Genomic DNA, 55,636 nt, shown 5'->3' on the forward strand with positions numbered 1-55,636 from the left:
AATTGCCCAATATTTCCTGACATTTTTTCATGTAAAAAACGATCAAAAATCAAACGATCAATCATCATGTCCTTTTTCAACAGTTTCGCTTCTTTTAAAAACAAGACTCTTAAAATCGTCTCTCGCTCTTGTAATGGCCGTAGATGATAATCTGCTAACTCCAATACAGCTGAGATACGACGTAAAAAGGTTGGTAACAACACCTCTTTAGGGTCTTCTGTTGTCGCAAAAATCAAGCGAACGTTAGCTGTTTCTACTTTATCTTCCTCCCCAATTAAGCGAAACTGACCTGAATCCATAAACTGAAATAGTTTTTCTTGATTTTCATATGACAAACGATGGACTTCATCTAAAAATAAAATACCGTTGTCTGCTTTACTAAGTAACCCTTTTTTATCTTTGTCAGCACCTGTATAAGCCCCTTTTTTATGACCAAATAATGTTGAAGACAACAATTCAGGATTATTCGCGTAATCCGCACAGTTAAATACCACGATATTATCTGAGCAATTCGCCTGTTGTTGATTAAGGTAATCAAAAATCAAGTGTGCTAAATAAGTTTTCCCTACCCCACTATTTCCATGAATTAAAACAGGTAGTCCTTTTGGTGGATAGGACATCGCAGCTTTACAGGTTTTTATCATAGATTTGGCACTGCCTTTACTACCGATAAACTGTTCAAACACATCTTGTGACGTATGGTACTCGTGACTAGTTAGTCGCCAAACAATGGGATATGTTTCACTTTTAATAACCTCTTTATCTTTGGCTAACTCATTTAAATATAAACTCGTGACTGAGCGACTTAACCCAATTTTTTTAGCTAATTCAGTTGTCGTAATCCCAACTTGTTCTTCCCCTATACCTTGAAGCAAATGTCTTCTAGTCGACTCCTTCATTCTACCAATCCCCCTACATACTAAAAAACGCATGGCACGTATTGCCCATGCGTTTCACTCTTACATACCAATAATATAACGACACATAGTTACTTTTCTTGTTAAATTTTAGCATAGTTTACCTGATTAATGTGTCATGATTTATTACCAAAACCCTATGTATTGTGTAATAAATTGATTAACAAATACCCAGTAAGCCTAAAATAATCCCAAGAATCATGATACCAAACATCACAACATTGATATTTACTTTTTTACGTAATAACCAGAACGTAATCAATGTCACAGTTAGTGGTACAATCCCTACAAATAATTGATCTAAGTAATCTTGAATTTTAATTGGATCAGAGCCACTGACTGTTACTTCTAAAATCGTTTTGAATTTTACAGTTGAAGCAGTCATACTTCCCATCATCAGTAATCCAACCATACTAGATGCTTTAGTCAGTATTTTCATACCGCCACTTTCATATAGTTTTTGAATGAAATTGGCCCCAACAGAATAACCTGTATAAAGAGCATAATAATGAATAATAAAAGCTGGAATATTGTAAAGTGCTAAGAAAACGATGGCTCCCATAACTGATCCGGTACTGGCGATTGAAATACCGATACTAGCTGCAATAACACGTAAAATCCCCCAGAAGAATGAATCCCCAATACCTGATAAAGGTCCCATCAATGATGCTTTAACTGCGGTGATGGAGCTTGCATCAAAATTCTCATCTTCACTATTTTGTTTTTCCATTGAGGTAACAAGCCCCATAATAAAGTTATTAATATGCATAGTAGCATTAAACCACGTTGTATGACGGACAATCGCATCTGCTCGTTCTTCCTCTGTTTTGTAATAACGATTGATGACTGGAAGTAACGTATAGATAACGCCTAACGCATGGTATTGTGTCGCTCCTGTACGACTGGCATTCATTGTCCATGAACGCCAAAAGACTGAGCGCATCATTTTTTTATCTTCAACTGACATATCTTGTTTTAGTTTCATGCGAAAAAGTCCTCCTCTTCTTCTTCTTTACTCATTTCACCACTTGCAACTTTCCCTTGTGTAGTTGGTAAATTCATCATTTGAACATCACGTTGAACCATCATCACACAAATCACAATCCCAACAGCCGCCACTGCAACAGCCGGTAATTTCAAGTAAGCTGTTAAAATAAAGCCTAATAAGTAAAATACCGCTAATTTATTATCCCAAAGTAATTTCATCAACATTGCAAACCCAACAGCTGGTAATAAGCCACCTGCTGCACTCAATCCATTCATCACATTTTGTGGAATGTTATTTACCATAACGGCAACAGGTTCACTTCCAAGTAACACCCCAACAAATGAAATCGCGGCAATAATAAAGTAATAAAAAATCCATGTCCCATAATGTAGTGCCACAATTTTTCGTTGGTTATTTTCACGTGCAACACGATCTAACATGGGTGCAAAAATATTCATCAAGACATTTTTCAAAAACATCACGACAAACGCTGCTAACATCCCGATTGGAATCGCTAATGTAATCGCCGCTTTTTGCTCAACATTTGCAATAATCGCAAATGTTGTCGCAAGAGTTGTTGCTGTAACTGGTTCGGCAGAGATCACGCCACCAATATTCACATTTCCCATAAACACGGCCTCAAGTGCTGCTCCCATCAAGACACCTGTTTTTAAATCTCCCAGTAATAACCCTGTCACAAGCCCCACAACTAATGGGCGTTCCAACATACTTTGACCTGTTAAATAGTTACCAGCAAAACAGATAAACACACTAAGTCCTGCCATAAGTGCATGCATTAACATTTTTTATCCCCCTTAAACATTTTTCAATGCTTTTTTCAATTCTAATTTTGGATTAGTTGGTAAAACTTGATTGTAGCTATCCACACGTTCTAACTCTGACAATTCTTTGGCAGCCGTTAATTCATCTGGATTAAGTAACACACTTGGGAAAATCGTTGTTTTGTCTTTTGGATCAGACTTGTCAAAACGACCAGCATTGGCTACATTCACTGTTTCAACAGCATCAACGTGTTGTGCGATTTTATTCGCGTCAGACACACAATTTACAATGACAAACATGCGTTTATCTTTTCCACGAGGGTCATTAAATAACTCAATCGCATCATCCACTGAACGTACTAATAATTTCATGCCATTTGGTACGGCCATTTTTAATGTCATTTGCATCACTTGATTTTTTGCCGCCTCATCATTTGCTACAACTAAAAGTGGGGCATTTAGTTCTTTTGTCCATACAACAGCCACCTGTCCATGGATTAATCGGTCATCTACTCTAATTTGTGTAATCATTTTTTCTCCTCCTAAAAAATATCGTCCTCTTCTTCTATTGTGGTTGAAACCAGTTGAACCTGTGATTCTTGAATCGCTGCTAATATATCTTCTTTTGACAACATGCCAGTATTTTCATGAAACATAACGGATAAAATAATAGCTAAATTTGAATTTGATACCAACATGATGTTGTCTTTCCCTGATGTCATAATTTCTGCTGCAATTTTTTGATTCACACTTCCACCATATAAATCTGTGAATACAATCCCCTGACTATCTTCACTAACCCCTTGAATAAATTGTTGAACATTTGGTGTGTAATCATCATCCGTAACATAAGCATCTATTACTTGGACAGTGTCTCCACTACCTGTTAAGATGTTCAACGAGTTTTGCAAGCCACTAGCAAATTTGCCATGTGTTGCAATTAAATAACTTCTCTCCATTCTTTTCACCTCTTCACTTTTATATATGCAAGTATGATGCCAACTTTTCCAAAACCACAGAATGCGGTTACAAAAGGTTTTTAGGTAAATTATACTGTTTAAACACTTTTCTTTTTTTCTAAACAACTTAAACACTTAAAAAAGACACTGTTTCTTAAAGTTAAGAAACAATGTCTTTTAATGATTATTTAGTTATCTTTTTGAAAAAAGGCATCTAATAAGGCACGTACTTCATCTGTTGATTTGGTATTCATTAAACTAACACGTAAATCACTGGCTCCTGGAAAGCCTTTGACATAAATTTTAAAGAATCGATGCAAACCAACAATGGAACGTGGCACTTGTTTAGCATACTCATCTTGTAAGTCTAATTGAAGTCTCAATAGCCCTAATAAGTCTTCTGTTGAATGATTTTTAGGTTCTTTCTCAAAAGCATATGGATTTTTAAATATTCCTCTTCCTATCATGACACCATCCACACCATATTTTTCGACTAACTCAAGTCCCATCTGCCGATCAAGCACATCTCCATTAATAGTAATGAGTGTATTAGGTGCTATCTCATCTCTTAATGCCAATATTTCTGGAATTAATTCCCACTTAGCGGGTACTTTACTCATTTCATCTCGAGTTCTTAAATGAATCGACAAGTTCGCTATATCTTGTTTTAAAATATGTGTCAGCCAATCTATCATCTCATCTTGTGAGTGATACCCAATACGTGTTTTCACACTGACTGGTAGCCCACCTTCTTTTGCTGCGGCGATTAATTCGGCCGCCACGTCAGGACGTAATATTAAGCCACTACCTTTCCCACGTGTTGCAACATTAGGGACAGGACATCCCATATTAATATCTATGCCTTTGAATCCCATCTCTTTTAATTCTGTACTCATCTGTCTAAAGTACTCAGGATTATCTCCCCAGATATGTGCCACGATAGGTTGCTCGTCTTCTTCAAAGACCAATCTTCCTTGAACGCTTTCTTTACCATCGGGATGACAAAAACTATCCGAGTTAGTAAATTCGGTAAAAAACACATCAGGTGCACCCGCTTCTTTAACCACATGACGAAATACCACATCCGTCACGTCTTCCATTGGTGCTAAAATAAAAAATGGCTTCGGTAATTCTTGCCAAAAGTTGGTTGTCATATAAGTTTCTCCGTTCTAAATCCTTTTACTAAGTCACTTGGTATTATACTAATAATGACAAAAAGACGCAAAGGCTATAGTCTCAAACTATAACAAAAAACAGACAACTCAAAAATGAGTTATCTGCCTTTATCTTATAAACCGTATTTTTCAAATTCTTTTTCGATTTTTTCTAAATCTTTTTCATCATACTTCTCATATTTTTTAATATCATGCAAGATATGTTTAATATTATGTAGTGCTTTTGACTCATAGTACCATTTTTTTACACTATGTTTTTTAGGGTCAGTTTCGACTTGATCTAATTTATCTAAATTAGCATCTAATTCATTTAAAACTTTCACAACATCATCAATTACTTTGTCTTCTTTTTTTTCATAATTTGTCATTTTGAAAACACCCCTTTAATAAGTATAAGTTAAGTATAGTCCTATTATATTAGAAAACAAACTGATAACACTTATGCATATATCATTTTAGTAGATTGCTTTGTCTAATAAACACTTACTTCAATATAAGCGATGATTAAATAAAGGTAATATAACAAAATAGGTTTATTTTTTCATATCGAATAATCGAGCGTGTTTTACGTCTTCGATTGTTTGTGTTCCTGCTAATTGCATAACACGTTTTAAATCTGTTTCAAAGTATTCTAAGACAGATTTAACACCTTTCCATCCACCTAAAGCAAGTCCGAATAATACTGGACGACCTAAAGCAATAATATCTGCTCCACTTGCTAGTGCTTTAAAGATGTGCTCTCCACGACGAACACCACTATCAAATACGATTGGCACACGACCTGCTACAGCTTCAGAGATTTCAGCTAACACTTCAAACGATCCTGGTGCATTATCTAACTGACGTCCACCGTGATTTGATACCCAGATACCAGCTGCTCCAGCACCAATTGCTAATACAGCATCTTCAGGCGTTTGTACTCCTTTAACAAATACTGGTAAACCAGAATATTCAGCAATAAATTTTACGTCAGCTGGTTCAATTTTTTGTTTAGATTGAGCATAAATGTTATTTAATGACATGTTTTCTCCAGAACCTGTTAAGTAACGAGAAACAATTGGCATACCAAATGGGTAAACAAATTTATTTTCTAAATCACGTTCACGATTTCCACTTAGTGTTGCATCAGCTGTTAAAATAATCGCTGTCGCACCATCTGCTTTTGCTTCATCTAAGATGTTTTTATTCATTTCTTCATCTTTACTCATGTAGATTTGGAACCAACGTGGGTTACCATTTAAACCAGCATCGATTTCTTCAAATGTTGCACCAGAATAAGCACTGATAGACATAATTGTTCCACCAAATTCAGAGATTCCTTTAGCAGTTCCAGCTTCTTTTGTTGCGTGAGCTAATCCGTGAGCTGCAATTGGAGCCATAATAAACGGTACTTTTAAATCGTGTTCAAAGATTTTTGTTGATGTATCTGGGTGTTCAACGTTAGCTAATACACGAGGGAGTATACCTTTACTTAACCAAGCTTCGTCATTACGTTGTAGCGTAAATTCTTTTCCTGATCCACCTGATATATAGTCAAATCCACCTTTAGGAACGACTTTACTTGCTTCTTCTTCTAATCTATAAGTACTAATTACGTCAATTTCTTGTTCAATTGTTGGTGCATTGTATGTTTGTTGTTCTGTCATGTTATTTCATCCTTTTTGATTTTTTTGTTTTTAAAATTTATTCCCTAACTTAATTAAAATAAAAGATTGGTAATCGGTCCTGTAAATGGTACCAAGATGACAACTGTAATACCTGTTACCACGATTGATAAGCCGGACATAGCTCCTTGAACTTCGCCCAGTTCAATCGCTTTTGCTGTTCCCATAGCATGAGATGAACTTCCTAATGCGACACCTTGAGCCACTGGATCTGTGATGTTAAACAACTTAAAGACAGTTGGTCCAATCATCGCTCCAATAACGCCCGTAAAAACAACCACTGCAACAGTCAGTGATACAATCCCGCCAAGAGAGTCAGATACTCCTACTGCAATAGCCGTCGTAATTGATTTAGGAATTAATGTTGCTCCCATCTCTTGTTCAAACTTAAATAGCATACTGAAAGCATAAATCATAACGGTATGGAAAATCACACCACTAAATATTCCCGTTAATATAGCTGGGTAATATTTTTTCAAATACACAAAATTTTGTTCCAGCTTAATTGCTAACGCCACTGTTGCTGGGGTAACAAATAAACTTAAAAACTGCCCACCATTTTTATAGGTTTCAAGTGGTATATCTAAAAACACTAAAATTACTATTAGTACAACAATTGCAAATACTAACGGTGTAAATAATGGATTTTTCGGCCATTTTGCTTTTAGACGTGCTGCTAATAAATATAATCCAACAGTCATACTAATCCATAAAAATGGACTCTCTAATATATTAGACAACATCTACTTCTACCTCTATTTCTTCGATTATCACGGTATTTTGTGTTTCCGCTTCCACTTCTTTAGATTTAACTGCCTGAACAATTCGTCCAACAAACGCAATCATCAATGTTGTTGTCACCGCCATAATAACCAGTAATTGCCACCATGTATTAGCTAATACACCGAAGTTTGCCATAAGTCCAACGCCTGCTGGGACAAAGAATATTCCCATGTTATTAGTTAACCATGTTCCCACTTCATCAACTTGGTCCATCCTGACCCACTTAAAGTGAAGAGCACAGAAGAATAGCACCATACCAATCACACTTCCTGGAATTGCAATAAATGTAGATAATAGTGCAGAGACTATTTCACCTAATAAAGAAAATAAAAAAATCCAGAAAAGTTGTTTGATTTGTTTCATAAAAATCAACTCTCTTTCGTTTTGTAAACGTTTTAGTGACATAAATATATCATGAGACAGATTCTTTGAATAATACTATTTCCTTATGATATTATAAATGCTGCTTATGTAAATAGCTTTTATATACATTTTGCTTATGAGTGTTTTTTCACAATATTTTAGAGGAGCTCACCATGAATTTAAAAGATCTAGCATACTTTCACCATCTTGCACAAACGCTTAGTTTTACTGCTACTGCCGATTATTTTTACATATCCCAACCTTCCATTTCTATGGCTATAAAACGGCTAGAAAACGAACTAGATACCGTTCTAATTGATAGAAAAAGAATTCACAAGAAGCTTAGTTTGACTGAAACCGGTGACATTTTATATCGTTATTCTCATCAAATTTTAAAGTCCGTTGAACAAGCGGAAGAGGAAATTCATGACTTTAAACATCAAATCGTCTACTTTGGTTTCTTACCAACTATTGGTGGCTATTTTATGTCCCATTTATTACCTCATTTGAATACATTTTCATCCTCAATGAAATTTATTGAAGAAGAAAGTTCGGATATTATGTTAAATCTAGTAAAAAGTGGTAAGGTTCCCATTGCAATCATTGGAAGTGACGAACCTGTATTTAACGACGCCTCTTTAATTCAAGTGCCATTAAAACAAGAAGATATGGCTTTATGGGTGTCAAAGAGTCACCCACTTGCTACTCAAAAAAAAATCTCCCCTACAGCTTGTAAGGAAGATGTCTTTATTTCATTAGAAAAAGGATACATGCATCACCGAATATTTGATGACTGGGTATTAGATCATCACTTAAAAAATATTCAAACAATTTACACTAAAGAAATACAGACTGCCCTATCCATTGCGAGTTCTACCAACATGATAGCCTTTTTAAGTGATATTTTAGTACGAGATCATCCAGGATTAGTTAAAGTTGAGATTGAACAACCACCGCAAATCTACATAAGTCTGATAGTAAACAAACACATTCATCAATCTAATACATTTCAGACAACATTTAATCAAAAAATTATTGATTTAGCACAAGAATTTAGCCAACCTTTTAACGTGGAATAAACTATTTATTTTATTAACAATAATTTCTAAATAATATATGAAACTAATTATTTTTTGGTATGATAATACGAGGAGCTGATATAATGAAAAAACAAGGAATTTTAAACATCGTCCTATTAATAGCATTGATTGCATTTGCTGGAGTAAGTGTCTATAAAGTAGAACAAAACAATAAAGATATTGCTCAAGCGCAAATTCAAATAAATGAATTAAAAGCGACAATAGATAAACAATCAAAAGAATTAAGTGATAAAGATACCACAATAAAAGATCTAAAAAGTGACGTCCAAACTGCTCAAGAAAAAATAAAAAAGCTAAATGAAACGAGCTCGTTTTCACAAACAGGTACTCAGGTTGGCGACACACAAAGCAATACGAGCACTTACAACCCATTCTAATAAAAATAATCGCATGGTGTTTTCTTAATATAGGCACATCATGCGATTATTTTTATTAAGTCCACCATCTTATTTCTTACTGATTCGTCCAGCCTAATATATCTAAACTATATAGAGTGTCATCCATAGTCGCAATATGAGGCAAATGAGCCCATCTCTTAAATCCATTGGTTAGAAATAATCTCTGACTTGCTTTATTGTGAGAAAACACATAAGCCATTATAGTTGTGATGCCACAACGAGTCACTTGTGAAAATACCCAGTCTAAAGCTTGTTGACCCAATCGTTGACCTTGATGATCTTTATCAATATATAGGCTAATTTCAGCTGTTGCCTGAAATGCTGGTCTGCCGTAAAAATCTTCCAAGGCTACCCATCCCACGATACTTCCTTCTTTTTTTATCACCCAAATCGGACGGGTTGTTTGATTATATGACTCAAACCACTTAATTTTTGATTCAACCGTTACAACTTCAGTATCTGCTGTTGAAATTCGTGTTGGTATCGCTTGGTTATAAATCGCAATAATTTCAGGTAATTCATCGCGTGTAGCATATGAAAACGTGACAGTCATCTTAATTTTCCTCTTTTCCTTCCAATAATGAGTATTAGTCTAACATACCACTGTTTTATTCGCACGTTTTTTATAATAATTCATACACATCGAACCCAAAATGCCTTATGTGTTGTTTTAACAACTCAATATAGGTTTGCGCCACTTGACTTATTTCAATTTTTTTATGGCGTAAATATCCTAACGTCATCGTTTCATCCACATCAAGTGGAATTGCCACAATCTTCTCATCATTTAGCTCACTACTAATAATCCCTGAGCTAATCGTATAACCATTTAATCCAATCATTAAATTAAAAATCGTTGCCCGGTCACTAATTTGAATATGCTTTTTATGTGGTAATGTACTTAAAATCTCTTCTGAAAAATAAAATGAATTGGTATCTCCCTGTTCATAAGATAAATAAGGATAACCTGCCAAATCATCAAGTGTTAGGCGTGTTTTTTTCGTCAAAGGATTATCTCGTCCGACAAACACATGTGGTTGAGCATCAAAAAGTGGCACAAACATCAAATCTTTTTCTGAAATCAATCGCTTTAACACGGTTTTATTAAAGTCATTCAAATAAATCACACCTAACTCACTACGAAATGTCTGCACATCATTTAGCGTATTTTCCGTAATGGTCTCTCGCAAAGTAAAGTGATATTCATCTTTACCGACTTCTTTTACCAATTCGACAAAGGCGTGTACGACAAAGGCATAATGTTGTGCAGACACACTAAATGTTCTCTTACGGGCTGTATCTTGTTTAAACCGTCCATTCAACAAATTCACTTGGTCAAGCACCATACGAGAATAATTCATAAACTCTCGCCCTTCACTTGTGAGCGTGATCCCTACTTTACTTCGATAAAATAATTGGATATTATACTCTTTTTCTAACTCTTTCATGGCTTGTGATAAACTAGGTTGACTGATAAACAACTGTTTGGCAGCTTCATTAATAGAACCTGTTTCCGCTATTTTTTCTAAATATTCTAACTGTTGGATGCGCATAGTGACCTCCTTACGTTATAGTTTTTACCTATTATATCACTAAATTATTCTGTATTATCTATTTTTCTTTAATCTTGCTACAATACCTTCAACACTTAAAAAACGGAGGGATTATTTATGACACGATCAAAATTTCAATTAGTTGGATCATTACTTAGACCGAAAAATTTATTAGAGTATAAAGAACAAATCGAAGCACGTGACGATATCACCTATCCTTTTTATGATGACTTTGCTGGTTATCAAGAAGTGGAAACAAACGCCATTAAAGAAGTCGTAAAAGAGCAGATTGAACATGGGATTGATATTGTGACTGATGGGGAGTTTTCAAAAGCATTATGGCATCTTGATTTCTTATGGGGATTAGATGGTGTCGAACGGTTTATCACAGATCACGGTTATGCGTTTAAAGATCATGATGGCACTCATTTTGAAACACGTAAAGATATCGGGATTCGTATCACTGCTCCTTTAAGCGGTAAAAACCATCACTTCCTTAAAATTTTTAAAGAAGTAAAAGAAGACGCTGGTAACACTCAAGCAAAATTAACCGTATGGGGAGCAGCCCATGCTTTTACTGAATTAACAGTATTTAATGGCCTTTACGGTAACGGACAAGTGTATAAAACACAAGATGATTTGAAAAAAGGCTTAATTAAAGCCTACAAAGAATTTCTAACTGAATTTAAAGAAATTGGTGGCGAAATCGTCCAATTTGATGATTGTTTATGGACACTATTTTCTTCAGATAACCAAGATAGTTTCTTCGCTGAAGGAAATGAGAGTTTAGAAGATTTAGCTGATACATTTATCGCCATTAACAATGAAGTGGCTGACTTTGGGCATTCATTAGGACTGAAAGTTTGGACACATAACTGTCGCGGTAATTATCAAAGTCGTCATGCTGCTGGTGGAAGTTATCAAACCATTGCGAAAAAATTCTTAGGAGAACAACATTATGATCGCTTCTTCTTAGAGTGGGATGACGAACGTGCAGGTGATATCTCAGCCTTAGAAGTTTTAAAAAATAAGCCACATGTAGAAGTGGTATTAGGTTTACTATCAAGTAAAACAGCTACTTTAGATGATGAAACAAGAATCTATCAATTACTCGAAAAAGCGAGTCAAATTTTACCTAAAGAAAGATTACTACTATCTCATCAATGTGGATTTGCGTCATGTGATTGTGGAAATGAATTAACCCAAGCACAACAATGGGCAAAAATTGACCAAGGACAAAAAATCGCTAAAAACTTCTGGACTGATGATTATGTGAATCAATATAATTAGAATAAAACAATCCACTATATTAATCCTTCACCACCATAAAAACGAGCAATGATTATTCATGCTCGTTTTGTTTTATTATTCGATGCAACCATTTTTTGGCTTTTTCAACTTCTAAATAGGTCAATTGGTGCGTTAGTGTCCACTCTGATAGGATATTCGCATGAAATCTTTGAAATAAAGTCAGAACTCGTTGACTTTCCTCAATAGGAACAATACTATCTTGTGTTCCTAATGTGACAAATAATTCTGTTTGACTTAAATCATGATCCTCTAAAACATTTATTGGGTACATAGGATGAAATAATACTGCTCTTTGATACTTATCAGGGTAGTTCAGCAATAACTTAATAGCGATATTTGCACCATTAGAATAACCAACTAAGACAATCTCTTGATGACTTAACTGACTCTTTTGCAAAAGCTCACTAATAAACCTATGTAAGTCGTTTGCACGCATTTCTAAATCTACTTCATCATAAACACCGTCACTTACTCGACTAAAAAAGCGAGACTGATCTTGTTCCAATACTTCTCCTCTAATACCTATTAATGTCGCATCTGACATTAAGTCTTTACCAACATCCAATAAAGATGATTCATTTCCACCTGTTCCGTGTAATAGTATTAAAACCGGCTGTTCCTTACCGCCATATTTAATCGTATAATTCATCGTATTTATCCCCCTTAAACCGGTCGTTCAATTGTGATGACCTCTCCTATTTTGGCATAATCACTTCCTGCAAGACGACTCATTGGATGTAACTTTTTAAAATCAATTCTACCATGATCGTATAATGTATCATCAATATGATAATAATTAATTGATAATAACAATAAATCAGCTGTCACTTGATGGTCATCTTTTATTTCAATATGTTGATACAACGTCACTTCCATCTTGATTTGAAGCTCTGACAACATTGGTACTGATATACTTTTAGCTTGATTTAATGTAAAATTCGTCAAACTCAACTCGCTCTCATCTGAGCTACAACGAGTAGCAGTTTGATTAATATCTTTGATATAAGACTCTTCAGCTATATGTACCACAGCTTCCTTACTTGTCACAATATGATGTGCTGTATCTTTCATCTGACCATTTTGTCGTTGAATTGATAACGAAATAATCGGTGGATTAGAGGTTACAATACTAAAATAACTAAATGGTGCAATGTTTAGTGTCCCATCCTTCGCTAGACTCGTAACAACTGCGACTGGTCTAGGAATGATTGAGCCAATTAGCATTTTATAATTTTCTCGTTCACTCATGGTGTCTGGATTTAGTGATAACATCTCTTTTCCTCCTATCGAAGTGGTAATAGACTTTTCTCTAATTGTGATCGCATATGCTCATATTGTGGCGGTAACATTAGCTTTTCACCTAGATGGTCTAAAGACTCATTAATGGTAAACCCTGGTTTATCCGTTGCTAATTCAAACACGATATTTCCTTTTTCAATAAAATAAATGGCTTTAAAATACTGTCTATCTTTTATCTCTGTTACCTGATATTTTTCTTCATATAAATAATCTTGCCATATGCGATGTGTCTCATCATCCGGAACTGACCAGGCAATATGGTGGACAGTACCTACTCCAAAACGTCCGCGTGGCAATCTTTCTTTTGGAATAACAATATGATGTTTTTCTTTACCTATTGTTTCAGCATGATAGGCATCACTATCTTCGGATACTACACTCAACCCTAAATCATCTCTTAATGTTTGCATCGTATCTTTAGGTTGACTAGATAACAATACTGCGCCATGAAATCCCATAATTTGGTATCCGTTCATTTCTTCACCTTCTACCAAAGCTATATCTAAACCATGAGAGTCATTAAATAATAGTGTCGTTTTTCCAAATAATTGACTTATCTCAAAGGAGACATTAAAAGAAGTAAGACGTTCATTCCAATAAGCGAGACTACCTTTAGGAACTCGAAACGCAATGCGACCAACTTGTCCACTACCAACACGCCCTCGACTGGTTGTATTCCATGGGAAAAAAGTTATGATAGTCCCCAGTTCAGCTTGTTCATTACCAAAATATAAATGGTACGTTTGTGGGTCATCAAAATTAACTGTTTGTTTAACCAGTCTAAGTCCCAATATCGTTTCGTAAAATCTCACATTTTCTTTAGTATTTCCAACAATAGCTGAAATATGATGTATTCTATTTATAGATTCCATATCTAAACACCTCTATCTTTTTGTATTAAATGGTTTGATAACACTTTCTATATATTCACGTTTTTTTTCTAAAAATGGTGGTAGTGATAACGCTTCTCCTAATGTTTCATAAGGCTCATCTTCCATAAATCCAGGTTCGTCTGTTGCAAGCTCTATTAAAATATGCCCTACTCTGACATAAAGTGATTCAAAATAAAAACGATTCACATAACCCGAATTAGGTAATCCTAGCTGATCAAATAACTCTTTCCATACTTGTAAAGACGCACGATGTTTCAAACGAAAGGCCAAATGATGCACTTCTCCGTATCCTTGTCTAGCATCAGGTAATTGAGTGTCTTCGACTAAAATAATCCGTGTCCCATTGCCCCCTTCACCAACTTCCATCAAATATCGATTTCCCTCATGAGTAATTTCTTTAAACGAAAAAATTGTTTCCATCAATGATTTAAACTCTTTAAAGTAACTAACTGTTATCTCTGTTGTCCCTAAACCATATATGGCATATTCTTCAGGTACTGGACCATTTTTCCAAGCAGTTCCAGCCGCTACGCCATAATTATTTTCATCTGATATTAATTGATAACGCTGACCATCCTCATCTCTAAATGACAATACTTTTACACCAAATTCTTCTAAAATATCATCATGATCTACATTAAATTCATAAAATCGTTCTTTATAGTATTCTAGTGCGGCATCAGTAGGAACTCTAAACCCTATACGCGTGATAGCATTAGTACCTCTTATACCTTTTGGATTATTAGGAAAGTCAAAAAACGTCATCGTGGTACCTGGTGTCCCATAATCATCTGCAAAATAAGTATGGTAAGTATAGATATCATCTTGATTAACCGTCTTTTTAACTAGTCTCATACCTAATATATTAGTGAAAAAGTCATAATTTTTTTTAGCATCACTTGTCATTGCTGTTATGTGGTGAATGCCTAATAATTTATCTTGTTCATTCATTTCCAATTCCTCCTGATGTCACTATTTTCCTAGTGACCTATTTAATTTGGCTAATAACTTTAATAGTTGTTCTAATTCATTTGGCTCTAAACATGACATTGAATCAGTAATGGTTTTAGCATGTTTAGGAAAAATTTCGTTCATGAGTAGTGTCCCACGCTCTGTTAATACAACAAACGTCACTCGCTTATCGTTAATATTGGTTTGCCTTGTGACAAATCCTTTGTTCTCTAATTGGTCAATAACATATGTCGTACTACTACTAGCTATCAAAATTTTCTCTTTAATCCCTTGGATTGTCTGTTTTCCTTTGTGAAAGAGCAACTCCATCACCGCAAATTCGGTTATATTTAATTGATACTGCGTGACATCTTGTCTGACGATTTTTTCCAATTTATTACTTGCCCGTATCAATTGAATAAATGTGTTTAACGATTGTTCTGTTTGATTCACAGTCATCACCTCTATCATTTATTTCGAATTCGAGATAAAAATAATTAAAAAAAGATATCTCTCTTACTTGACATCATCATATAATATTACTTACAAAAAGTAAACTAATCAGACTTACTTTTAATTAGTAAAATAAAAACATTTAGGTTTGTGGATCACTACAATCTGATAAAAACAGGGTGCTTTTAATGGTATGCCTACTGAAGTTACAGTTTTAATTTACTTATTCTTTTGCTAAACTCATTTTGAGGTGATAAACATGTATAAAAATAATCTTAAAAACTTAATGATAGAAAGAAATATTAGTAACAACAAATTAGCTACGGAAACTTCGATATCTCGTCAAGCAATTAGTAAAATTAAAAACAATGAATTTCATGATATTTCAATTAATGTCTTAACAGAGTTATTAGAATACTTTGACGTAACTTTTGATGAGTTTGGAACAATCTATACTCGGAATGAGTGTCTACAAGCATTGTTACCAGACAAAGGTTTTACTAACAAAAATTTACAGTTATTAGAATCTTTAATTTCTAAAAACTTGAATATTTCTTGCACTTATCACTCTTACTCAAACAATCAGAGCCTCAATATTTACTCAAAAAAACACGACAAAAAATTTGATTTTAGTGGCAATTTTAGAGTTAATACCACCCTACATGGACTGACTTTTGAGATTATAGATTTTGATTTATATATTCGAAATAAAAAAATAAATTTTGATAATTTTTATAGATTCTACCAAAATTTCATTAATCAGTTAGAATGTTATGCGTCACATTTGGGATTCACACAAATAGCTATAAATATAAATCCCTATATTGATGACAATTTATCAGAACTGGTAGATCCTCGAGATATCAACATACCTGATTTGAAGTTTTTAATAGCTCACTCAAACTACTCCAATAGAGAAAATGAGTTGATAAAAATGTCAATTATTAAAAATCGACATTACAGAGAATTTTCACATGATTACGCTTTTCAAACTGCAAATAAAAAAATCAATACAATCAACCATTATATCGATTCGTTACCTAGACTCAATTTTTTTGAAAAAGAAAAAAGACGACTTTCAATGTTATCAGAAAAAAATATTCATTCTAATCATTATACAAAAATATTTTTTAAACAATTGAATCCTGAAATAATCCCCAAAGAAAAACTAGAAAAGGATATGTTAAAACGATAGGAGGTAATTTAAAATTGGATAAATTTGTATCACTGATAGTTGACCCTATACTTGTCGGTATTGTGACGAACCTTTTTTCTCATTGGTTAAATGAAAAAAAGAAGCGGTAGGGGCTATATGGGCTTCTGATTTACTTAAAATAGAATTCTTAAAATTAGTGGTGTATAAAAACTAATATTTATACATGACGACAAAAAAACACCCTCCAAAAACGGCGAGTGCTTTGAGAATTGTGATACTTTACGAGCTTTTTTAAGACCTGTTTTTTTACGTTCAACCATACGAGCGTCACGATTTAACAATCCTGCACGTTTAAGTTCTGGACGAAAATCCCTACTTGACAGTCTTTCGAACACTTTTGAAACTTTCTCAACATTTTAGAGACTTCATTAAAAAAATGAAAAATCACCTATTTAATTGGTTAATGGTGGCAATTTGGTGGCAACTTTTATGTTATTTAATGCGAGCTAGTTCAATATTTATAACATATTAATATCACTCAGATAATGCCATCTTATTTTTCTTCAAAAACGGTTAGATTGTTACCTTATCTACACTACTCTCCATCTACTTTATTCTTTAATTAAATTCAAATCTGTTGTTATCATCTTCACCAATTATTTTTCTTGAAAGTTGCTCATATTTCCAATTATTTTCTTCAAAACAAAATGATGCAATATACGGTTTAAAAAAATTATCTCCACTCAATTTATTTTTCTTTATCCCACTATCATCAGAAAAATCATCTAAAATTTGATTTACTTCATAATCTTGTTCTAAATCTTTACTTTGACTTACAATTAATTTTACTTGTGTATCTTCAAGATATTTTTGTTTCAAATAACAAGTTAGTTTATATACAAATTTAGAGCTCCCATTAGTTTCATTAGAAGGGGCTTCATCTGAATCAAACATAGCAACTACATCTAATCCAAAAAATTTAAACAATTCAATATAGAATGGAAAATGGATTTTTCCATTTGAAAAATAAAAATTTTGATAATCTAAATCATTTAGTGGGACTTTTTGAAGAATTAACTTTTCAGTTAAACCTTCAACAATAATTACTTTCCTATATAACAAGGTTTGATAAAATTCAAAAGATTCTATAATTGTATTTAAGTATAACTCTAATACCTTACCTTCTGATATAAAATCACCTTCATAATGTTCATTCGGCTCACCACAATTTAACAAACTTATTTTTTTCTAAATTGCAATATTAAGTTAGCCACCTAGGTAAAAACATCTAATTTTTTGTGTTATTCTATTAAAATCCATCCTTACCAACATGTTTTGATTTTAAGCTTTTGAATTTCTTCTAAAAATAATGTAGCTGGTTGTCTATAATTTAAGATTTTACGTGGTAAAAGATTAATTTTTTCAGTAGCCAGTTGAATGAATTGTTTTGAGTAGTTGCAGATTGGAGTTCCTTTCGGAATAAATTGTCTTAATAAACCATTATGTCTTTCATTTGTGCCTCGTTCCCAAGAAGAATAAGGATGAGCAAAATAGACATCAGTTATTTGTTGGAGAGCATCATGTAGCGAGCTAAATTCACTACCATTATCAGCAGTAATTGATTGAAACATCTTGCTAAAGCTAGCTTGTCCGAGCTCAGATTTTAATCGATTAACAGCATAACAAACAGACTCTTCTGTGTGATCATCTAACACAACAGTAATCATGTAACGCGTTTTTCTTTCAACAAGAGTAAGTAGAGCATTATCATCTTTAGATTTTGAACCAATAACGCTATCTATTTCCCAATGACCAAAGCTTTCTCTATTGTTAACTGTACTTGGTCGTTCATCAATTGATTTTCCTAGTTCTTTTTTATGCTTACGACTTCTTTTCTTTTTAGATGAGAGCCTAAGCTTCATCTTGAGGTGATGGTTTCTAATAGGTAAAAATCCTTTATCAATATAGTTATAAAGTGTTTTAGTAGAAACAAGAGGTTTATCCCACGTCCTTAAGGACTTGACAAAACCAACAATGGCATCAGGTGACCAATTAAAGTCAATAATCTGTTTACAGGCATAATTAATAAAGTCAACAGCACTGAGTAGCTTAGACTTAGCACCACAACGTTTTCTGTTTTCTATATATTTAGCTTGTCCTGTTTCAGCAAAATAGAGTTGTCTAGGTTTGTTATTTTCTTTGATTTGTGTTGTTGTACCACGTTTCAGCTCATTATTTATTGTTTGATGGTGTCGACCTAATCGTTTACCGATTTCTCTATTAGAATCACCTCTATTATGCCAAACTTCAATAAGTTGTCTTTCTTCAAAGGAAAGATGTTTATAAGTCAATTTTTGTGTGGTATTCTGAATTTGCGCCATGATAAAAATTCCTTTCGTTGTTGGGTAGATACTTCAATGATACATGAATTTTTACCATGGTGTTTTTTTATTATTTTAGGGTGGCTAACTTGATTCTACAATTAACCAAACTTATTTTTTTAAATATATTGGAAAAATCTGTGGTATGACCGTTATCAATTATTTCAGTTTTTATATTATCCCGTATACTAGTATATAAATCCTTTATATCTTCCATTGTTCGATTCGTAACCTTGTAATCTATATTTCCTTCATTTAAAGAAATTGAACAAACAAATAATTCGTCAATCCTCACTGAGGATAATTCCAGAAATCTAGCACTATGTGTTGCAACAAAAATCTGAATATCAGCTTTTTTAAACGAGTCCAGTAAATCTACAATATACTTTAAATTGGTTTCATCTAAAAAATTTTCAGGTTCATCAAATATAACAATTTCAATTGAATTTAAATTCATAGTCAACAGTACATCTAAAATTCTTTTTAATTTTGTTATACCAGAAGAATTGCTTTTTAAAATAATCTTTGATTGAATATCTCTAATTTTTTTTATAATAGAAAGACTGTTTTCATTTATTTCCTCAGTATTCGGTAATTTAGCTGTTTCTTGCCCTCGTGATTGTTCATTAGAATATACATAGATATTATTATCAATCTGCACTTTATTTCTACTTTTAAAAAAAGAATATTCACCAATCTCATCAAAAAATAAAGTTGTATCCTCATTCTGTTTAAAAACCTCTTTTAAGGTATGAGTTTTCCCTGAAGAATTGGGACCAATTAAATAATTTCTTCTTTGATTTAAAATCTCTAATTTGTCAACAATAGTTTCCATAAACTAACCTCTTACCTTATTTAATATCGCATAACAATATTTCTGCATTAACATATTAATTTCATTACTTGGTAATTGAACACTCTTATTTCCATAAATATCCTTTAAATTCTTTATATCTTCAGATGGACCATTAAAAATTCTAGGTGAAATTTTATAAATTAACTCCAATTTATCCATAAATAACTTTAACTCTTGTGAAGTATCACATTGCCAAAAATTAATTTTATATTCAAAGGCTATATCTTGATAATTTTCATAAGTATAATCACCTAATTTTTGACTAGGTAATGCCTTGTCTAAGTAATTAAAGTCTACTGCTAATTGCCAAGCAAACATCATATCAGAAATAATATGAGAAGTTCTATCTTTTATATTATATGGCTCTATTTCCTCCATAATTTCTTTAGGTAGTTTATTAAATTCACCTTCCCAAAAAACAATGATATCTTCCAATTCATCAATTAGTAACCCTCTTTGACTTTCTCTTTTTGGAATTAGAGTTGTTCCTGTATATAAATATTCTTCCCTCAATATAGGTATTATTCTTTTATCAAACACAATTAAACCTGCATTAATATCATCATTATAATTAGACGGGTTTAAATCTCTAATTTTCATATCATCAAGATTTACTACCTTAATATCAATTTCTTTTTCGTTATTTTGAATTTCAATATTTTCAAAATCTAATACTATTGTTCCCCTACAGCTAGTTGATGTGTAATCCCTAAACGCATTTATTCCATCCCCATCTATATTAACTATATCTAAATATCCACCTAAAATTGCTTTTGAAGAAGGTATAACACCTTCATAGTCTTCAATATTTAGTAGCTTGTCCTTGAATCGTAGCTCAAATTCTAATGCTATTTTACTTTCTTTTATTACATGTGGAGTCGTTTCAAACGGGATTTCATCCGCTAAAGCTTCTTTATTAATCAGTAAATATTTACTAGATATAGTTTCATTTGTTTTTTCTTGTTTAGAGTATTTAAATAATGGTAGTTCTTCAAATCCATTATGATTTTCAATGTATTGATTCACGTGAACATCATTAGTTATATTTTTTTCCCAAATCATGTTGTTATTAACAAGTATTGGATTCAATTCATATAAATCTTTGTGATTATAGTTTCTTTGAGTAATCACATTAAATGATTTTTCCTTTTCTTCCTTTAAAGTATATAACGAAACACCAGTCAAATTATCAACAAGCCATGTAGAGTCAACCTCGACTTTCTCATCAACCACTACTATTTTAGAATAAAAATCGATTTTTTCATCTTTAGAAATACAATTTCCTATTTCAATTATCGCTGGAATATAATTCCCTTCAATCTGTTCAATATAATATGAAACTATTAGATTAACTAAATCTTCTTTATTTTTGATTCCCTTTAACCTACTAAACAAGAAGCATACCTCCCATTTCTATATTAAACTTATTATATCACTGTAAAGATAAATGATATATGATACTTAGTCCATGAACAGCCACATGATTTTATATTTTATAATATAAAATATAACCTTGTGTATATATAAAACCTGATTAAAATAGTCAAACTCTACTTAATTATTAAAGGTATAAAAAATGAAATTGCTGTATGATAAAAATTTATTAATGGAATATTATTCCCTTCAACTCTCTTCGCCTTTCTATATCATCATTTCATATACTTAAATTATTAATCCAATTTGACAGAAATCCTCTCTATCAAAAAAACACCCTCCAAAAACGGAGAGTGCTTTGATATTCTGTATAAAAACGAATTAACGTTTTGAGAATTGAGATGCTTTACGAGCTTTTTTAAGACCTGGTTTTTTACGTTCTACCATACGAGCATCACGTGTTAATAATCCTTCACGTTTAAGAGCTCCACGGAAGTCAGGATCTACTTGTAATAATGCACGAGCAATACCATGACGAGTTGCGCCAGATTGTCCTGCATATCCACCACCATTAACGTTTACGAAAACGTCATATGCGCCTTTTGTTTCAGTTAAAACAAGAGGTTGCATAATTACTTCACGTAAATCAGCATGTGGAATATATTCTTCGATGTCTTTGTTGTTCATAACTACTTTACCTGTTCCAGGTACTAAGCGTACGCGAGCAACAGATTTTTTACGACGGCCTGTGCCGATATATTGTACTTTAGCCAATCTATTTTCCTCCTTAAATTAGGTTTGTAATGTCTAATACTTCTGGTTTTTGAGCTTGTTGTTGATGTTCGCTTCCACCATAAACGAATAATTTAGACCATTGTTTACGTCCTAAAGTATTCTTTGGTAACATACCTTTGATAGAATTTTCAACTAAACGACGAGAGTTTTTATCACGTAGTTCACCAGCAGTGATAGATTTCAAACCACCTGGATGTTGGCTGTGACGGTAATATACTTTGTCAGTTGCTTTTTTACCAGTTAATTTTACTTTATCAGCATTAATTACAATTACATAATCACCAGTATCCACATGTGGTGTGAATGTTGGTTTATTTTTTCCACGTAAGATAGATGCTACAACTGTTGATAGACGTCCTAAAGGAACATCTGTTGCATCCACTACATACCATTTACGATCTACTTCGCCATTTTTGGCCATATATGTTGTACGCATGGGTGTTTTTCCTCCAATTTTCTTCTGTTGTTTGACATAACACAATAAGTTTCCGGGGCTCATCGTGGGGCAAACAATACCACTAACCATATTATCCTTATTTTGTTGATATGTCAACAAAATTCACATTATTTATGACACTTTTTCTCGCCGTTATAATCGACTTTCATTAAAAATAACCCCTCTGGTTGAGCAGTTGGTCCTGTCATTTTCTTGTCTTGGTTCGCTAGGGCACGTTGTATAGCGTCTTCTGGCAGTTGTCCATTTCCTATTTTTAATAACGTCCCAACAAGCATGCGCACCATTTTATATAAAAATCCATTTCCCTTAAAAATAAATAATAATTCGTCTTCGCCAACTTCTTCTATTGTCACACTGTAAACAGTTCGTGTCTTATCTTCCACAGAACTTCCTGTCGCACAAAATACACTAAAGTCATGTTCTCCTTCAATAAAACGTGCGGCACGCCTCATAGACTCTAAATCAAGCTCATAGCGGAAATGGGCTGCGTACAATCGTTTAAATGGATTGGGAGATTTACCTGTATCGACATGATAGTGATATTCTTTACCTGTCGCCAAGTATCTCGCATGAAAATCTTCCGTTACTTCTTCAATCGATAAAATACTAATATCCTCAGGTGTTTGAGTATCTAAAGCGAAACGTAATTTTTCAACGTCTCGTTTTTGTGGCAAATCAAAATGGATCACCTGACCGACTGCATGAACCCCTGAGTCCGTTCTACCAGACGGATGGATTGTCACAGGCTTTCCACTGTTTAATCGCTTTAGAGTGGCTTCTATGACCTCCTGGATGGTAACAGCATTAGGTTGAATCTGAAATCCCGCATAGTTTGTTCCATCATAACTAATAATGGCTTTGTATCTTGTCATTCACTTTATCTCCTTTATTTTTCCAATGAAAAAACGAGGCACAAGTCCTCGCTTTTAATGTCTTAGTTTCTAACTAGTACCAGTACAATCGTCAATACGACAAATGACAACATAGCTAGTGTATCAGTTTTATCCCAGTTTAGAACACGATATTTCGTACGGCCTTCGCCACCACGATAACCACGTGCTTCCATCGCAATCGCTAATTCTTCAGCCCGGTTAAAACTACTGACAAATAACGGAATCAGAAGTGGCACAATAGCTTTCATCTTATCCATTAAGTTTCCTTCGTCAAAATCGACCCCACGCGCACGTTGAGCATTCATGATTTTTTCTGTTTCGTCCATCAATGTTGGCACAAAGCGCAATGCAATAGACAACATCAACGAAATTTCATGTGCTGGAAATTTTATTTTTTCTAACGGTCTAAGTAAATACTCAATCGCATCTGAGAGTGACAATGGTGGTGTTGTTAGCGTTAAAAGTGTCGACATAAAAATAATCAACACAAAACGTGTAAAGATAAAGAACCCATTAACCAAACCAAATTGACTAATGCTTATCCAACCCCACTCAAAGTACACATTCCCTCCACGCGTAAAGAGTACCTGAAGTCCCACTGTAAATAAAATCAACCAAATTAATGGTTTCACTCCTTTAAGGAAGAAACTTAGTTTAATCTTTGATAACCAAATACAAAATAGCGTGAAAGCAAACATCACACCAAATGATAAGAAGTTATTACAAATAAAAATAATCCCAATAAAGTAAAAACTAGCGATTAATTTAGCACGAGGATCCATACGATGTACGACAGAATCTCCCGGTATATAACGACCTAAAATCAATTTATTCATCATCTGAGAGTACCTGCCTTTTTTCAAGAATCGGTAAGAGTTCTTCAGATAATTCTTCTGCAGTTAGTGGCAATCGACTAAATTCCATGCCTTTTTCCATTAAATCAAAAGCAAACTCTGTCGCAGTGGGAACACCTAATTGTTTTTCACGTAACCACTCTACATCATTGAAAATCTCACGCGGATGTCCTTGTTTTTGGACTTTTCCTTTTTCAAGCACCACCATAAAATCAGCATACTCAGCCACATCATCCATTAAATGCGTCACTAAGATAATGCCAATCCCTCTTTCCTTATGTAGACGATAAAACATATCCATCATGTCTTTTCTACCCTTAGGATCCAGGCCAGCTGTTGGTTCGTCTAAAATCAACACTTCAGGTTCCATAGCCAATACACCAGCTATCGCCACACGACGCATTTGTCCTCCTGAAAGATCAAATGGTGAGCGTTCAAGGTAGCTATCATCAAGACCAACCAGTTCTAACATCTCACTAGCTAAACGAGCACTTTCTTCTTCAGATACACCAAAATTCTTTGGCCCAAAAGCTATATCTAATGCGACTGTTTCATCAAATAATTGCGACTCAGGAAATTGGAACACAATCCCAACTTTTTTACGGATTGGTTTCAAGTTTTTATTACTTGTTTCAGGTGTAATTTCTCTATCGCCGATAAACACTTTCCCACTTGTTGGTTTCAGTAACGCATTCAGATGTTGTAGTAACGTTGATTTACCACTTCCTGTATGACCAACAATCGCGCTATAACTATTGCTTGGAATGTCTAAATTAATATCAAACAAAACGCGTTGTTCAAATGGGCTATTAGGTTGATACGTAAAATCTACTTTCTCAAACCGTATGTCCATAGCCATTCCACCATTCCTTCCCTCGTCAAATACTCTTTGGGTACCTCAATGCCTTTTTTACGTAATGAAGCTTTTAATTTTTCCGGAAATGGAACGTCTAGTCCCATACCTATCAATGCCTCTCCATGAGAAAAAATTTCTTTAGGTGTCCCCTCGTGAATAATTTGTCCTTCTTGCATGACTAGTACACGATTAGCATACGCTGCTTCATCTATATCATGTGTAATCGAAATAACCGTCAGATTCGTTTCTTCTTTCAACGCATGAATCGTTTCTATTACATCATTTCGTCCTTGTGGATCAAGCATAGATGTTGCCTCATCCAAAATAATCACATCTGGTGCTAGTGCAATGACTCCAGCAATGGCCACACGTTGTTTTTGACCACCAGATAACCTAGCAGGCTCTTTTATCTTAAAGTCAGACATACGAACTCTCTCAAGTGCATTGTTGACCCTTACAATCATTTCATCACGAGGTACTCCTTGATTTTCTAAACCAAAGGCAACATCATCTTCAACAGTTGAACCAACAAATTGATTGTCAGGATTTTGAAATACCATTCCAACCATTTTTCGGATGTTCCAAATATTTTCTTCCGTTAGTATTTCTCCGTTCACTTTTATCTCACCAGACTCAGGCGTAATCAATCCATTAATCGTTTTAGCTAATGTTGATTTCCCCGATCCGTTGTGACCAATTAAAGCCACCCACTCACCTTGATAAATCTTTAGCGATACATCATTTAATGCTTTATGTTCCTGTCCATAGTATTGGAAAGATATATTATTTAATTCAATTAAGGGATTTTTCATTTTACTGCCTTCCTTAAATAACGTCATTTTTATTTTTAAAAAATGCTTCTTTCTAAACTCAACAACTTGAGGATACAAAGAAACATTTTTATGTATAATAACCATTTATCATAAATGATGATATAAAAAAAGCACTTTATATGATGAGCGCAAGTCCTCTATCACAAAAGACAGAGGACTGCACCGAGCTAGACTCGGAGATAACTCTCCAACATCATAACACTCTAAAAAGATCATCTATAAAGTGATGCAATTATCAAAATTAAACAAGTTCAATGATAACCATTGGTGCTGCGTCTCCACGGCGTTGTCCTTTTTTAAGGATACGTGTGTAACCACCTTGACGGTCAGCATAACGAGGTCCTAAGTCATTGAATAATTTTTGTAAAGCACTTTCTTCAATGATAGTTTCTTCTTTTTCGTCTAATCGAGCTTCTAAGTATTCATTTCTTACGAATGCTGCGGCTTGACGACGAGCATGAAGATCCCCACGTTTACCTAAAGTAATCATTTTTTCAGTTGTTGAACGGATTTCTTTTGCACGAGCTTCAGTTGTCTCAATGCGTTCATTGATAATTAAATCAGTTGTTAAATCACGTAACATTGCTTTTCGTTGGCTGCTTGTGCGACCTAATTTACGATAACTCACGTCGTGTTCCCTCCTTTAATCGGTTTAGATTAGTCCTCTTGGCGTAATCCTAAAGAAAGATCTGCTAATTTAGCTTTAACTTCTTCAAGTGATTTACGTCCTAAGTTACGAACTTTAATCATTTCGGCTTCTGATTTATTTGTTAATTCTTGTAATGTGTTGATGCCTGCGCGTTTCAAACAGTTATAAGAACGAACCGATAAATCAAGCTCTTCGATTGTTGTTTCTAACATTTTTTCTTTTTGTGTTTCTTCTTTTTCAATCATGATTTCGGCATTTTTCGCTTCATCAGTCAAGTTAACAAAAATATCTAAATGCTCAGTCAAGATTTTAGCAGATAAACTGATAGCTTCTTGTGGAGCGATAGATCCATCTGTCCAGACATCTAAAGTTAATTTGTCATAATCATCACGACGCCCAACACGTGTGTTTTCTACTTGGTAGTTAACACGGTTAACTGGCGTGTAGATAGAATCCACTGGTAATACACCAATTGGCATATCTTCACTCTTATTTTCTTCAGCTTGGACATAACCACGTCCTGGCTTAACAGTTAAACTTGCACGGAAAGTTGCACCTTCAGCAACGCTACAAATGAATAAATCTTTATTCATAATTTCAACATCACTGTCAGTAAGAATATCTCCAGCAGTCACGTCAGCTGGGCCAGTTATATCAATCTCAAGTGTCTTTTCTTCATCAGCATAAAGCTTTAAAGCTAGTCCCTTGATATTTAGAATAATTTGAGTGACATCCTCACGTACACCTTTGACAGTTGAAAATTCATGCAACACACCATCGATTTGTAAATTAGTGATGGCAGCCCCTGGTAGAGACGATAATAAAATACGGCGTAGGGAGTTCCCTAAAGTCGTTCCATATCCTCTTTCAAGTGGTTCGATGACGAACTTGCCATAATCTCTATCTTCATCGATCTTTGTGATTCTTGGTTTCTCAAATTCAATCATTCTTGTCTATACCCCTTTCAAAACGAAAGTGTCTTGTTCAATGTCGCTATAATTCCTATCCAATGAATAAACTCTCACTAAACACGACGGCGTTTTGGAGGGCGACATCCATTATGTGGAACTGGAGTAACGTCACGAATTGCTGTCACTTCTAATCCTGTTGCTTGTAATGAACGAATAGCTGCTTCACGACCAGAACCAGGTCCTTTTACAGTTACGTCAACAGTTTTCAAGCCATGTTCCATAGCTGCTTTTGCTGCAGTTTCAGCTGCCATTTGAGCTGCGAATGGAGTTGCTTTTTTACTACCTTTAAATCCTAATGAACCTGCAGATGACCATGCAATGGCATTTCCATGTACGTCAGTTAACATTACGATTGTATTATTGAAAGTAGAGTGGATATGTGCCACACCTGCTTCAATATTTTTTTTCACTCGGCGTTTTCTTGAAACTTTTTTTGCTACCATGAAGCTTTAAACCTCCTTCACTCTAATCTTATTTTTTCTTGCCAGCGATTGAACGAGCTGGTCCTTTTCTAGTACGAGCATTGTTTTTTGTGTTTTGACCACGAGTTGGTAAACCACGACGATGACGCATACCTCTGTATGAACCAATTTCCATCAAACGTTTGATGTTTAAGTTCACTTCACGACGTAAGTCACCTTCAACTTTTAATTTATCTACTGCAGCACGGATGCTATCAGTTTGTTCGTTAGTTAAATCGCGCACACGAATATCTTCAGAAACTCCTGCTTCTTTTAAGATTTCTTGAGAAGTTTTCTTTCCAATACCGTAAATATAAGTAAGCGAAATAACAACACGTTTATCACGAGGAATATCTACACCTGCAATACGAGCCATTATTCGTTACACCTCCTTTATCCTTGACGTTGTTTATGTTTTGGGTTTTCACAGATAACCATAACTCGACCTTTACGACGAATTATTTTGCATTTTTCACAAATTGGTTTTACTGATGGTCTTACTTTCATGATTATACCTCCTTGAATTTTACGGAGTACAATTATTTAAAGCGGTAAGTAATACGACCACGAGTTAAATCATATGGAGATAACTCAACAGTTACTTTGTCACCAGGTAAAATACGAATGTAATGCATTCTGATTTTTCCTGATACGTGAGCCAAAATAACATGGCCATTTTCTAATTCAACTTTAAACATTGCATTCGGCAAAGTTTCGACGACTGTACCTTCGATTTCAATCATATCTTCTTTCGCCACAACTAGTACCTCCTTATACAGTGTTTGCATCTGACAATTGACAAAATAGTACTCACACCTATTTCTTTTCAACTTTTGTATTATAGCATAAAAGCTATACAAAGAAAAGATACCAACGTCAATTCAATAAAAAAACGCGGGTAAGAAATAGTGAGTGACATAGAATAAATTGATAACTAGATGAGCGTTCTAATTGGCTTTATCTATGATTGATTTCACATCTTCAAAAACAGCATCAATGTCACGATCTCCATCGATAGTGTGTAACACACCTTTATCTTGGTAATACGCTAAAATTGGTTCGCTATTTTTAATATTAACTTCTAGACGATTTTTGACAGTCTCAGGCTTGTCATCTTCTCTTTGATAAAAATCATGACTACCACAACGATCACAAGTACCTTCCACTTTTGGTGGATTGTTTGTTTTGTGATATGTCGCGCCACAACTTCTACAAATAATACGACCAGCTAGACGATCAACTAACACATCTTCAGCTACATGGATGTTTAGGACATCATCTACTTTTTTACCTAACTCTTCTAAAATTGTATCTAATTCTTCTGCTTGAGCTAGTGTACGAGGAAATCCATCTAATAAAAATCCTTTTTCAGTATCAGCTTGTGATAAACGTTCTTTTACAATCCCGTTTGTCACTGAATCTGGAACTAATTCACCTTTATCGATATAAGATTTTGCTTCTTTACCAAGAGGTGTTTCATTCTTCATTGCTTCACGGAACATATCTCCAGTAGAAATATGTGGGATTTCATAAACATCGACGATTCTTTCCGCTTGAGTTCCTTTACCTGCTCCTGGCAACCCCATTAGGATGAGATTCATTTGTTTTCCTCCTTAAGTTCGAGAAAAGTGCTGAGGAAAAACCTCAACACACACTCTTACTCTCTGATAAAACCAGTGTACTGACGCTTCAACAATAACCCTTCAAGCTGTTTATTTGTTTCAAGAGCCACACTAATGACAATCAGTAAACTTGTTCCTCCCAATCCAATTGATTGAGGTAAGCCCCAAATATTTTGTGCAATAATTGGTAAAATTGCCACTAATCCTAAGAATACAGATCCAACAACACTTAATCTCATTAATAGAGAAGAAATGAATTTCTCTGTTTCCTGACCAGGTCGTACACTTGGAATATAACTTCCTTGCTTCTGCAAATTCTCAGCTACTTTCTCAGGATTAACCTGAACAAAGGCATAGAAGAATGTAAAAGCAACAATCATAATTGTATAAAGTATTCCACCTGGGATAGTTGTATAGTCAAACAATGTTGATAGTACATCAAACCATGATTTACCGCCTTGTGTTGTTTTAAAGGCAGTTAAAATAGCTTGTGGTGTTGCAATAATCGAGCTGGCAAAGATTACAGGGATAACTCCTGCCGCATTTACTTTTAATGGTAAATAACTACTTTGTGGTGCTCCAGCAACGCGTTTTGTATATTGAATTGGTATCTTTCTTTCTGCTTGTTGCACATAAGTTACCATAACTACCACTAAAATAATAGCAATAATCAAAGCAACCATGAAAAGTACAGATTTCCATATATCAGATTTATCAATATTGACAAAATAGTCTACATAGATTTCTTTAATGCTAGACGGAAATCTTGCGATAATCCCAGCAAAGATAATCATTGAGACACCATTTCCAATTCCTTTTTCAGATATTTGCTCCCCCATCCAAGTAACTAACATGGTACCAGCTGTTAAGATGATTCCGATACTTACATAAGTAAATACACTTGGACTTTTCACTAATCCGGCATTTGAATACATGTTAAAACCTGCTGTGATAGCAATCGATTGAACAAAACCTAAAACCAACGTAATATAACGCGTGGCTTGATTCAATTTACGACGGCCTACCTCACCTTGTTTTGACCACTCAACAAATTTCGGCACAATATCCATCTGAAGTAATTGAACAATAATAGATGCAGTAATGTATGGCGATACCCCCATTGCGAACAATGAGAATCTCTCCATGGCATTACCACTGACCGTGTTGAACATCGCCATCAATGCTAAGTCATTAAGACTTGACAGTGCTTTTGCGTCAACGCCAGGTACTGTAATATGTGCTCCAACTCTAAACGCGAAGAGAATGAAAAGTGTAAAAAATATTTTGTTACGAATATTTTCTATCTTAAACGAATCCTTCAACAGCTTAAACATTAGATCACCTCAGCTGACCCACCAGCCGCTTCAATTGCAGATTTTGCAGATTCAGAGAATTTAGCTGCTTTTACAGTTAATTTTTTAGTTAATTCACCATTACCTAAAACTTTGATTCCTGATTTTTCGTTTTTAACGATTCCTGCTTCAATTAAAGTAGTTGGTGTTACTTCAGTACCATCTTCAAAACGATTTAACACGTCTAAGTTGATAACTGCATAATCTTTACGATTGATGTTAGTAAATCCACGTTTTGGTAAACGACGGAATAAAGGAGTTTGTCCCCCTTCAAATCCTAAGCGTACACCACCACCTGAACGTGATTTTTGACCTTTTTGTCCACGACCTGATGTTTTACCATTACCAGATGATGAACCACGACCAACACGATTACGTACATGTCTTGATCCTTCTGCCGGATGTAACTCATGAAGTTTCATATATTCGGCACCTCCTTAAAATAGTCTACCTTACAAATCATAATTAAATTTCTTCAACGTCCACTAAATGTGATATAGTGTTAACCATTCCTTTAATCGCTTCATTGTTAGGTTTCACGACTGTAGAATTAGTTTTTTTCAAGCCTAAAGCTTTCACTGTATCACGTTGGTTTTGAGGACGTCCAATGACACTACGCTTTAACGTAATTTTTAATTCGCTCATTTTTAGTCCCCCTTATCCGATTAGTTCGTCAACAGAAATGCCTCTAAGTTCAGCCACTTCTTCTGCACGTTTTAGTCTACTTAATCCTTCAACAGTTGCGCGAACAACGTTGACAGGTGTGTTTGATCCTAATGATTTACTTGTAATATCAGAAATACCCGCTAACTCAAGGACGGCACGTACTGGTCCACCAGCTGCAACCCCAGAACCGGCAACAGCAGGTTTCATAAGGATACGTCCACCACAGAATGATCCGATCACTTCGTGAGGAATTGTTGAGCCTACCATTGGTACTTCGATTAAGTTTTTCTTAGCATCTTCTACTGCTTTACGAATTGCTTCAGGTACTTCTTGAGCTTTACCAGTACCAAATCCAACGTGACCATTTCTATCTCCAACTACTACTAAAGCAGCAAAGCGTAGACGACGTCCACCTTTAACAACTTTAGATACGCGGTTAATAGCTACTACGCGGTCTTCTAAGTCGAATTGTCTAGCATCTAAATTAGCCATGAATGGTGTTCCTCCTTTTCCTAAAATTCTAGTCCATTTTCACGTGCTGCTTCAGCTAATGCAGCTACACGTCCATGGTAAAGGTATCCACCACGGTCAAAGACTACTTCTTTAATACCTTTTTCTGTTGCTTTTTTAGCAATTGAAGCTCCTACAGCTGTAGCTGCTTCAGTTTTGTTTTCTCCTGCGATATCTTTATCAACAGTAGAGGCACTTGCAAGTGTCACACCCGCTACGTCATCAATTAATTGAGCGTAGATGTTTTTGTTAGAACGGAATACGTTCAAGCGTGGGCACTCGGCAGTACCAGAGATTTTACTACGTACGCGGTGATGTCTCTTTTGGCGTACTTTATTTTTATCTGGTTTTGAAATCACACTTGTCACCTCATTAATTTATTTGTTATTTACCAGTTTTACCTTCTTTACGTCTTACGTGTTCGCCAACATAGCGAATACCTTTACCTTTGTAAGGCTCAGGAGGACGTACTCCACGAATGTTCGCTGAAAGTTCTCCAACAACTTCTTTGTTAGATCCTTTTACAACGATTTGTGTGTTTGAAGGAACTTCAATTGTGATACCTTCTGGCGTTTCAAACTCAACTGGATGAGAATATCCAACGTTTAATACAAGTTTTTTCCCTTGTAATTGAGCACGGTAACCAACCCCGATTAGTTCAAGAGCTTTTTCAAACCCTTCACTAACACCAACAACCATGTTGTTTAAGTTAGCACGCATTGTACCATGTAAGGTTTTGTTTTCTTTAGTATCATCAGGACGAGTTAAGACAACTTCACCTTCTGAAATGTTTAACGTAATATTTGGTGAAAACTCACGAGTTAATTCACCTTTTGGACCTTTAACCGTAACAGTGTTTCCTGATTGTGTTACTGTAACACCTGCAGGAACTACGACTGGTTTATTTCCGATACGACTCACTCTAGGCCACCTCCTTGATTAATAATTTTTTACCAAACGTATGCTAGTACTTCTCCACCAGTGTTACGCTCTCTTGCTTCTTTATCAGTTAAGATACCTTCTGAAGTTGAGATAATAGCTATACCTAAACCATTTAATACTTTAGGCACTTCATCAGCTTTTACATAAACACGTAAACCTGGTTTAGAGATACGTTTTAAGTTAGTAATAACGCGTTCGTCGTTTTTACCATATTTTAAGAAAACACGGATGATTCCTTGTTTGTCATCTTCGATGAATTCTACTTCACGCACAAAACCTTCACGTTGTAAGATTTTTGCGATTTCAAGTTTGATTGTTGATGCAGGCACTTCTAATGATTCGTGTTTTACGATATTCGCATTACGAATACGCGTTAAGAAGTCTGCAATTGGATCTGTCATCACCATTGAGTCCTTTACCTCCTTTTGCGGTTTACTTTTTTTACCAGCTTGCTTTCTTCACGCCGGGAATTTGTCCTTTATAGGCAAGTTCACGGAAGCAAATACGGCAAAGTTTAAATTTGCGATAAACTGAATGTGGACGTCCACAACGTTCACAACGAGTATATTCTTGAGTTGAGAATTTTGCTGGGCGTTTATTTTTAGCAATCATTGATTTTTTAGCCACGTAGTTCGCCTCCTTAAATTATTTTTGGAATGGCATTCCAAGTTGACCTAATAACTCACGAGCTTCCTCATCAGTATTAGCAGTTGTAACAATAACAATGTCCATTCCTCGAACTTTATCTACTAAATCATAATCAACTTCAGGGAAAATTAATTGTTCTTTTACACCTAAAGTGTAATTTCCACGTCCGTCAAATGATTTTTTGCTGATACCATGGAAGTCACGTACACGAGGTAAAGAGACAGATACTAATTTATCTAAAAATTCGTACATTCTTTCTCCACGTAAAGTTACTTTACATCCGATTGGCATTCCTTCACGTAAACGGAAACCAGCGATAGATTTTTTAGCTTTTGTGATAATTGGTTTTTGTCCAGAGATTAAAGCAAGTTCTTCAACAGCTTTATCTAAGTTTTTACTATTTGATACTGCATCACCAACACCCATGTTAATAACGATTTTATCAACTTTAGGTGTTTGCATAACAGAAGAGTAATTAAATTTTTCCACCAATGATGGTGTTACTTCATTAAGATACTTTTCTTTTAGGCGGTTCATTCAACATTGCCTCCTTCCTGATATTCTTATTTATCTAAAACTTCTCCAGTTTTCTTAGAAACACGTACTTTTTTGCCATCTACTTCTTTGTATCCTACACGTGTTGGTTCACCATTAGATGGATCAACCACCATTACATTAGAAACGTGAATAGATGCCTCCATTTCGATAATTCCACCTTGTGGAGCTGTCGCGCTAGGTTTTTGGTGTTTTTTCATAATGTTAACACCTTCAACGATGACGCGATCTTTCTTTGGAAATGCTTGGAGTACGATTCCCTCTTTGTTTTTATCTTTACCTGAGATAACTTTTACTTTATCGCCTTTTTTAACGAACATCTTGTTTCGCACCTCCTTTAAACATGAGTATGTATTATAACACTTCTGGTGCTAGTGAGACTATTTTCATAAAGTTGTTGTCACGTAATTCACGAGCAACTGGCCCAAAGATACGAGTACCACGTGGGCTCTTGTCATCACGAATAATCACACATGCATTTTCATCAAATTTGATATAAGAACCGTCACTACGACGAGCTCCTGATTTTGTACGAACGATAACAGCTTTAACTACTTCGCCTTTTTTAACAACTCCACCTGGTGTTGCTTGTTTAACCGTACAAACCACAACGTCACCGATATTTGCTGTTTTACGACCAGAACCACCAAGTACTTTAATTGTAAGTACTTCACGAGCTCCTGAGTTGTCAGCAACTTTCATACGACTTTCTTGTTGGATCACTTGAGTATCCTCCTTTCAAACTTTCAGGTTTCTCTATGGGAAAATTCGAATTAAATAATTACTGCTTCTTCTACAACTTCTAATAAACGGAAGCGTTTTGTCGCAGACAATGGACGAGTTTCCATAATTTTAACGATGTCTCCCGTTTTTGCTACATTGTTTTCATCATGAGCTTTATATTTCTTAGAGTATTTAACTCTCTTACCATAAATCTTATGAGTTTTCTTTGTTTCTACTACAACAACGATAGTTTTATCCATTTTATCGGAAACTACGCGTCCAGTATAAACTTTACGTTCATTTCTTTCTTGAGTCATCTATCAATGGCCTCCTTCCACTATTACTTAGCAGCTTCTTCACGCAAAACTGTTTTGATGCGTGCAATCGATTTACGAACTTCTGAAATTCGCGCTGTATTTTCTAATTGACCTGTTGCTAATTGGAAACGTAAGTTGAAAAGTTCTTCTTTATACTCTTTCTCTTTAGCGATCATTTCGGTAGTGGTTAATTCTCTGATATCTTTAACCTTCATTCGATTCACCACCCATTTCTTCACGTTTTACAATTTTTGTTTTAATAGGTAACTTGTTAGAAGCAAGTCTTAATGCTTCACGAGCTACATCTTCAGGAACGCCGGCAACTTCAAACATGATTTTTCCACGTTTTACTGGTGCAACCCATCCTTCAGGAGCCCCTTTACCAGAACCCATACGAACACCAATTGCTTTTGATGTATATGATTTGTGAGGGAAAATTTTAATCCATACTTTCCCACCACGTTTCATGTGACGAGTCATTGCGATACGGGCAGCTTCTATTTGACGGTTAGTAATCCAATGAGAATCAACAGCTTGTAAGCCGTATTCACCAAATGCGATTTCTTTACCACCTTTAGCTTCACCACGCATTTTACCTCTAAATTCACGACGGTGTTTTACACGTTTAGGTACTAACATGATTATTTCCCTCCTTTCTCAGTGTTTTTCTTTTCAGGAAGAATTTCTCCACGATAAATCCACACTTTAACTCCTAGTTTTCCGTATGTTGTATCTGCTTCTTCCCAAGCATAATCAATATCTGCTCTTAATGTATGCAATGGAACAGTTCCTTCAGAATAACCTTCAGAACGTGCCATATCAGCACCATTTAAACGTCCAGATACAAGAGTTTTGATACCTTGAGCACCTGATCTCATTGTACGTTGGATAGCTTGTTTTTGAGCACGACGGAATGCTACACGGTTTTCTAATTGACGTGCAATTCCTTCTGCTACTAATTTAGCATCTAAATCTGGTTTTTTGATTTCAACGATGTTAATGTGAACTCGTTTACCAGTTAATTTGTTTAATTCTTTACGTAAAGCTTCAACTTCAGATCCGCCTTTACCAATAACCATACCAGGTTTAGCAGTATGAATTGAAACGTTCACGCGATTTGCAGCACGTTCGATTTCAATGGTTGAAACAGAAGCATCAGCCAATCTAGTCGAAATGAATTTACGAATGTTCAAATCTTCATGCAGGTATTCAGCGTATTCTTTTTCTGCATACCATTTCGCATCCCAGTCACGAATGACGCCGACACGCATTCCAATTGGATTAATTTTTTGACCCACTGGTTGTCCCTCCTTATTTTTCTGATACTACTACTGTAATATGACTTGTTCTTTTGTTGATAGGTGAAGCAGATCCTTTTGCACGAGGACGGAAGCGTTTCATTGTTGGTCCTTCATTTACAAATACTTCTGATACTACTAAATCTTCAACATCTAAATCAAAGTTGTTTTCTGCGTTAGCAATAGCTGACATAAGCACTTTTTCAACAATACCTGCTGCTTTGTTAGGTGAGAATTTCAAGATTGAAATTGCTTCTCCTACTTGTTTACCTCTGATTAGGTCAACAACAAGTCTTGTCTTACGAGGTGAAGTGCGAATTGTTTTAGCTGTTGCTTTAGCTGAAGTAATTCTTTCTTCTGACATATTCGTGTCCTCCCCTCAATTAGCGATTTGTTTTTTTATCGTCAGCAGCGTGTCCGCGATAAGTTCTTGTTGGTGCGAATTCACCTAGTTTATGTCCTACCATGTCTTCTTGAATGTAAACAGGAACATGTTTTCTTCCATCATATACTGCGATAGTATATCCTATAAAGTTTGGAAAAATTGTAGAACGACGTGACCAAGTTTTAATTACTTTCTTTTTCGGTTGATCTTTTTGTGCTTCCACTTTTTTCATTAAGTGTTCATCGACAAAAGGTCCTTTTTTTAAGCTACGACCCATGGTGAACCTCCTCTCACATATTTCGTTTTAGCTATCAAATTATTTAGTTTTACGACGACGTACAATAAGTTTATCTGATTTAGCTTTTTTACTACGTGTTTTATATCCAAGTGTTGGTTTGCCCCATGGACTCATTGGAGATGGACGTCCGATAGGTGCTTTACCTTCACCACCACCGTGTGGGTGATCGTTAGGGTTCATTACGCTACCACGTACAGTAGGACGTTTACCTAACCAGCGATTACGACCAGCTTTACCAATGTTAATTAATTCGTGTTGTTCGTTACCTACAGTACCGATTGTTGCACGACAAGTTCCTAAAATCATACGAACTTCTCCTGAATTCAAACGAACTAATACATATTTACCTTCTTTACCTAACACTTGAGCGCTAGTACCAGCAGAACGGATTAATTGTCCACCTTTACCTGGTTTTAACTCAATGTTATGGATAACAGTACCAACTGGGATATTGTTCAATGGTAGAGCATTCCCTACTTTGATATCCGCGTCTGGTCCTGAAGAAATTTGTGCACCTACTTGGATGCCTTTTGGTGCTAAAATATATGCCTTCACACCGTCAGTGTAATGGATTAATGCAATGTTAGCAGATCTATTTGGATCGTACTCAACTGTTTTTACAGTACCAACCACATTATCTTTATTACGTTTAAAATCAATTAAACGGTATTGGCGTTTGTGTCCACCAGCTTGATGACGTACAGTAATTTTACCTTGGTTGTTACGTCCAGCGTTTTTGCTTAATGGTTGTAATAACGTTTTTTCTGGTTTAGAAGTTGTGATTTCAGCAAAATCAGAACCAGTCATGTTACGACGACCATTTGTGGTAGGTTTATACTTTTTAATCGCCACGTGATTTCCCTCCTACTTTAGTCAATGCTGTTATTATTCAGCATCAAAAATTTGAATTTCTTTTGAATCTTCTGTTAGTTGTACAATCGCTTTACGACGTTTCTTAGTGTAACCAGCGTGTCTACCCATTCTTTTAAGTTTAGGTTTAACGTTCATGATGTTCACTTTTTTAACTTTAACGTCGAAAACTGATTCTACAGCTTGCTTAACTAATGTTTTGTTGGCTCTTACGTCAACTTCAAACGTGTATTTTTTCTCGTCCATAGCTGCTACAGACATTTCTGTAATAACTGGGCGTTTAATTACGTCGATTAATTCCATTATGCAAGCACCTCCTCTATTTGAGTTAGAGCAGTTTTAGTCACTAATAGTTTGTCAGCAGCAACTACGTCAAGTACGCTTACGTTGTTTGATTCTACAATAGAAACATTTGGTAAGTTACGTCCTGATAAAGCAGCAAAGTCATTGCCACCCTCTAGTACTACTAAAACTTTAGTATCAACACTTAAGTTTTCTAAAACTTGTTTAAATTCTTTTGTTTTTGGTGCGTCGAAAGCTAAACCTTCAACAACAACTAGTTTGTTTTCAGCAACTTTTTCTGATAAAACAGATTTGATTGCTAAACGACGAACTTTTTTAGGTAATTTGTAGCCATAAGAACGTGGTGTTGGTCCAAAGACAACTCCACCTCCACGCCATTGTGGTGAGCGGATAGATCCTTGACGCGCACGACCTGTTCCTTTTTGACGCCATGGTTTACGACCACCACCGCGTACAGCGCTACGGTTTTTAACAGCGTGAGTTCCTTGTCTTAAAGAAGCACGTTGCATGATAATTGCATCGTAGACAACACTTTCGTTTGGCTCGATACCAAAAATAGCTTCATTTAATTCAATTTCGCCATTTTGAGTTCCATCTTGTTTAAATAATGCTACAGATGTCATTCTTAGTTCCTCCTCTCCCACAATTATTTAGCAGCCTTAACAGCTGTTTTTATTTCAATTAATGATTTTTTAGCACCAGGTACATTACCTTTTACTAAAATAACATTTTTATCTGCATCTACTCTTACGATTTCAAGGTTTTGAACTGTAACACGATCTCCACCCATACGTCCAGCAAGTTTTTTGCCTTTAAATACACGTGATGGATCAGACGCTCCACCCATTGAACCAGGACGACGATGGTATCTAGAACCATGTGCCATTGGTCCACGAGATTGTCCATGACGCTTGATAGCACCTTGGAAGCCGTGTCCTTTAGTTGTACCTGTGACATCAACAATGTCTCCTGCTTGGAAAACATCAACAGTGATTTCTTTACCTACTTCATATTCTCCCAGCTCAACATCATTGAATTCTCTAATGAAGCGCTTAGGAGTCGTATTTGCTTTTGCAACATGACCCTTAGCAGGTTTGTTTGACAAAATATCACGTTTGTCTTGGAAACCAACTTGGATAGCTTCGTATCCATCAGTTTCAACAGTCTTAACTTGTAAAACAACGTTTGGAGTTGCTTCAATTACTGTTACGGGGATTAATTCGCCGTTTTCTGTAAATATTTGTGTCATACCTACTTTTTTACCTAAGATTCCTTTGGTCATGAGTACACCTCCATCTTTTTGTTATTATAATTTAATTTCAATATTTACACCGCTTGGCAAGTCTAGCTTCATTAAAGCATCAACTGTTTTTGGTGTTGGGCTCACAATATCAATTAAACGTTTGTGAGTACGCATTTCGAATTGTTCACGTGAATCTTTGTATTTATGTGTCGCACGGATTACTGTATAAACTGAACGGTCAGTTGGTAATGGAATTGGTCCAGAAACCTCAGCACCTGTTCTTTTTGCTGTTTCTACAATTTTCTCTGCAGACTGATCTAATACACGATGTTCATACGCTTTTAAACGGATACGAATTTTTTGTTTTGCCATTTTGTTCCCTCCTTCGCCTATTTTAAAAAGTAGACATAGCTCCTCGAAAATATCCAACACGCCACCATGGCAATGCTCCCTGGCGTGTCGCAACCTCTCGATTCAACGCCTTCGTATTTTCATACGAGGTACTAACATACTTTTTTATCAGCACCTCTAGAATTATACTAAAAATGCGGTGTATAAGCAACCTTTTTTTAAGTTTAATTCGAAAATTTATCATTCGAAAGTGATAATGTCCTAAGTAGGTCGAAAGACAAAATGTCCCAAAATGATAAAATAACTTTATGAAAAGGATAAATCTAACAATGAATGAAACCAAAAAGTATCAAGTTATTAAAGCTGTCGCTGAAAATAAAAAACAAAAAAAGAGAGCTAGTGTTGAACTTAATTTATCTATACGACAAATTAACCGTTTAGTGAAATCATACAGGGAAAATGGTAAATCAGCATTTGTCCATAAAAATCGAGGGAGAAAAAATAAGCACTCTGTGCCTGAAAAAGTAAAACAACAAATAATCACTAGTTATCAATCGTTTAGTATTAAACCAAATATTAAGCATTTTACTGAAATACTGAAAAACGACCATCATATCTGTTATACAGATACTACAATTAGAAGCATCCTGTACAAAGAAAAAATACTTTCACCAAAGGCTCAAAAAAAGACAAAAAGAAGACTCAAACAATTAATAAAGCAAGAAGGTCAACAAACCAAACAATCAGAGAACCTATTGGTTCCAAGAGCTGAAGACTACCTAGAACTCCCTGAAAAGACCCATCCTAGTCGACCTAGAAAAAAATACAAAGGAGAATTAATTCAATTAGATGCTAGTTCATATAATTGGTTTGGAAATCAAATAACTCATCTTCATTTAGCTATTGACGACGCATCAGGTAATATTGTTGGCGCTTATTTTGACCAACAGGAAACGCTCAATGGTTATTACCATGTTCTTCATCAAATTCTGACAAAACAAGGGATTCCTGCCACTTTTCTAACAGATAAACGAACCGTCTTTGAGTACAACAGAAAATCAACAAAAGCTGTAGAAGAAGATACGTTCACGCAGTTTGGGTTTGCTTGTCATCAATTAGGTATTGACATAAAAACATCCTCTATTCCTCAAGCAAAAGGTCGTGTAGAACGTTTAAATGGGACAGTGCAATCAAGATTGCCTGTTGATCTTGAGATAGCAAATATACATTCTATAGAGGAGGCTAATCAATTTCTATCTGTATGGATTCGAAAGTTTAATCGACAATTTGGTCACAAAACTGCAGAAAGTGTTTATGAAACTTCTCCTACAACAGCTGAAATTAATTTATTACTAGCTACTGTCTCTCATCGTATAGTCGATAATGGCCATCATATTAAGTATCAAAATAAATTTTATCTTCCAACGGAAGGTGGTAGCGACAAATATTTTACAAGGAAAACGAAAGCATTAATTATAAAAGCTTTTAACGGGGAGATTTATGTTAATATAGCAGAAAAAATTTATCCTACTAGACGATTAAAAAACCACGAGACCTATTCAAAAGAGTTTGATGGGGTTTCTTCAGATATAAAAAAAGAAAGACGCAAGTACATTCCACCACAGTCACATCCGTGGAAACTTGAGTCTTTCAAAAGGTATCTTCAAAGTATTGACCGTACTATCGAAGAATATGAGGCTGAAAAAACAGCCTGAAACAAAAAGTACCTTATTTTACCAATAATGGTCACATTAGTGCAAGTTTTACGCAGTAAAGATTGCGCTAATGTGAGCCCTCATTTTGGGACATTTTTATTTTCGATTGACACCTTTTTTTAAGTTTAATTCGAAAATTTTTCAATCTGTAAAAAATATTTTAGTTTAATCAACATTTAAACCTCAAAAAATTTTAGCAAATAAAAAAGGTTGAAAACAAATGTTCTCAACCTTACGTCCTTACACAACAATGCTTTATTTGAATAGGTTAAAAATTAACCTACGATTTCAGTTACAACGCCTGAACCAACAGTACGTCCACCTTCACGAATAGAGAAACGAGTTCCGTCTTCGATCGCGATTGGGTGAATTAATTCAACGTCCATAGCTACGTTATCACCAGGCATTACCATTTCAGTTCCTTCTGGTAATTGACAAACACCAGTTACGTCAGTTGTACGGAAGTAGAACTGAGGACGGTAGTTTGTAAAGAATGGAGTATGACGTCCACCTTCTTCTTTAGATAAAACGTAAACTTCAGCTTTAAATTTTGTATGTGGAGTGATTGTTCCTGGAGCTGCTAATACTTGTCCACGTTGGATATCTTCACGAGCTACCCCACGTAATAAAGCACCAATGTTGTCTCCAGCTTCAGCGTAATCTAATAATTTACGGAACATTTCAACACCTGTTACAGTTGTTTTAGCAGTTTCTTCAGCGATACCTACTAATTCAACTTCGTCACCAACACGAACTTGTCCACGTTCAACACGTCCTGTAGCAACAGTACCACGACCAGTAATTGAGAATACGTCCTCAACCGGCATCATGAATGGTTTGTCAGTATCACGTTCTGGTGTTGGGATATACTCATCAACAGCAGCCATTAATTCTAAGATTTTTTCTTCGTAAGAAGCGTCGCCTTCTAAAGCTTTTAATGCTGAACCAGCAACGATTGGAGTATCATCTCCTGGGAAGTCGTATTCAGATAATAAGTCACGAACTTCCATTTCTACTAATTCTAATAATTCTTCGTCGTCAACCATATCCATTTTGTTTAAGAAAACAACGATGTATGGAACACCAACGTTACGAGATAAAAGAATGTGCTCACGAGTTTGTGGCATTGGACCATCAGCAGCAGATACTACTAAGATCGCGCCGTCCATTTGAGCAGCACCAGTAATCATGTTTTTAACGTAGTCAGCATGTCCTGGGCAGTCAACGTGTGCGTAGTGACGAGTGTCAGTTTCATATTCGATATGAGAAGTAGAAATTGTGATTCCACGTTCTTTTTCTTCTGGAGCGTTATCAATATCAGCATATGATGAAGCTTCCCCACCATTTTTCTTAGCTAAAACTGTTGCGATTGCTGCAGATAAAGTTGTTTTACCGTGGTCAACGTGTCCGATTGTACCAATGTTTACATGGGCTTTCGAACGGTCAAATTTTTCTTTTGCCATTTTGTATATATCCTCCTAAAATTAAAAAGTTATTTATTTTATATTATAATGATGAAGGAAAAAAATCAATTAATGAATCTCTTCCTTCACACATCATCATTCTACATGAAATTCAGAAAAAAGCCTAGTCAAAAAATTAATCTTGAGAACCGCCATTTTTCTTGATAATTTCTTCTTGAATTGATTTAGGTACGTCTTCATAGTGGTCAAATACCATCATAAATGTACCACGTCCTTGAGTAGAAGAACGTAATGTTGTTGCGTATCCAAACATTTCAGCAAGTGGAACCATTGCGTTAACAATTTGTGAGTTACCATGTGCTTCCATACCTTCAACGCGTCCACGACGACTTGTAACGTGTCCCATGATATCACCTAAGTTATCTTCTGGAACAGTAATTGTTACTTTCATCATTGGTTCAAGGATTACTGGTTGTGCTTTCTTAGCTGCTGCACGTAAAGCCATAGATGCCGCAACACGGAATGCTGTCTCGTTCGAGTCAACATCATGGTAAGAACCATCATATAATTTAGCTTTAATGTCAACTAATGGGTATCCAGCGAGAACACCATTAGCCATAGAATCTTCTAATCCTTTTTCAACAGCTGGGATGTATTCACGAGGAACCACACCACCGACGATAGCATTTTCAAACTCGAAGCCTTTTCCTTCTTCGTTTGGTGTGAACTCAACCCATACGTGACCGTATTGACCTTTACCACCAGACTGACGAACGAATTTACCTTCTGCTTGAGTCATAGGTGCTCTAAATGTTTCACGATAAGAAACTTGAGGAGCTCCTACGTTTGCTTCTACTTTGAATTCACGTTTCATACGGTCTACTAAAACGTCTAAGTGCAACTCACCCATACCTGAGATAACAGTTTCACCCGTTTCAACGTTTGTTTCAACACGGAATGACGGATCTTCTTCAGCAAGTTTTTGTAAAGCAATACCCATTTTATCTTGGTCCGCTTTAGATTTAGGTTCTACCGCTACTTGAATAACTGGTTCTGGGAACTCAATTGATTCAAGAACAACTGGTGCATCTAATGCACACAATGTGTCCCCTGTTGTTGTATCTTTTAATCCAACAGCAGCTGCGATATCTCCAGCGTAAACTGTACTGATTTCTTCACGTGAGTTGGCATGCATTTGTAGAATACGTCCGATACGTTCTTTTTTGTCTTTAGACGCATTTAAAACGTATGAACCACTATCTAATGTTCCAGAGTAAACACGGAAGAATGTTAAACGACCTACGAATGGGTCAGTCATAACTTTAAATGCTAATGAAGCAAATGGTGCATCATCAGTTGATGGACGTTCTGTTTCTTCATCAGTTTTAGTATCAATACCTTTAATTGCTTCAACATCAGTTGGAGCTGGTAAATAGTCTAAAACAGCATCTAACATTAATTGGACACCTTTATTTTTGAAGGCTGAACCAGCTAATACAGGGAAGAATTCAACATTGATTGTCGCACGACGAATCCCTTGTTTTAATTCTTCTTCAGTGATTTCTTCACCTTCTAAATATTTTTCCATTAAGTCTTCATCAGTTTCAGCTACAGCTTCAACTAATTTTTCACGCCATTCATTAGCCATGTCTACATATTCTTCAGGGATATCAGTTTCTTGGATATCTGTTCCTAAGTCATTTGTATAGATTTCAGCTTTCATTTTGATTAAGTCGATAATTCCAGTGAAGTTATCTTCTGAACCAATTGGCAATTGAATTGGGTGAGCATTTGCTTGTAAACGGTCATGGATTGTTTTAACTGAGTATAAGAAATCTGCCCCAGTTTTATCCATTTTGTTACAAAATACAATACGAGGTACTTTGTATTCAGTTGCTTGTCTCCAAACAGTTTCTGTTTGAGGCTCAACACCTGATTGCGAGTCAAGTACGGTAACAGCACCATCTAATACACGTAATGAACGTTGAACTTCAATAGTGAAATCCACGTGTCCAGGAGTATCAATGATGTTTACACGGTAACCTTTCCATTGAGCTGTTGTAGCAGCTGATGTAATTGTGATACCACGTTCTTGCTCTTGTTCCATCCAGTCCATTTGTGAAGCTCCCTCATGGGTTTCACCTAATTTATGGATTTTACCAGTATAATAAAGGATACGCTCTGTTGTTGTTGTTTTACCAGCATCAACGTGGGCCATGATTCCGATATTACGAGTTTTTTCTAGCGAAAACTCTCTTGCCATTCTTTTCTAACTCCTCTCAAACTTGATTGATTTAAATACAACAGTATTTTCTTCGTTTTAAACAGAGGATTTTACCAACGATAATGAGCGAATGCTCTGTTGGCTTCAGCCATTTTATGCACGTCTTCACGTTTTTTAACTGAAGAACCAGTGTTGTTAGCTGCATCCATGATTTCTTTTGCTAAACGTTGTTCCATTGTGTGCTCTCCACGTAAACGTGAATAGTTAACAATCCAACGTAATCCTAAAGTTGAGCGACGCTCTGGACGTACTTCAACTGGAACTTGATAGTTAGAACCACCAACACGGCGAGCTTTAACTTCAAGAACAGGCATAACATTTTCCATAGCTTGTTCGAAAACTTCTAATGGATCATTCCCTGTAGATTCTTTAATAATATCAAAAGCATCATAAATGATACTAGAAGCAACACCACGCTTACCGTCAACCATTACGCGGTTGATTAAACGAGTCACTAATTTTGAGTTATAAATCGGATCTGGTAATACATCACGTTTTGCGACAGGACCTTTTCTTGGCATGTGTAACTCCTCCTTCCAAAAATTTTATTTAAATTAGTTTAATTTATTTTTTAGGTTTTTTAGTACCATATTTAGAACGACTTTGTTTACGATCAGTAACACCAGCAGTATCTAAGGCACCACGTACGATATGATAACGAACCCCTGGTAAGTCTTTTACACGACCTCCACGAATTAAAACCACACTATGTTCTTGCAAGTTATGTCCAATACCTGGAATGTAAGCTGTCACTTCGATTAAGTTTGACAAACGAACACGGGCATATTTACGTAACGCAGAGTTAGGTTTTTTCGGTGTCATCGTACCCACACGTGTACAAACACCACGTTTTTGTGGAGAGTTCACGTTAGTTTGAGATTTTTTGAAACTATTATAGCTTTTACCTAATGCAGGTGAGCCAGATTTAGTTGTTTTTGATTTACGAGATTTACGTACCAATTGATTAATTGTAGGCATGATAAGTTCCTCCTTCCTTATAAAGCTTTTCTAGAGCCACACATCCAGGTGGTTCTTTTTTAAAATTAAAAAAATTAATGCAAGAAATCCTGCACTTAAAACAGGCTTTAATACAGTCCATACATTTAAAAAGACTTGTTCTCAAGCACCTTTGTAATAGTAACACACTCTATTAATAAACGTCAATAGTTTAATTTATAAAAATAATTTTTTTAGTATATCTTTTTTTTAAGATAATGCTTACAATAAGTCTATAGAATATTAGGAGGAATCTTTTTATCATGAACTTAAAAAAATTAGTTGGAATTGAATCTGCAAATTACGTTAAAGACGGAATGATAGTCGGTCTTGGAACTGGATCAACTGCCTACTATATGGTAGAAGAATTAGGACGCCGTGTAAAAGAAGAAGGATTATCAATCACTGGTGTTACTACTTCAAAAGCAACCGAAGTACAAGCTCTAGCTTTGGATATACCATTAAAAAGTATTGACGAAGTAGACTATGTTGACTTAACAATAGATGGTGCAGATGAAATTTCTGAAGATTATCATGGAACTAAAGGTGGTGGTGCTGCCCTCTTATTTGAAAAAATTGTCGGAACTTATTCAAAAGAAATCATTTGGATTGTTGATGAGTCAAAAATGGTAAAACACCTTGGAGCCTTTCCTCTTCCTGTTGAAGTGATTCCTTACGGTAGTGCTCAATTATTTAAACTATTTAACGAAAATAAACTCAATCCAACTTTACGTCTAACTGACGATGGTAATCCTTTGCTAACAGACAGTAAAAATTATATTATAGACTTACACCTAGAAAAAATTGAGAACCCTATTGAATTAGCTGCTTGGCTAGATACTCAAGTTGGTGTGGTTGAGCACGGTCTATTCTTAAACATGGTGAACCGAGTCATTATCGGGACACAACATGAAGGGGTTAAAACAATCGACGTTTCTAGATAATCATTTAAGAAGGGCGATGAAAAAATGAAAACATTAGTTTTTATTAGACACGGACAAAGTCTTTGGAACTCATTAAACCTATTCACTGGATGGGTGGATGTTGATTTAAGTGAACAAGGCGTTGAAGAAGCAAAAAATGCAGGGAAAAAAATCAAAGATGCTGGAATTCTATTTGATGTAGCATATACCTCTTATCTAAAACGTGCCATAAAAACATGTCACTATGTTTTAGAAGAATCTGATCAACTATCAACACCCGAACTAAAATCTTGGCGTTTAAATGAACGACACTATGGAGCATTACAAGGTTTAAACAAAGCAGAAACCGCTGAGAAATATGGTGCAGACCAGGTGCAACTATGGAGACGTTCATATGATACTCTGCCTCCATTACTTGATCCTAACAGTCCCGAATCATCAACACATGATCCAAAATATCGTTATCTTGATAAAAGAGCTATCCCTGAAGGTGAAAATTTAAAAGTGACACTCGAGCGTGCACTTCCTTTTTGGAATGATCACATTGCTCCAAGCTTGTTAAAAGACGAAGTCGTATTAGTGGCTGCACATGGAAATTCATTACGTGCATTGGCAAAACACATTGAAAACATTTCTGATGATGATATTATGTCTCTTGAAATCCCAACAGGACAACCATTAGTTTATGAACTAAATGATGACTTGAGCGTATCAAAAAAATATTATCTATAATACAAAAAGAGGCTGACCCAAAAGTCTCTTTACAGAAAACAAGCATTCCAAAATGAAACCTCTCATTTCAGAATGCTTGTTTTTTCGTGCTCTCTCACTAATATCCTTCCTATTTTTTCTCAGTTTTCTTAAATTGAGTGCCATTAACGCAAATCCCAGCTCCTGTGAAATCTTATCTTTTCCTCTTACAGAGAATCGATTGAATGCCAAATTAGCCTTCAGATTTCCAAAGGCTGGTTCAACATCTATTTTTCTTTGACGGTATATTTCTCCTGTGACATCCTCTTTCAAAAGCTCTCTTACGTGAGCCTTAAAATATTCCCAATTCCCATTTTTTTGAATCACTCGATTTTTACTACTCTTCGCACGAGTACATAATGCTCTAACTGGGCAATTTAAACAAGACTCACATTCATACATTTTAAGTTGTCTTTTGAATCCAGATTTATCCGTTCGAGTAGAGTAATTTCTAAATTTGACTTCTCGATTATTCGGGCAAATATAAGTATCTGCCAATTCATTATAAATCCAGTTATCTGGAATGAATGGATTTTGTTTGTATTTTTTAGTATGTTCTTTCTGATACATTGTATAAGTAATTAATGGAGTTCTTTCAAAATCATCTAAAATTGCTTGATAGTTTTCTTCACTACCATAACCTGAGTCAGCCACAATGTATTTAGGTAAGTCAAAATAAGATTTCTTGATAGTATCTAAGAAAGGAATCATTGTTTTAAAATCCGTTGGATTTGAAAATGTTTCATATGCTAAAACGTACTGATGATTGGTTGCAATTTGAACGTTATATCCAGGTTTTAACTGACCATTCATCATGTGGTCATCTTTCATTCTCATAAAAGTGGCATCATGATCTGTTTTAGAGTAGCTATTTCTACCGTTATAAATATCATGTTGTTCTTTATATTTTTGCTTTCTATAGATAAAGTCAGAAAAAGCTTTCAATGCTTTTTTAGGCTCTTTACGCTCAGAACGAAGTTCTTTTCTCTCTTGAACATCTGAAGTATTTTCAATTTTAGTACTTAAATCACTTACTTTCATTTCCAACTCATCAATGATTTGTTTTAAATTTTCTGTGTTTAACTCATCATCTTTTGAACAAATAGATGGGATAATTTGCTCTTCTACAAGTTGTTGATAATAGGACTTTGACTTTTCTCTCAAAGATTCTTCATAACGTTGTGTACTCTTTTTCCAAACGAAGGTATATTTATTTGCGTTGGCTTCTAACTTTGTTCCATCAATAAAAATAGCTTCTTCATCAATTAATTGTTGAGAAACAAGCTGATTTCTAAATTGAATAAAACATTCTTGAAGTATCGGTTGAACCAGTGGGTTCACTCTGAATCGATTAATTGTTCTGAAGTTAGGTGTCTGTGATTGCGTTAACCACATGGCACGAATGCTATCTTTAGACATAGCTTCTATCTTTCTGCCTGAAAAAATAGATTGAGTGTAGCCACACAGAATAAGCTTCAACATCATTTTTGGATGATAAGACGAAGTTCCCATTCGATGCTCAAAAACTGAGAACACATCCACAGGGATACTTTCTACTAATTCATCAATCGCAAAAGCGATATCATTTTCTTCTAAATAAATATCTAAATTCAGTGATAAAGTAACCTGTTTCGTGTTATAATTCTTATACATAAATAGCACTCCTTTTATTTTAGTTTCGTCACTTTAATTATATAGGATAGTGCTATTTTTTACGTCAAAAAAGGAAGAAAATCGAAAAAAGATTTTCTTCCTTTTAGTTTATTCTAGAGACTTTTGGGTCAGCCTCTTTCTTTTTATATTTACTATCAGAGAAACTACTATTCCTATAAAAGCAAATATAATCCAGCTTAATCCACTTGTAAAAAATGGAATATATTGTTCTGAAGTACTTAATACACTACTAACAAAAGAATTTTGTTTTAGCCCATTAGGTAGTACACGCACTGCATCTAATATTGAAGCAATAACTGTAAAACCCATCGTGATTTTGTAACAACTTGGCATTTTATCTGTCCAATTACTAAAAATAGATAAAAGGATTAGTACCATAGCTAATGGATATATAAACATTAGAACAGGAATCGACGCTGCGATAATCGCATTCAACCCAATATTAGAAATCATTAACGCAACTGCTAAACAGCCTAATACAAATGATAAATAATGCTTCTCTGAAAAAATCTCTGAATAAGCTTTACCAAATGAGGTCGCTAATCCAATCGCTGTTTTTAAACAAGCAATAATAACAATTAAACCTAGTAAAACACTTCCCGGAACTCCCAGGTAATAGTCAGCTAGTTGAGACAGTGTCACCCCACCGTTTGAATTTAAAGAAAGTGTTCCAAGACTCATTGCTCCCATTAATGATAATAATGTATAAATGATTCCCATTAAAACAATTCCAAAAACTCCAGCCTTCATTGTTTCAACAGCAATTCTTGATTTCTTATCAATACCAAAACTTTTAACACTCTCAATGATAATTGCACCAAAGGCAAGACCTGCTAGTGCATCAAGCGTATTGTAACCACCTAAAAACCCTTCAACAAATGGTCTCGATTCATAAATAGGTTGTACTGGAGCTTCTTTAATGCCCCCCATCGGATGAATAAAACTAATCACAACCAAACTACCCAATAAAACTAAAAATAATGGCGTTAAATATTTACCGATATAATCTAGAATATTACTCGGTTTAAACGAAAAAATTAAAACTAATAAAAAAAATACTGCACTAAAAATAAATAAATATAATGTACTCTTATTATCTGGAATAAATGGAGCGATAGACATCTCATAAGAAGTTGTTGCTAATCTTGGCATTGCAAAGATTGGCCCTATTATTAAATACAGTACAATAGTAAAAAAATAAGCAAAAGAAGTTGATACTCGACTAGCAAGTTCAAAAATTTTATTCGTTCCAGTTGCACCAAAAGAAATAATTGCTAGAAATGGAATTCCTATTGCTGAGATTAAAAAACCATTATTGGCTAATAATACATTTTTACCTGCTTCTTGTCCCATTTGAATCGGAAAAATCAAGTTACCTGCTCCAAAAAACAGACCAAATACCATAATTCCAATATATAACTTCTCTTTATGTGATAATCTTTCTTTCATACCTTTTAATAACCTCCAAACATCAAATTTTTTATAAAAAAAAACTTGAAATTGTATATACAATTTCAAGTTTATGACCCGTACGGGACTCGAACCCGTGTTACCGCCGTGAAAGGGCGGTGTCTTAACCGCTTGACCAACGGGCCAATATAATATTATAAAAAATAATAATGGAGAAGGAGGGATTTGAACCCTCGCGCCAGTTACCCGACCTATACCCTTAGCAGGGGCACCTCTTCAGCCACTTGAGTACTTCTCCAAATTATAATAATGGGCCTAAATGGACTCGAACCATCGACCTCACGCTTATCAGGCGTGCGCTCTAACCAGCTGAGCTATAGGCCCTATTTATTTTTAAAGCGGGTGACGAGAATCGAACTCGCGACAACAGCTTGGAAGGCTGTAGTTTTACCACTAAACTACACCCGCTAATAAAATGGCGCAAGACAGAATCGAACTGCCGACACACGGAGCTTCAATCCGTTGCTCTACCAACTGAGCTACTGCACCATTAAAGACGGTCCCGACGGGAATCGAACCCGCGATCTCCTGCGTGACAGGCAGGCATGTTAACCCCTACACCACGGAACCTAATTGCGGAGACAGGATTTGAACCTGTGACCTTCGGGTTATGAGCCTGACGAGCTACCTAGCTGCTCCACTCCGCGATATTAATAAGGAGGATAAGGGATTCGAACCCTTGCGTGCTTTTACACACCTGACGGTTTTCAAGACCGTTCCCTTCAGCCGGACTTGGGTAATCCTCCATAATACTCATGACCCGTACGGGACTCGAACCCGTGTTACCGCCGTGAAAGGGCGGTGTCTTAACCGCTTGACCAACGGGCCATAATTTTAAATAATCGTATAAAAATTTATACTATGGGCCTAAATGGACTCGAACCATCGACCTCACGCTTATCAGGCGTGCGCTCTAACCAGCTGAGCTATAGGCCCTATTTATTTTTAAAGCGGGTGACGAGAATCGAACTCGCGACAACAGCTTGGAAGGCTGTAGTTTTACCACTAAACTACACCCGCTAATAAAACAACGGTCCCGACGGGAATCGAACCCGCGATCTCCTGCGTGACAGGCAGGCATGTTAACCCCTACACCACGGAACCTAATTGCGGAGACAGGATTTGAACCTGTGACCTTCGGGTTATGAGCCCGACGAGCTACCTAGCTGCTCCACTCCGCGATATTAATAAGGAGGATAAGGGATTCGAACCCTTGCGTGCTTTTACACACCTGACGGTTTTCAAGACCGTTCCCTTCAGCCGGACTTGGGTAATCCTCCATATGAACTTACAATGGACCTTGTAGGACTCGAACCTACGACCGCCCGGTTATGAGCCGGGAGCTCTAACCAACTGAGCTAAAGGTCCAAAGGTCGTAATTATCGCGGCGGAGGGGATCGAACCCCCGACCTCCCGGGTATGAACCGGACGCTCTAGCCAGCTGAGCTACACCGCGAAAATAAAATGGCGTTACTATTAATAATACAATCTAACGCGCCCAAGAGGAGTCGAACCCCTAACCTTCTGATCCGTAGTCAGACACTCTATCCAGTTGAGCTATGGGCGCTATTTTGATGCCGAGGACCGGAATCGAACCGGTACGGTGATCACTCACCGCAGGATTTTAAGTCCTGTGCGTCTGCCAGTTCCGCCACCCCGGCTAGAACTTATTAAAGCGGAAGACGGGGTTCGAACCCGCGACCCCCACCTTGGCAAGGTGATGTTCTACCACTGAACTACTTCCGCTTATAGATGCCGGCTAAAGGACTTGAACCCTCGACCCTCTGATTACAAATCAGATGCTCTACCAACTGAGCTAAGCCGGCATATATAATAATGCGGGTGAAGGGACTTGAACCCCCACGCCGTTAGGCGCTAGATCCTAAATCTAGTGCGTCTGCCAATTCCGCCACACCCGCATATATGACCCGTACTGGGCTCGAACCAGTGACCCTCTGATTAAAAGTCAGATGCTCTACCAACTGAGCTAACGAGTCTAAATCTTATGGAGGTTAACGGGATCGAACCGCTGACCCCCTGCTTGTAAGGCAGGTGCTCTCCCAGCTGAGCTAAACCTCCATCACTAAAAAATATAAGCACGGCAACGTCCTACTCTCACAAAGGGAAACCCTTCACTACCCTCGGCGCTAAGAAGCTTAACTTCTGTGTTCGGCATGGTTACAGGTGTATCCTTCTTGCCATCGTCACCGCACTTATATATTATTGAGTAATTGCTCACTCAAAACTGAATGTTAAAGTTATCTATCATCATAATTGTCCACCGCTTATTTTGGTTAAGTCCTCGACCGATTAGTACTAGTCCGCTCCATACATCACTGTACTTCCACTCCTAGCCTATCTACCTGATCATCTTTCAGGGGTCTTACTTCCTTAAAGGAATGGGAAATCTCATCTTGAGGGGGGCTTCACGCTTAGATGCTTTCAGCGTTTATCCCGTCCATACATAGCTACCCAGCAATGCCCTTGGCAGAACAACTGGTACACCAGAGGTATGTCCATCCCGGTCCTCTCGTACTAAGGACAGCTCCTCTCAAATTTCCAACGCCCGCGACGGATAGGGACCGAACTGTCTCACGACGTTCTGAACCCAGCTCGCGTGCCGCTTTAATGGGCGAACAGCCCAACCCTTGGGACCGACTACAGCCCCAGGATGCGACGAGCCGACATCGAGGTGCCAAACCTCCCCGTCGATGTGAACTCTTGGGGGAGATAAGCCTGTTATCCCCAGGGTAGCTTTTATCCGTTGAGCGATGGCCCTTCCATGCGGAACCACCGGATCACTAAGCCCGACTTTCGTCCCTGCTCGAGTTGTAGCTCTCGCAGTCAAGCTCCCTTCTGCCTTTGCACTCTACGAATGATTTCCAACCATTCTGAGGGAACCTTTGGGCGCCTCCGTTACCTTTTGGGAGGCGACCGCCCCAGTCAAACTGTCCATCTGACACTGTCTCCCACCACGATTAGTGGTGCGGGTTAGAATGGTCATAACACAAGGGTAGTATCCCACCAGCGCCTCCATCGAAACTAGCGTTCCGACTTCTACGGCTCCTACCTATCCTGTACATGTGTCACAAACATTCAATATCAAACTACAGTAAAGCTCCATGGGGTCTTTCCGTCCTGTCGCGGGTAACCTGCATCTTCACAGGTACTAAAATTTCACCGAGTCTCTCGTTGAGACAGTGCCCAAATCGTTACGCCTTTCGTGCGGGTCGGAACTTACCCGACAAGGAATTTCGCTACCTTAGGACCGTTATAGTTACGGCCGCCGTTTACTGGGGCTTCAATTTTGAGCTTCGCTATTGCTAACCCATCCTCTTAACCTTCCAGCACCGGGCAGGCGTCAGCCCCTATACGTCATCTTTCGATTTTGCAGAGACCTGTGTTTTTGATAAACAGTCGCTTGGGCCTATTCACTGCGGCTGAACTTGCGTTCAGCACCCCTTCTCCCGAAGTTACGGGGTCATTTTGCCGAGTTCCTTAACGAGAGTTCTCTCGCTCACCTTAGGATTCTCTCCTCGACTACCTGTGTCGGTTTGCGGTACGGGTCATTTGTTTCTAACTAGAAGCTTTTCTTGACAGTGTGACATTGAGACTTCGGTACTTTATTTCCCTACTCATCACAACTTGTCCTTAAAGATAAAAGCATTTGACTCTTATCAAGACTTGTTGCTTGAACGTGCACTTCCAGTCGCACGATCTCATAGCCTCCTGTGTCCCTCCATTGTTCAAACAAAACAAACGAGTACAGGAATCTCAACCTGTTATCCATCGCCTACGCCTATCGGCCTCAGCTTAGGTCCCGACTAACCCTGGGAGGACGAGCCTTCCCCAGGAAACCTTAGTCATTCGGTGGACAGGATTCTCACCTGTCTTTCGCTACTCATACCGGCATTCTCACTTCTAAGCGCTCCACCAGTCCTTACGATCCAGCTTCAACGCCCTTAGAACGCTCTCCTACCATAGAACCAAAGGTTCTATCCACAGCTTCGGTAACATGTTTAGCCCCGGTACATTTTCGGCGCAAGGGCACTCGACTAGTGAGCTATTACGCACTCTTTAAATGGTGGCTGCTTCTAAGCCAACATCCTAGTTGTTTGTGCACCCTCACATCCTTTTCCACTTAACATGTATTTTGGGACCTTAGCTGGTGGTCTGGGCTGTTTCCCTTTCG

The 55,636-nt window shown here is 36.2% G+C and carries 70 protein-coding genes, 23 tRNA genes, 2 rRNA genes and 1 pseudogene (2 of these 96 cut by a window edge); 8 read left to right on the forward strand and 88 right to left on the reverse strand.

The window, feature by feature from the left end; genetic code table 11:
- The 10 genes from BW731_RS05165 to BW731_RS05210 form a co-directional block, all read right to left on the reverse strand.
- Positions 1–899 carry the start of a sigma 54-interacting transcriptional regulator gene (locus BW731_RS05165; protein ID WP_079346342.1) on the reverse strand. It extends 1,609 nt beyond the left edge of the window, so 899 of the gene's 2,508 nt are visible here — the first part of the coding sequence; it begins with the start codon at positions 897–899; its stop codon lies off the left edge, out of view.
- Positions 900–1,077: 178 nt separating this feature from the next.
- A complete protein-coding gene (locus BW731_RS05170; protein WP_079346344.1) occupies positions 1,078–1,902 on the reverse strand; it encodes a PTS system mannose/fructose/sorbose family transporter subunit IID in 825 nt (274 codons plus the stop codon).
- Positions 1,899–2,708 carry a PTS mannose/fructose/sorbose/N-acetylgalactosamine transporter subunit IIC gene (locus BW731_RS05175; protein WP_079346346.1) on the reverse strand — a complete coding sequence of 270 codons (810 nt, stop codon included), beginning with the start codon at positions 2,706–2,708 and terminating at the stop codon, positions 1,899–1,901. The genes BW731_RS05170 and BW731_RS05175 overlap by 4 nt, the downstream gene beginning before the upstream one ends.
- A 12-nt stretch (positions 2,709–2,720) precedes the next feature.
- Positions 2,721–3,218 (reverse strand): PTS system mannose/fructose/N-acetylgalactosamine-transporter subunit IIB, encoded by a 498-nt coding sequence (locus BW731_RS05180; RefSeq protein ID WP_079346348.1) that lies wholly within the window; start codon positions 3,216–3,218, stop codon positions 2,721–2,723.
- Between the two features lie 11 nt (positions 3,219–3,229).
- Positions 3,230–3,646 (reverse strand): PTS sugar transporter subunit IIA, encoded by a 417-nt coding sequence (locus BW731_RS05185; RefSeq protein ID WP_079346350.1) that lies wholly within the window; start codon positions 3,644–3,646, stop codon positions 3,230–3,232.
- A 188-nt stretch (positions 3,647–3,834) separates the two neighbouring features.
- Positions 3,835–4,800 (reverse strand): tRNA dihydrouridine synthase, encoded by a 966-nt coding sequence (locus BW731_RS05190; RefSeq protein ID WP_079346352.1) that lies wholly within the window; start codon positions 4,798–4,800, stop codon positions 3,835–3,837.
- A 134-nt stretch (positions 4,801–4,934) separates the two neighbouring features.
- Positions 4,935–5,189 carry a hypothetical protein gene (locus BW731_RS05195; RefSeq protein ID WP_079346354.1) on the reverse strand — a complete coding sequence of 85 codons (255 nt, stop codon included), beginning with the start codon at positions 5,187–5,189 and terminating at the stop codon, positions 4,935–4,937.
- A gap of 165 nt (positions 5,190–5,354) precedes the next feature.
- On the reverse strand, positions 5,355–6,467 hold the full coding sequence (locus tag BW731_RS05200; RefSeq protein ID WP_079346356.1) for an alpha-hydroxy-acid oxidizing protein: 1,113 nt from the start codon (positions 6,465–6,467) through the stop codon (positions 5,355–5,357).
- A gap of 53 nt (positions 6,468–6,520) precedes the next feature.
- Complete coding sequence (locus BW731_RS05205) at positions 6,521–7,228, reverse strand: LrgB family protein (RefSeq protein WP_079346358.1); 708 nt, start codon at positions 7,226–7,228, stop codon at positions 6,521–6,523.
- On the reverse strand, positions 7,218–7,631 hold the full coding sequence (locus tag BW731_RS05210; RefSeq protein WP_079346359.1) for a CidA/LrgA family protein: 414 nt from the start codon (positions 7,629–7,631) through the stop codon (positions 7,218–7,220). Before BW731_RS05210 ends, BW731_RS05205 begins: the two co-directional genes overlap by 11 nt.
- 173 nt (positions 7,632–7,804) lie before the next feature.
- On the opposite strand from BW731_RS05210, the gene BW731_RS05215 reads away from it, so the two are divergent.
- Complete coding sequence (locus BW731_RS05215) at positions 7,805–8,710, forward strand: LysR family transcriptional regulator (RefSeq protein WP_079346361.1); 906 nt, start codon at positions 7,805–7,807, stop codon at positions 8,708–8,710.
- A gap of 83 nt (positions 8,711–8,793) precedes the next feature.
- Positions 8,794–9,108 (forward strand): hypothetical protein, encoded by a 315-nt coding sequence (locus BW731_RS05220; RefSeq protein ID WP_079346363.1) that lies wholly within the window; start codon positions 8,794–8,796, stop codon positions 9,106–9,108.
- 76 nt (positions 9,109–9,184) lie between these two features.
- Here BW731_RS05220 and BW731_RS05225 read toward each other — a convergent pair whose 3' ends face one another.
- Both BW731_RS05225 and BW731_RS05230 read right to left on the reverse strand, forming a co-directional pair.
- Positions 9,185–9,682, reverse strand: a complete 498-nt coding sequence (locus tag BW731_RS05225; RefSeq protein ID WP_079346365.1) for a GNAT family N-acetyltransferase — start codon at positions 9,680–9,682, stop codon at positions 9,185–9,187.
- 70 nt (positions 9,683–9,752) lie between these two features.
- Positions 9,753–10,682 (reverse strand): LysR family transcriptional regulator, encoded by a 930-nt coding sequence (locus BW731_RS05230; protein ID WP_079346367.1) that lies wholly within the window; start codon positions 10,680–10,682, stop codon positions 9,753–9,755.
- Between the two features lie 117 nt (positions 10,683–10,799).
- Between BW731_RS05230 and BW731_RS05235 the strand changes: the two genes are divergently transcribed.
- Positions 10,800–11,972 carry a cobalamin-independent methionine synthase II family protein gene (locus BW731_RS05235; RefSeq protein ID WP_079346369.1) on the forward strand — a complete coding sequence of 391 codons (1,173 nt, stop codon included), beginning with the start codon at positions 10,800–10,802 and terminating at the stop codon, positions 11,970–11,972.
- Between the two features lie 52 nt (positions 11,973–12,024).
- Here BW731_RS05235 and BW731_RS05240 read toward each other — a convergent pair whose 3' ends face one another.
- Genes BW731_RS05240 through BW731_RS05260 form a run of 5 tightly spaced genes read right to left on the reverse strand, consistent with a single transcriptional unit; the run spans position 12,025 to position 15,589 of the window.
- The gene (locus BW731_RS05240) at positions 12,025–12,642 is read right to left on the reverse strand and encodes an alpha/beta hydrolase (RefSeq protein ID WP_079346371.1); all 618 of its coding nucleotides are present in this window, start codon (positions 12,640–12,642) and stop codon (positions 12,025–12,027) included.
- 14 nt (positions 12,643–12,656) lie between these two features.
- Positions 12,657–13,265 carry a flavin reductase family protein gene (locus BW731_RS05245; RefSeq protein WP_079346373.1) on the reverse strand — a complete coding sequence of 203 codons (609 nt, stop codon included), beginning with the start codon at positions 13,263–13,265 and terminating at the stop codon, positions 12,657–12,659.
- Between the two features lie 11 nt (positions 13,266–13,276).
- The gene (locus BW731_RS05250) at positions 13,277–14,164 is read right to left on the reverse strand and encodes a VOC family protein (protein WP_079346375.1); all 888 of its coding nucleotides are present in this window, start codon (positions 14,162–14,164) and stop codon (positions 13,277–13,279) included.
- Between the two features lie 12 nt (positions 14,165–14,176).
- The gene (locus BW731_RS05255; RefSeq protein ID WP_079346377.1) at positions 14,177–15,136 is read right to left on the reverse strand and encodes a ring-cleaving dioxygenase; all 960 of its coding nucleotides are present in this window, start codon (positions 15,134–15,136) and stop codon (positions 14,177–14,179) included.
- 21 nt (positions 15,137–15,157) lie between these two features.
- A complete protein-coding gene (locus tag BW731_RS05260) occupies positions 15,158–15,589 on the reverse strand; it encodes a MarR family winged helix-turn-helix transcriptional regulator (RefSeq protein ID WP_079346379.1) in 432 nt (143 codons plus the stop codon).
- A 259-nt stretch (positions 15,590–15,848) separates the two neighbouring features.
- Between BW731_RS05260 and BW731_RS05265 the strand changes: the two genes are divergently transcribed.
- On the forward strand, positions 15,849–16,784 hold the full coding sequence (locus BW731_RS05265; protein ID WP_079346381.1) for a helix-turn-helix domain-containing protein: 936 nt from the start codon (positions 15,849–15,851) through the stop codon (positions 16,782–16,784).
- Positions 16,785–16,798: 14 nt separating this feature from the next.
- Entirely contained in the window at positions 16,799–16,894 is a 96-nt protein-coding gene (locus tag BW731_RS12495) for a type I toxin-antitoxin system Fst family toxin (protein ID WP_143592744.1), read from the forward strand.
- 111 nt (positions 16,895–17,005) lie between these two features.
- Here BW731_RS12495 and rpsI (BW731_RS12845) read toward each other — a convergent pair.
- The 40 genes and pseudogenes from rpsI (BW731_RS12845) to rpsJ form a co-directional block, all read right to left on the reverse strand.
- A pseudogene (rpsI, locus tag BW731_RS12845) lies at positions 17,006–17,116 on the reverse strand (30S ribosomal protein S9); the annotation flags it as partial.
- Positions 17,117–17,363: 247 nt separating this feature from the next.
- Positions 17,364–17,981 (reverse strand): TOPRIM nucleotidyl transferase/hydrolase domain-containing protein, encoded by a 618-nt coding sequence (locus BW731_RS05275; RefSeq protein WP_079346383.1) that lies wholly within the window; start codon positions 17,979–17,981, stop codon positions 17,364–17,366.
- Positions 17,982–18,067: 86 nt separating this feature from the next.
- Positions 18,068–19,126, reverse strand: a complete 1,059-nt coding sequence (locus BW731_RS05280) for an IS30 family transposase (RefSeq protein ID WP_079346385.1) — start codon at positions 19,124–19,126, stop codon at positions 18,068–18,070.
- A 70-nt stretch (positions 19,127–19,196) separates the two neighbouring features.
- Positions 19,197–19,961, reverse strand: coding sequence for an AAA family ATPase (locus BW731_RS05285; protein ID WP_079346387.1), 765 nt, complete (start codon positions 19,959–19,961; stop codon positions 19,197–19,199).
- Positions 19,962–19,964: 3 nt separating this feature from the next.
- The gene (locus tag BW731_RS05290) at positions 19,965–21,377 is read right to left on the reverse strand and encodes a hypothetical protein (protein WP_079346389.1); all 1,413 of its coding nucleotides are present in this window, start codon (positions 21,375–21,377) and stop codon (positions 19,965–19,967) included.
- A gap of 360 nt (positions 21,378–21,737) precedes the next feature.
- Positions 21,738–22,130, reverse strand: a complete 393-nt coding sequence (gene rpsI / locus BW731_RS05295) for a 30S ribosomal protein S9 (RefSeq protein ID WP_071457734.1) — start codon at positions 22,128–22,130, stop codon at positions 21,738–21,740.
- A gap of 13 nt (positions 22,131–22,143) precedes the next feature.
- Entirely contained in the window at positions 22,144–22,587 is a 444-nt protein-coding gene (gene rplM, locus BW731_RS05300) for a 50S ribosomal protein L13 (RefSeq protein ID WP_071457735.1), read from the reverse strand.
- A 128-nt stretch (positions 22,588–22,715) separates the two neighbouring features.
- Positions 22,716–23,480, reverse strand: coding sequence for a tRNA pseudouridine(38-40) synthase TruA (gene truA / locus BW731_RS05305; protein ID WP_071457736.1), 765 nt, complete (start codon positions 23,478–23,480; stop codon positions 22,716–22,718).
- Between the two features lie 62 nt (positions 23,481–23,542).
- The gene (locus BW731_RS05310; protein ID WP_079346391.1) at positions 23,543–24,340 is read right to left on the reverse strand and encodes an energy-coupling factor transporter transmembrane component T family protein; all 798 of its coding nucleotides are present in this window, start codon (positions 24,338–24,340) and stop codon (positions 23,543–23,545) included.
- Positions 24,330–25,208 (reverse strand): energy-coupling factor ABC transporter ATP-binding protein, encoded by an 879-nt coding sequence (locus tag BW731_RS05315; protein ID WP_079346393.1) that lies wholly within the window; start codon positions 25,206–25,208, stop codon positions 24,330–24,332. The genes BW731_RS05310 and BW731_RS05315 overlap by 11 nt, the downstream gene beginning before the upstream one ends.
- Positions 25,184–26,023, reverse strand: coding sequence for an energy-coupling factor ABC transporter ATP-binding protein (locus BW731_RS05320; protein ID WP_079346395.1), 840 nt, complete (start codon positions 26,021–26,023; stop codon positions 25,184–25,186). The genes BW731_RS05315 and BW731_RS05320 overlap by 25 nt, the downstream gene beginning before the upstream one ends.
- 262 nt (positions 26,024–26,285) lie before the next feature.
- Entirely contained in the window at positions 26,286–26,672 is a 387-nt protein-coding gene (gene rplQ, locus BW731_RS05325; RefSeq protein WP_071457740.1) for a 50S ribosomal protein L17, read from the reverse strand.
- Positions 26,673–26,701: 29 nt separating this feature from the next.
- Entirely contained in the window at positions 26,702–27,640 is a 939-nt protein-coding gene (locus tag BW731_RS05330) for a DNA-directed RNA polymerase subunit alpha (RefSeq protein ID WP_071457741.1), read from the reverse strand.
- A gap of 77 nt (positions 27,641–27,717) precedes the next feature.
- A complete protein-coding gene (rpsK, locus tag BW731_RS05335; RefSeq protein WP_071457742.1) occupies positions 27,718–28,107 on the reverse strand; it encodes a 30S ribosomal protein S11 in 390 nt (129 codons plus the stop codon).
- Between the two features lie 28 nt (positions 28,108–28,135).
- On the reverse strand, positions 28,136–28,501 hold the full coding sequence (rpsM, locus tag BW731_RS05340) for a 30S ribosomal protein S13 (RefSeq protein ID WP_071457743.1): 366 nt from the start codon (positions 28,499–28,501) through the stop codon (positions 28,136–28,138).
- A gap of 17 nt (positions 28,502–28,518) precedes the next feature.
- Entirely contained in the window at positions 28,519–28,632 is a 114-nt protein-coding gene (rpmJ, locus tag BW731_RS05345; protein WP_071457744.1) for a 50S ribosomal protein L36, read from the reverse strand.
- Between the two features lie 32 nt (positions 28,633–28,664).
- Positions 28,665–28,883: a translation initiation factor IF-1 gene (infA, locus tag BW731_RS05350; RefSeq protein ID WP_071457745.1), complete on the reverse strand. Its 219-nt coding sequence runs from the start codon at positions 28,881–28,883 to the stop codon at positions 28,665–28,667.
- Between the two features lie 189 nt (positions 28,884–29,072).
- Positions 29,073–29,726, reverse strand: coding sequence for an adenylate kinase (locus BW731_RS05355; RefSeq protein WP_079346397.1), 654 nt, complete (start codon positions 29,724–29,726; stop codon positions 29,073–29,075).
- Between the two features lie 56 nt (positions 29,727–29,782).
- Positions 29,783–31,081: a preprotein translocase subunit SecY gene (gene secY, locus BW731_RS05360; RefSeq protein WP_079346399.1), complete on the reverse strand. Its 1,299-nt coding sequence runs from the start codon at positions 31,079–31,081 to the stop codon at positions 29,783–29,785.
- Entirely contained in the window at positions 31,081–31,521 is a 441-nt protein-coding gene (gene rplO / locus BW731_RS05365) for a 50S ribosomal protein L15 (RefSeq protein ID WP_079346401.1), read from the reverse strand. Before rplO ends, secY begins: the two co-directional genes overlap by 1 nt.
- 43 nt (positions 31,522–31,564) lie before the next feature.
- A complete protein-coding gene (gene rpmD / locus BW731_RS05370; RefSeq protein WP_071457749.1) occupies positions 31,565–31,744 on the reverse strand; it encodes a 50S ribosomal protein L30 in 180 nt (59 codons plus the stop codon).
- Positions 31,745–31,756: 12 nt separating this feature from the next.
- The gene (rpsE, locus tag BW731_RS05375) at positions 31,757–32,257 is read right to left on the reverse strand and encodes a 30S ribosomal protein S5 (RefSeq protein ID WP_071457750.1); all 501 of its coding nucleotides are present in this window, start codon (positions 32,255–32,257) and stop codon (positions 31,757–31,759) included.
- A gap of 20 nt (positions 32,258–32,277) precedes the next feature.
- The gene (rplR, locus tag BW731_RS05380) at positions 32,278–32,634 is read right to left on the reverse strand and encodes a 50S ribosomal protein L18 (protein WP_079346403.1); all 357 of its coding nucleotides are present in this window, start codon (positions 32,632–32,634) and stop codon (positions 32,278–32,280) included.
- 25 nt (positions 32,635–32,659) lie between these two features.
- Positions 32,660–33,196, reverse strand: coding sequence for a 50S ribosomal protein L6 (rplF, locus tag BW731_RS05385; protein WP_079346405.1), 537 nt, complete (start codon positions 33,194–33,196; stop codon positions 32,660–32,662).
- Positions 33,197–33,225: 29 nt separating this feature from the next.
- The gene (gene rpsH / locus BW731_RS05390) at positions 33,226–33,624 is read right to left on the reverse strand and encodes a 30S ribosomal protein S8 (protein WP_071457753.1); all 399 of its coding nucleotides are present in this window, start codon (positions 33,622–33,624) and stop codon (positions 33,226–33,228) included.
- 34 nt (positions 33,625–33,658) lie between these two features.
- Positions 33,659–33,844: a type Z 30S ribosomal protein S14 gene (locus tag BW731_RS05395; RefSeq protein WP_016184192.1), complete on the reverse strand. Its 186-nt coding sequence runs from the start codon at positions 33,842–33,844 to the stop codon at positions 33,659–33,661.
- An 18-nt stretch (positions 33,845–33,862) separates the two neighbouring features.
- On the reverse strand, positions 33,863–34,402 hold the full coding sequence (rplE, locus tag BW731_RS05400) for a 50S ribosomal protein L5 (RefSeq protein WP_071457754.1): 540 nt from the start codon (positions 34,400–34,402) through the stop codon (positions 33,863–33,865).
- A 26-nt stretch (positions 34,403–34,428) separates the two neighbouring features.
- On the reverse strand, positions 34,429–34,740 hold the full coding sequence (rplX, locus tag BW731_RS05405) for a 50S ribosomal protein L24 (protein ID WP_071457755.1): 312 nt from the start codon (positions 34,738–34,740) through the stop codon (positions 34,429–34,431).
- A 34-nt stretch (positions 34,741–34,774) separates the two neighbouring features.
- Complete coding sequence (rplN, locus tag BW731_RS05410; RefSeq protein WP_071457756.1) at positions 34,775–35,143, reverse strand: 50S ribosomal protein L14; 369 nt, start codon at positions 35,141–35,143, stop codon at positions 34,775–34,777.
- Between the two features lie 50 nt (positions 35,144–35,193).
- Positions 35,194–35,460, reverse strand: a complete 267-nt coding sequence (rpsQ, locus tag BW731_RS05415; RefSeq protein WP_071457757.1) for a 30S ribosomal protein S17 — start codon at positions 35,458–35,460, stop codon at positions 35,194–35,196.
- A 23-nt stretch (positions 35,461–35,483) separates the two neighbouring features.
- Positions 35,484–35,675 (reverse strand): 50S ribosomal protein L29, encoded by a 192-nt coding sequence (gene rpmC / locus BW731_RS05420; protein WP_071457758.1) that lies wholly within the window; start codon positions 35,673–35,675, stop codon positions 35,484–35,486.
- On the reverse strand, positions 35,665–36,099 hold the full coding sequence (gene rplP, locus BW731_RS05425) for a 50S ribosomal protein L16 (RefSeq protein ID WP_071457759.1): 435 nt from the start codon (positions 36,097–36,099) through the stop codon (positions 35,665–35,667). The genes rpmC and rplP overlap by 11 nt, the downstream gene beginning before the upstream one ends.
- Positions 36,100–36,101: 2 nt before the next feature.
- The gene (gene rpsC / locus BW731_RS05430) at positions 36,102–36,758 is read right to left on the reverse strand and encodes a 30S ribosomal protein S3 (RefSeq protein ID WP_071457760.1); all 657 of its coding nucleotides are present in this window, start codon (positions 36,756–36,758) and stop codon (positions 36,102–36,104) included.
- 13 nt (positions 36,759–36,771) lie between these two features.
- Positions 36,772–37,122: a 50S ribosomal protein L22 gene (gene rplV / locus BW731_RS05435; protein ID WP_071457761.1), complete on the reverse strand. Its 351-nt coding sequence runs from the start codon at positions 37,120–37,122 to the stop codon at positions 36,772–36,774.
- A gap of 19 nt (positions 37,123–37,141) precedes the next feature.
- A complete protein-coding gene (rpsS, locus tag BW731_RS05440; RefSeq protein ID WP_071457762.1) occupies positions 37,142–37,420 on the reverse strand; it encodes a 30S ribosomal protein S19 in 279 nt (92 codons plus the stop codon).
- 39 nt (positions 37,421–37,459) lie between these two features.
- Positions 37,460–38,293 (reverse strand): 50S ribosomal protein L2, encoded by an 834-nt coding sequence (gene rplB / locus BW731_RS05445; protein WP_071457763.1) that lies wholly within the window; start codon positions 38,291–38,293, stop codon positions 37,460–37,462.
- Positions 38,294–38,326: 33 nt separating this feature from the next.
- Complete coding sequence (rplW, locus tag BW731_RS05450) at positions 38,327–38,614, reverse strand: 50S ribosomal protein L23 (protein WP_071457764.1); 288 nt, start codon at positions 38,612–38,614, stop codon at positions 38,327–38,329.
- A complete protein-coding gene (gene rplD / locus BW731_RS05455) occupies positions 38,614–39,237 on the reverse strand; it encodes a 50S ribosomal protein L4 (protein WP_079346407.1) in 624 nt (207 codons plus the stop codon). The genes rplW and rplD overlap by 1 nt, the downstream gene beginning before the upstream one ends.
- 23 nt (positions 39,238–39,260) lie before the next feature.
- Positions 39,261–39,896: a 50S ribosomal protein L3 gene (gene rplC / locus BW731_RS05460; protein WP_071457766.1), complete on the reverse strand. Its 636-nt coding sequence runs from the start codon at positions 39,894–39,896 to the stop codon at positions 39,261–39,263.
- A 24-nt stretch (positions 39,897–39,920) separates the two neighbouring features.
- On the reverse strand, positions 39,921–40,229 hold the full coding sequence (gene rpsJ, locus BW731_RS05465) for a 30S ribosomal protein S10 (RefSeq protein ID WP_071457767.1): 309 nt from the start codon (positions 40,227–40,229) through the stop codon (positions 39,921–39,923).
- 308 nt (positions 40,230–40,537) lie between these two features.
- Between rpsJ and BW731_RS05470 the strand changes: the two genes are divergently transcribed.
- Positions 40,538–41,923 (forward strand): ISNCY family transposase, encoded by a 1,386-nt coding sequence (locus tag BW731_RS05470; RefSeq protein ID WP_079345715.1) that lies wholly within the window; start codon positions 40,538–40,540, stop codon positions 41,921–41,923.
- A 275-nt stretch (positions 41,924–42,198) separates the two neighbouring features.
- Here BW731_RS05470 and tuf read toward each other — a convergent pair whose 3' ends face one another.
- From tuf to rpsL, 4 genes are all read right to left on the reverse strand, one after another.
- Positions 42,199–43,386 (reverse strand): elongation factor Tu, encoded by a 1,188-nt coding sequence (gene tuf / locus BW731_RS05475; protein WP_071457768.1) that lies wholly within the window; start codon positions 43,384–43,386, stop codon positions 42,199–42,201.
- A 136-nt stretch (positions 43,387–43,522) separates the two neighbouring features.
- Positions 43,523–45,610, reverse strand: a complete 2,088-nt coding sequence (gene fusA, locus BW731_RS05480; RefSeq protein ID WP_079346409.1) for an elongation factor G — start codon at positions 45,608–45,610, stop codon at positions 43,523–43,525.
- Between the two features lie 71 nt (positions 45,611–45,681).
- Positions 45,682–46,152: a 30S ribosomal protein S7 gene (rpsG, locus tag BW731_RS05485; RefSeq protein ID WP_071457770.1), complete on the reverse strand. Its 471-nt coding sequence runs from the start codon at positions 46,150–46,152 to the stop codon at positions 45,682–45,684.
- A 43-nt stretch (positions 46,153–46,195) separates the two neighbouring features.
- Positions 46,196–46,609 carry a 30S ribosomal protein S12 gene (gene rpsL / locus BW731_RS05490; RefSeq protein WP_071457771.1) on the reverse strand — a complete coding sequence of 138 codons (414 nt, stop codon included), beginning with the start codon at positions 46,607–46,609 and terminating at the stop codon, positions 46,196–46,198.
- 281 nt (positions 46,610–46,890) lie between these two features.
- Here rpsL and rpiA point away from each other — a divergent pair, with 281 nt between their 5' ends.
- Positions 46,891–47,571 (forward strand): ribose-5-phosphate isomerase RpiA, encoded by a 681-nt coding sequence (gene rpiA, locus BW731_RS05495; RefSeq protein WP_079346411.1) that lies wholly within the window; start codon positions 46,891–46,893, stop codon positions 47,569–47,571.
- Positions 47,572–47,595: 24 nt separating this feature from the next.
- Positions 47,596–48,282: a 2,3-diphosphoglycerate-dependent phosphoglycerate mutase gene (gene gpmA, locus BW731_RS05500; RefSeq protein ID WP_079346413.1), complete on the forward strand. Its 687-nt coding sequence runs from the start codon at positions 47,596–47,598 to the stop codon at positions 48,280–48,282.
- Here gpmA and BW731_RS05505 read toward each other — a convergent pair.
- From BW731_RS05505 to BW731_RS05635, 27 genes are all read right to left on the reverse strand, one after another.
- On the reverse strand, positions 48,277–49,953 hold the full coding sequence (locus BW731_RS05505) for an IS1182 family transposase (protein ID WP_079346415.1): 1,677 nt from the start codon (positions 49,951–49,953) through the stop codon (positions 48,277–48,279). The two genes, gpmA and BW731_RS05505, sit on opposite strands and share 6 nt — an antisense overlap.
- A 108-nt stretch (positions 49,954–50,061) precedes the next feature.
- Entirely contained in the window at positions 50,062–51,423 is a 1,362-nt protein-coding gene (gene brnQ, locus BW731_RS05510; RefSeq protein ID WP_079346417.1) for a branched-chain amino acid transport system II carrier protein, read from the reverse strand.
- A gap of 74 nt (positions 51,424–51,497) precedes the next feature.
- Positions 51,498–51,569 (reverse strand) — tRNA-Glu (locus BW731_RS05515).
- Between the two features lie 25 nt (positions 51,570–51,594).
- Positions 51,595–51,682 (reverse strand) — tRNA-Ser (locus tag BW731_RS05520).
- Between the two features lie 12 nt (positions 51,683–51,694).
- A tRNA-Ile gene (locus tag BW731_RS05525) sits at positions 51,695–51,768 on the reverse strand.
- 13 nt (positions 51,769–51,781) lie between these two features.
- Positions 51,782–51,852: transfer RNA gene (locus BW731_RS05530), tRNA-Gly, on the reverse strand.
- Between the two features lie 8 nt (positions 51,853–51,860).
- A tRNA-Phe gene (locus tag BW731_RS05535) sits at positions 51,861–51,933 on the reverse strand.
- Between the two features lie 8 nt (positions 51,934–51,941).
- A tRNA-Asp gene (locus BW731_RS05540) sits at positions 51,942–52,014 on the reverse strand.
- 3 nt (positions 52,015–52,017) lie between these two features.
- A tRNA-Met gene (locus tag BW731_RS05545) sits at positions 52,018–52,091 on the reverse strand.
- A 9-nt stretch (positions 52,092–52,100) separates the two neighbouring features.
- Positions 52,101–52,190, reverse strand: a tRNA-Ser gene (locus BW731_RS05550).
- Positions 52,191–52,200: 10 nt separating this feature from the next.
- A tRNA-Glu gene (locus tag BW731_RS05555) sits at positions 52,201–52,272 on the reverse strand.
- 34 nt (positions 52,273–52,306) lie between these two features.
- Positions 52,307–52,380: transfer RNA gene (locus BW731_RS05560), tRNA-Ile, on the reverse strand.
- Between the two features lie 13 nt (positions 52,381–52,393).
- Positions 52,394–52,464, reverse strand: a tRNA-Gly gene (locus tag BW731_RS05565).
- Positions 52,465–52,475: 11 nt separating this feature from the next.
- Positions 52,476–52,548, reverse strand: a tRNA-Asp gene (locus tag BW731_RS05570).
- A gap of 3 nt (positions 52,549–52,551) precedes the next feature.
- Positions 52,552–52,625 (reverse strand) — tRNA-Met (locus BW731_RS05575).
- 9 nt (positions 52,626–52,634) lie between these two features.
- Positions 52,635–52,724 (reverse strand) — tRNA-Ser (locus BW731_RS05580).
- A gap of 14 nt (positions 52,725–52,738) precedes the next feature.
- A tRNA-Ile gene (locus BW731_RS05585) sits at positions 52,739–52,812 on the reverse strand.
- Positions 52,813–52,826: 14 nt separating this feature from the next.
- Positions 52,827–52,900 (reverse strand) — tRNA-Met (locus BW731_RS05590).
- 37 nt (positions 52,901–52,937) lie between these two features.
- Positions 52,938–53,011 (reverse strand) — tRNA-Arg (locus tag BW731_RS05595).
- 8 nt (positions 53,012–53,019) lie between these two features.
- A tRNA-Leu gene (locus BW731_RS05600) sits at positions 53,020–53,105 on the reverse strand.
- Between the two features lie 13 nt (positions 53,106–53,118).
- Positions 53,119–53,190: transfer RNA gene (locus BW731_RS05605), tRNA-Gly, on the reverse strand.
- Between the two features lie 7 nt (positions 53,191–53,197).
- Positions 53,198–53,270, reverse strand: a tRNA-Thr gene (locus BW731_RS05610).
- Between the two features lie 11 nt (positions 53,271–53,281).
- A tRNA-Leu gene (locus tag BW731_RS05615) sits at positions 53,282–53,363 on the reverse strand.
- Between the two features lie 5 nt (positions 53,364–53,368).
- Positions 53,369–53,441 (reverse strand) — tRNA-Lys (locus BW731_RS05620).
- Between the two features lie 9 nt (positions 53,442–53,450).
- Positions 53,451–53,523, reverse strand: a tRNA-Val gene (locus tag BW731_RS05625).
- Positions 53,524–53,540: 17 nt separating this feature from the next.
- Positions 53,541–53,656 (reverse strand): 5S ribosomal RNA (gene rrf / locus BW731_RS05630).
- Between the two features lie 78 nt (positions 53,657–53,734).
- Positions 53,735–55,636: ribosomal RNA gene (locus BW731_RS05635) — 23S ribosomal RNA — on the reverse strand; it runs 1,010 nt beyond the window's last position.

The organism is Vagococcus martis, from assembly GCF_002026305.1.
Taxonomy (GTDB): domain Bacteria; phylum Bacillota; class Bacilli; order Lactobacillales; family Vagococcaceae; genus Vagococcus; species Vagococcus martis.

Coding starts and splice junctions, on each gene's coding strand:
- BW731_RS05170 (WP_079346344.1), bottom strand. CDS start 1,902: ATGAAACTAAAACAAGATATGTCAGTTGAAGATAAAAAAATGATGCGC.
- BW731_RS05175 (WP_079346346.1), bottom strand. CDS start 2,708: ATGTTAATGCATGCACTTATGGCAGGACTTAGTGTGTTTATCTGTTTT.
- BW731_RS05180 (WP_079346348.1), bottom strand. CDS start 3,218: ATGATTACACAAATTAGAGTAGATGACCGATTAATCCATGGACAGGTG.
- BW731_RS05185 (WP_079346350.1), bottom strand. CDS start 3,646: ATGGAGAGAAGTTATTTAATTGCAACACATGGCAAATTTGCTAGTGGC.
- BW731_RS05190 (WP_079346352.1), bottom strand. CDS start 4,800: ATGACAACCAACTTTTGGCAAGAATTACCGAAGCCATTTTTTATTTTA.
- BW731_RS05195 (WP_079346354.1), bottom strand. CDS start 5,189: ATGACAAATTATGAAAAAAAAGAAGACAAAGTAATTGATGATGTTGTG.
- BW731_RS05200 (WP_079346356.1), bottom strand. CDS start 6,467: ATGACAGAACAACAAACATACAATGCACCAACAATTGAACAAGAAATT.
- BW731_RS05205 (WP_079346358.1), bottom strand. CDS start 7,228: ATGTTGTCTAATATATTAGAGAGTCCATTTTTATGGATTAGTATGACT.
- BW731_RS05210 (WP_079346359.1), bottom strand. CDS start 7,631: ATGAAACAAATCAAACAACTTTTCTGGATTTTTTTATTTTCTTTATTA.
- BW731_RS05215 (WP_079346361.1), top strand. CDS start 7,805: ATGAATTTAAAAGATCTAGCATACTTTCACCATCTTGCACAAACGCTT.
- BW731_RS05220 (WP_079346363.1), top strand. CDS start 8,794: ATGAAAAAACAAGGAATTTTAAACATCGTCCTATTAATAGCATTGATT.
- BW731_RS05225 (WP_079346365.1), bottom strand. CDS start 9,682: ATGACTGTCACGTTTTCATATGCTACACGCGATGAATTACCTGAAATT.
- BW731_RS05230 (WP_079346367.1), bottom strand. CDS start 10,682: ATGCGCATCCAACAGTTAGAATATTTAGAAAAAATAGCGGAAACAGGT.
- BW731_RS05235 (WP_079346369.1), top strand. CDS start 10,800: ATGACACGATCAAAATTTCAATTAGTTGGATCATTACTTAGACCGAAA.
- BW731_RS05240 (WP_079346371.1), bottom strand. CDS start 12,642: ATGAATTATACGATTAAATATGGCGGTAAGGAACAGCCGGTTTTAATA.
- BW731_RS05245 (WP_079346373.1), bottom strand. CDS start 13,265: ATGTTATCACTAAATCCAGACACCATGAGTGAACGAGAAAATTATAAA.
- BW731_RS05250 (WP_079346375.1), bottom strand. CDS start 14,164: ATGGAATCTATAAATAGAATACATCATATTTCAGCTATTGTTGGAAAT.
- BW731_RS05255 (WP_079346377.1), bottom strand. CDS start 15,136: ATGAATGAACAAGATAAATTATTAGGCATTCACCACATAACAGCAATG.
- BW731_RS05265 (WP_079346381.1), top strand. CDS start 15,849: ATGTATAAAAATAATCTTAAAAACTTAATGATAGAAAGAAATATTAGT.
- BW731_RS05280 (WP_079346385.1), bottom strand. CDS start 19,126: ATGGCGCAAATTCAGAATACCACACAAAAATTGACTTATAAACATCTT.
- BW731_RS05285 (WP_079346387.1), bottom strand. CDS start 19,961: ATGGAAACTATTGTTGACAAATTAGAGATTTTAAATCAAAGAAGAAAT.
- rplM (WP_071457735.1), bottom strand. CDS start 22,587: ATGCGTACAACATATATGGCCAAAAATGGCGAAGTAGATCGTAAATGG.
- truA (WP_071457736.1), bottom strand. CDS start 23,480: ATGACAAGATACAAAGCCATTATTAGTTATGATGGAACAAACTATGCG.
- BW731_RS05310 (WP_079346391.1), bottom strand. CDS start 24,340: ATGATGAATAAATTGATTTTAGGTCGTTATATACCGGGAGATTCTGTC.
- BW731_RS05315 (WP_079346393.1), bottom strand. CDS start 25,208: ATGGACATACGGTTTGAGAAAGTAGATTTTACGTATCAACCTAATAGC.
- BW731_RS05320 (WP_079346395.1), bottom strand. CDS start 26,023: ATGAAAAATCCCTTAATTGAATTAAATAATATATCTTTCCAATACTAT.
- BW731_RS05330 (WP_071457741.1), bottom strand. CDS start 27,640: ATGATTGAATTTGAGAAACCAAGAATCACAAAGATCGATGAAGATAGA.
- rpsK (WP_071457742.1), bottom strand. CDS start 28,107: ATGGTAGCAAAAAAAGTTTCAAGAAAACGCCGAGTGAAAAAAAATATT.
- rpsM (WP_071457743.1), bottom strand. CDS start 28,501: ATGGCTCGTATTGCAGGTGTAGATATTCCTCGTGATAAACGTGTTGTT.
- rpmJ (WP_071457744.1), bottom strand. CDS start 28,632: ATGAAAGTAAGACCATCAGTAAAACCAATTTGTGAAAAATGCAAAATA.
- BW731_RS05355 (WP_079346397.1), bottom strand. CDS start 29,726: ATGAATCTCATCCTAATGGGGTTGCCAGGAGCAGGTAAAGGAACTCAA.
- secY (WP_079346399.1), bottom strand. CDS start 31,081: ATGTTTAAGCTGTTGAAGGATTCGTTTAAGATAGAAAATATTCGTAAC.
- rplO (WP_079346401.1), bottom strand. CDS start 31,521: ATGAAACTTCATGAGTTACATCCGGCAGAAGGATCAAGACATGTACGT.
- rpmD (WP_071457749.1), bottom strand. CDS start 31,744: ATGAGCGAATTAAAAATTACGTTAAAGCGTAGTGTCATTGGACGTCCT.
- rpsE (WP_071457750.1), bottom strand. CDS start 32,257: ATGGCTAATTTAGATGCTAGACAATTCGACTTAGAAGACCGCGTAGTA.
- rpsH (WP_071457753.1), bottom strand. CDS start 33,624: ATGGTGATGACAGATCCAATTGCAGACTTCTTAACGCGTATTCGTAAT.
- rplE (WP_071457754.1), bottom strand. CDS start 34,402: ATGAACCGCCTAAAAGAAAAGTATCTTAATGAAGTAACACCATCATTG.
- rplX (WP_071457755.1), bottom strand. CDS start 34,740: ATGTTCGTTAAAAAAGGCGATAAAGTAAAAGTTATCTCAGGTAAAGAT.
- rpsQ (WP_071457757.1), bottom strand. CDS start 35,460: ATGACTCAAGAAAGAAATGAACGTAAAGTTTATACTGGACGCGTAGTT.
- rpmC (WP_071457758.1), bottom strand. CDS start 35,675: ATGAAGGTTAAAGATATCAGAGAATTAACCACTACCGAAATGATCGCT.
- rplP (WP_071457759.1), bottom strand. CDS start 36,099: ATGTTAGTACCTAAACGTGTAAAACACCGTCGTGAATTTAGAGGTAAA.
- rplV (WP_071457761.1), bottom strand. CDS start 37,122: ATGTCAGAAGAAAGAATTACTTCAGCTAAAGCAACAGCTAAAACAATT.
- rpsS (WP_071457762.1), bottom strand. CDS start 37,420: ATGGGTCGTAGCTTAAAAAAAGGACCTTTTGTCGATGAACACTTAATG.
- rplW (WP_071457764.1), bottom strand. CDS start 38,614: ATGGAATTAATCGACGTAATTAAACGCCCAGTTATTACAGAAATGTCT.
- rplD (WP_079346407.1), bottom strand. CDS start 39,237: ATGACATCTGTAGCATTATTTAAACAAGATGGAACTCAAAATGGCGAA.
- rplC (WP_071457766.1), bottom strand. CDS start 39,896: ATGACCAAAGGAATCTTAGGTAAAAAAGTAGGTATGACACAAATATTT.
- rpsJ (WP_071457767.1), bottom strand. CDS start 40,229: ATGGCAAAACAAAAAATTCGTATCCGTTTAAAAGCGTATGAACATCGT.
- BW731_RS05470 (WP_079345715.1), top strand. CDS start 40,538: ATGAATGAAACCAAAAAGTATCAAGTTATTAAAGCTGTCGCTGAAAAT.
- tuf (WP_071457768.1), bottom strand. CDS start 43,386: ATGGCAAAAGAAAAATTTGACCGTTCGAAAGCCCATGTAAACATTGGT.
- fusA (WP_079346409.1), bottom strand. CDS start 45,610: ATGGCAAGAGAGTTTTCGCTAGAAAAAACTCGTAATATCGGAATCATG.
- rpsG (WP_071457770.1), bottom strand. CDS start 46,152: ATGCCAAGAAAAGGTCCTGTCGCAAAACGTGATGTATTACCAGATCCG.
- rpsL (WP_071457771.1), bottom strand. CDS start 46,609: ATGCCTACAATTAATCAATTGGTACGTAAATCTCGTAAATCAAAAACA.
- rpiA (WP_079346411.1), top strand. CDS start 46,891: ATGAACTTAAAAAAATTAGTTGGAATTGAATCTGCAAATTACGTTAAA.
- gpmA (WP_079346413.1), top strand. CDS start 47,596: ATGAAAACATTAGTTTTTATTAGACACGGACAAAGTCTTTGGAACTCA.
- BW731_RS05505 (WP_079346415.1), bottom strand. CDS start 49,953: ATGTATAAGAATTATAACACGAAACAGGTTACTTTATCACTGAATTTA.
- brnQ (WP_079346417.1), bottom strand. CDS start 51,423: ATGAAAGAAAGATTATCACATAAAGAGAAGTTATATATTGGAATTATG.